Source organism: Bacillus sp. BML-BC051, from assembly GCF_019656175.1.
Lineage (GTDB): Bacteria > Bacillota > Bacilli > Bacillales > Bacillaceae_G > Bacillus_A > Bacillus_A mobilis.
The window spans coordinates 173,014-219,487 of sequence record NZ_BPLI01000009.1 but is presented as its reverse complement, the minus strand read 5'-3'; the positions used below and the strand labels follow the sequence as shown (position 1 = coordinate 219,487).

The 46,474-nt window shown below is 36.2% G+C and carries 44 protein-coding genes, 1 tRNA gene and 2 riboswitches (1 of these 47 cut by a window edge); of the genes, 11 read left to right on the top strand and 34 right to left on the bottom strand.

Going from position 1 to position 46,474, the window contains the following annotated elements:
* Positions 1–78: 78 nt before the first annotated feature.
* The 6 genes from K5S59_RS03615 to K5S59_RS03590 form a co-directional block, all read right to left on the bottom strand.
* The gene (locus tag K5S59_RS03615) at positions 79–567 is read right to left on the bottom strand and encodes a hypothetical protein (protein WP_000764239.1); all 489 of its coding nucleotides are present in this window, start codon (positions 565–567) and stop codon (positions 79–81) included.
* A gap of 79 nt (positions 568–646) precedes the next feature.
* Complete coding sequence (locus K5S59_RS03610; protein ID WP_001012500.1) at positions 647–1,021, bottom strand: nucleoside 2-deoxyribosyltransferase; 375 nt, start codon at positions 1,019–1,021, stop codon at positions 647–649.
* A gap of 94 nt (positions 1,022–1,115) precedes the next feature.
* Entirely contained in the window at positions 1,116–1,376 is a 261-nt protein-coding gene (locus K5S59_RS03605) for a DUF3966 domain-containing protein (RefSeq protein WP_000817963.1), read from the bottom strand.
* 96 nt (positions 1,377–1,472) lie between these two features.
* On the bottom strand, positions 1,473–2,531 hold the full coding sequence (gene murG / locus K5S59_RS03600; RefSeq protein WP_098258946.1) for an undecaprenyldiphospho-muramoylpentapeptide beta-N-acetylglucosaminyltransferase: 1,059 nt from the start codon (positions 2,529–2,531) through the stop codon (positions 1,473–1,475).
* Positions 2,532–2,549: 18 nt separating this feature from the next.
* Complete coding sequence (gene metH / locus K5S59_RS03595) at positions 2,550–5,948, bottom strand: methionine synthase (protein ID WP_120450868.1); 3,399 nt, start codon at positions 5,946–5,948, stop codon at positions 2,550–2,552.
* Positions 5,948–7,780: a bifunctional homocysteine S-methyltransferase/methylenetetrahydrofolate reductase gene (locus K5S59_RS03590; protein WP_097843953.1), complete on the bottom strand. Its 1,833-nt coding sequence runs from the start codon at positions 7,778–7,780 to the stop codon at positions 5,948–5,950. The genes metH and K5S59_RS03590 overlap by 1 nt, the downstream gene beginning before the upstream one ends.
* A 70-nt stretch (positions 7,781–7,850) precedes the next feature.
* Positions 7,851–7,960: riboswitch (SAM riboswitch) on the bottom strand.
* 204 nt (positions 7,961–8,164) lie between these two features.
* Positions 8,165–8,274: riboswitch (SAM riboswitch) on the top strand.
* 93 nt (positions 8,275–8,367) lie between these two features.
* Between K5S59_RS03590 and metI the strand changes: the two genes are divergently transcribed.
* The 4 genes from metI to K5S59_RS03570 all read left to right on the top strand — a co-directional run bounded on the left by metI (position 8,368) and on the right by K5S59_RS03570 (position 12,036).
* Positions 8,368–9,480 (top strand): cystathionine gamma-synthase/O-acetylhomoserine thiolyase, encoded by a 1,113-nt coding sequence (gene metI, locus K5S59_RS03585; RefSeq protein WP_120450869.1) that lies wholly within the window; start codon positions 8,368–8,370, stop codon positions 9,478–9,480.
* A complete protein-coding gene (gene metC, locus K5S59_RS03580; RefSeq protein WP_120450870.1) occupies positions 9,477–10,640 on the top strand; it encodes a cystathionine beta-lyase in 1,164 nt (387 codons plus the stop codon). The genes metI and metC overlap by 4 nt, the downstream gene beginning before the upstream one ends.
* A 159-nt stretch (positions 10,641–10,799) precedes the next feature.
* Complete coding sequence (locus K5S59_RS03575) at positions 10,800–11,312, top strand: cysteine hydrolase family protein (RefSeq protein ID WP_120450871.1); 513 nt, start codon at positions 10,800–10,802, stop codon at positions 11,310–11,312.
* Positions 11,313–11,745: 433 nt separating this feature from the next.
* A complete protein-coding gene (locus K5S59_RS03570; protein ID WP_000894375.1) occupies positions 11,746–12,036 on the top strand; it encodes an ArsR/SmtB family transcription factor in 291 nt (96 codons plus the stop codon).
* A gap of 144 nt (positions 12,037–12,180) precedes the next feature.
* Here the strand turns inward: K5S59_RS03570 and K5S59_RS03565 are convergent, their stop codons facing one another.
* A complete protein-coding gene (locus K5S59_RS03565; RefSeq protein WP_000525124.1) occupies positions 12,181–13,293 on the bottom strand; it encodes a class I SAM-dependent methyltransferase in 1,113 nt (370 codons plus the stop codon).
* A 9-nt stretch (positions 13,294–13,302) separates the two neighbouring features.
* On the bottom strand, positions 13,303–13,932 hold the full coding sequence (locus K5S59_RS03560) for an MBL fold metallo-hydrolase (protein ID WP_000871244.1): 630 nt from the start codon (positions 13,930–13,932) through the stop codon (positions 13,303–13,305).
* Between the two features lie 170 nt (positions 13,933–14,102).
* On the opposite strand from K5S59_RS03560, the gene K5S59_RS03555 reads away from it, so the two are divergent.
* Positions 14,103–14,276, top strand: coding sequence for a DUF2759 domain-containing protein (locus K5S59_RS03555; protein ID WP_000524846.1), 174 nt, complete (start codon positions 14,103–14,105; stop codon positions 14,274–14,276).
* 80 nt (positions 14,277–14,356) lie between these two features.
* On the opposite strand, the gene glcK is transcribed toward K5S59_RS03555, so the two are convergent.
* The 14 genes from glcK to K5S59_RS03485 all read right to left on the bottom strand — a co-directional run bounded on the left by glcK (position 14,357) and on the right by K5S59_RS03485 (position 28,561).
* Positions 14,357–15,340, bottom strand: a complete 984-nt coding sequence (gene glcK / locus K5S59_RS03550) for a glucokinase (protein WP_000391716.1) — start codon at positions 15,338–15,340, stop codon at positions 14,357–14,359.
* Between the two features lie 19 nt (positions 15,341–15,359).
* Positions 15,360–15,560, bottom strand: coding sequence for a YqgQ family protein (locus K5S59_RS03545; RefSeq protein WP_000253699.1), 201 nt, complete (start codon positions 15,558–15,560; stop codon positions 15,360–15,362).
* A 103-nt stretch (positions 15,561–15,663) separates the two neighbouring features.
* Entirely contained in the window at positions 15,664–16,242 is a 579-nt protein-coding gene (locus K5S59_RS03540) for a 5-formyltetrahydrofolate cyclo-ligase (protein ID WP_001206415.1), read from the bottom strand.
* Between the two features lie 106 nt (positions 16,243–16,348).
* On the bottom strand, positions 16,349–16,498 hold the full coding sequence (rpmG, locus tag K5S59_RS03535; RefSeq protein ID WP_001265616.1) for a 50S ribosomal protein L33: 150 nt from the start codon (positions 16,496–16,498) through the stop codon (positions 16,349–16,351).
* Between the two features lie 69 nt (positions 16,499–16,567).
* Positions 16,568–18,922 carry a sugar phosphate nucleotidyltransferase gene (locus K5S59_RS03530; RefSeq protein ID WP_000679320.1) on the bottom strand — a complete coding sequence of 785 codons (2,355 nt, stop codon included), beginning with the start codon at positions 18,920–18,922 and terminating at the stop codon, positions 16,568–16,570.
* 380 nt (positions 18,923–19,302) lie between these two features.
* Entirely contained in the window at positions 19,303–19,959 is a 657-nt protein-coding gene (phoU, locus tag K5S59_RS03525) for a phosphate signaling complex protein PhoU (RefSeq protein WP_033656402.1), read from the bottom strand.
* A gap of 163 nt (positions 19,960–20,122) precedes the next feature.
* A complete protein-coding gene (pstB, locus tag K5S59_RS03520; protein WP_000226681.1) occupies positions 20,123–20,938 on the bottom strand; it encodes a phosphate ABC transporter ATP-binding protein in 816 nt (271 codons plus the stop codon).
* A gap of 28 nt (positions 20,939–20,966) precedes the next feature.
* On the bottom strand, positions 20,967–21,833 hold the full coding sequence (gene pstA / locus K5S59_RS03515) for a phosphate ABC transporter permease PstA (protein ID WP_001242554.1): 867 nt from the start codon (positions 21,831–21,833) through the stop codon (positions 20,967–20,969).
* 1 nt (position 21,834) lies between these two features.
* Positions 21,835–22,785, bottom strand: coding sequence for a phosphate ABC transporter permease subunit PstC (gene pstC, locus K5S59_RS03510; RefSeq protein ID WP_000940909.1), 951 nt, complete (start codon positions 22,783–22,785; stop codon positions 21,835–21,837).
* A gap of 27 nt (positions 22,786–22,812) precedes the next feature.
* Positions 22,813–23,730, bottom strand: a complete 918-nt coding sequence (gene phoX, locus K5S59_RS03505; protein WP_000871270.1) for a phosphate ABC transporter substrate-binding protein PhoX — start codon at positions 23,728–23,730, stop codon at positions 22,813–22,815.
* A 292-nt stretch (positions 23,731–24,022) separates the two neighbouring features.
* Positions 24,023–26,149, bottom strand: a complete 2,127-nt coding sequence (locus tag K5S59_RS03500; RefSeq protein ID WP_000039004.1) for a peptidoglycan D,D-transpeptidase FtsI family protein — start codon at positions 26,147–26,149, stop codon at positions 24,023–24,025.
* A 109-nt stretch (positions 26,150–26,258) separates the two neighbouring features.
* Positions 26,259–27,536, bottom strand: coding sequence for an MFS transporter (locus tag K5S59_RS03495; protein WP_061677338.1), 1,278 nt, complete (start codon positions 27,534–27,536; stop codon positions 26,259–26,261).
* A gap of 118 nt (positions 27,537–27,654) precedes the next feature.
* A complete protein-coding gene (sodA, locus tag K5S59_RS03490) occupies positions 27,655–28,266 on the bottom strand; it encodes a superoxide dismutase [Mn] (protein WP_001052034.1) in 612 nt (203 codons plus the stop codon).
* Between the two features lie 221 nt (positions 28,267–28,487).
* Positions 28,488–28,561 (bottom strand) — tRNA-Ile (locus K5S59_RS03485).
* Between the two features lie 242 nt (positions 28,562–28,803).
* Here K5S59_RS03485 and K5S59_RS03480 point away from each other — a divergent pair.
* The 3 genes from K5S59_RS03480 to ispG all read left to right on the top strand — a co-directional run bounded on the left by K5S59_RS03480 (position 28,804) and on the right by ispG (position 31,280).
* Positions 28,804–29,562: a DUF1189 domain-containing protein gene (locus K5S59_RS03480; RefSeq protein WP_000021904.1), complete on the top strand. Its 759-nt coding sequence runs from the start codon at positions 28,804–28,806 to the stop codon at positions 29,560–29,562.
* Between the two features lie 72 nt (positions 29,563–29,634).
* A complete protein-coding gene (locus K5S59_RS03475; RefSeq protein WP_000825411.1) occupies positions 29,635–30,006 on the top strand; it encodes a hypothetical protein in 372 nt (123 codons plus the stop codon).
* Between the two features lie 164 nt (positions 30,007–30,170).
* On the top strand, positions 30,171–31,280 hold the full coding sequence (gene ispG / locus K5S59_RS03470; RefSeq protein ID WP_162937156.1) for a flavodoxin-dependent (E)-4-hydroxy-3-methylbut-2-enyl-diphosphate synthase: 1,110 nt from the start codon (positions 30,171–30,173) through the stop codon (positions 31,278–31,280).
* 81 nt (positions 31,281–31,361) lie between these two features.
* Here ispG and K5S59_RS03465 read toward each other — a convergent pair whose 3' ends face one another.
* The 4 genes from K5S59_RS03465 to K5S59_RS03450 all read right to left on the bottom strand — a co-directional run bounded on the left by K5S59_RS03465 (position 31,362) and on the right by K5S59_RS03450 (position 34,665).
* On the bottom strand, positions 31,362–31,775 hold the full coding sequence (locus tag K5S59_RS03465) for a Fur family transcriptional regulator (RefSeq protein ID WP_001054512.1): 414 nt from the start codon (positions 31,773–31,775) through the stop codon (positions 31,362–31,364).
* Positions 31,776–31,788: 13 nt separating this feature from the next.
* A complete protein-coding gene (locus K5S59_RS03460; protein WP_000613828.1) occupies positions 31,789–32,622 on the bottom strand; it encodes a metal ABC transporter permease in 834 nt (277 codons plus the stop codon).
* On the bottom strand, positions 32,622–33,392 hold the full coding sequence (locus tag K5S59_RS03455) for a metal ABC transporter ATP-binding protein (RefSeq protein WP_001059655.1): 771 nt from the start codon (positions 33,390–33,392) through the stop codon (positions 32,622–32,624). The genes K5S59_RS03460 and K5S59_RS03455 overlap by 1 nt, the downstream gene beginning before the upstream one ends.
* Positions 33,393–33,786: 394 nt before the next feature.
* Positions 33,787–34,665: a YitT family protein gene (locus tag K5S59_RS03450; protein ID WP_000435956.1), complete on the bottom strand. Its 879-nt coding sequence runs from the start codon at positions 34,663–34,665 to the stop codon at positions 33,787–33,789.
* Positions 34,666–34,814: 149 nt separating this feature from the next.
* On the opposite strand from K5S59_RS03450, the gene K5S59_RS03445 reads away from it, so the two are divergent.
* On the top strand, positions 34,815–35,069 hold the full coding sequence (locus tag K5S59_RS03445; RefSeq protein WP_001048965.1) for a DUF2624 domain-containing protein: 255 nt from the start codon (positions 34,815–34,817) through the stop codon (positions 35,067–35,069).
* Between the two features lie 26 nt (positions 35,070–35,095).
* Here the strand turns inward: K5S59_RS03445 and K5S59_RS03440 are convergent, their stop codons facing one another.
* Together K5S59_RS03440 and K5S59_RS03435 are read right to left on the bottom strand one after the other, a co-directional pair.
* Positions 35,096–35,992 carry a deoxyribonuclease IV gene (locus tag K5S59_RS03440; RefSeq protein WP_000912459.1) on the bottom strand — a complete coding sequence of 299 codons (897 nt, stop codon included), beginning with the start codon at positions 35,990–35,992 and terminating at the stop codon, positions 35,096–35,098.
* Positions 35,993–36,183: 191 nt separating this feature from the next.
* Positions 36,184–37,494: a DEAD/DEAH box helicase gene (locus K5S59_RS03435; RefSeq protein WP_000194013.1), complete on the bottom strand. Its 1,311-nt coding sequence runs from the start codon at positions 37,492–37,494 to the stop codon at positions 36,184–36,186.
* A 180-nt stretch (positions 37,495–37,674) separates the two neighbouring features.
* On the opposite strand from K5S59_RS03435, the gene vrrA reads away from it, so the two are divergent.
* Both vrrA and K5S59_RS03425 read left to right on the top strand, forming a co-directional pair.
* Positions 37,675–38,430 (top strand): VrrA/YqfQ family protein, encoded by a 756-nt coding sequence (gene vrrA, locus K5S59_RS03430; RefSeq protein ID WP_120450873.1) that lies wholly within the window; start codon positions 37,675–37,677, stop codon positions 38,428–38,430.
* A gap of 89 nt (positions 38,431–38,519) precedes the next feature.
* Positions 38,520–39,470: a 4-hydroxy-3-methylbut-2-enyl diphosphate reductase gene (locus K5S59_RS03425; protein ID WP_000706672.1), complete on the top strand. Its 951-nt coding sequence runs from the start codon at positions 38,520–38,522 to the stop codon at positions 39,468–39,470.
* A 40-nt stretch (positions 39,471–39,510) separates the two neighbouring features.
* Here K5S59_RS03425 and K5S59_RS03420 read toward each other — a convergent pair whose 3' ends face one another.
* The 6 genes from K5S59_RS03420 to K5S59_RS03395 all read right to left on the bottom strand — a co-directional run.
* Positions 39,511–40,632 (bottom strand): Nif3-like dinuclear metal center hexameric protein, encoded by a 1,122-nt coding sequence (locus K5S59_RS03420; RefSeq protein ID WP_212981790.1) that lies wholly within the window; start codon positions 40,630–40,632, stop codon positions 39,511–39,513.
* Positions 40,629–41,336 carry a tRNA (adenine(22)-N(1))-methyltransferase gene (locus K5S59_RS03415; protein ID WP_097843968.1) on the bottom strand — a complete coding sequence of 236 codons (708 nt, stop codon included), beginning with the start codon at positions 41,334–41,336 and terminating at the stop codon, positions 40,629–40,631. The genes K5S59_RS03420 and K5S59_RS03415 overlap by 4 nt, the downstream gene beginning before the upstream one ends.
* Before the next feature lie 165 nt (positions 41,337–41,501).
* Complete coding sequence (gene cccA, locus K5S59_RS03410) at positions 41,502–41,858, bottom strand: cytochrome c550 (protein WP_120450874.1); 357 nt, start codon at positions 41,856–41,858, stop codon at positions 41,502–41,504.
* A 385-nt stretch (positions 41,859–42,243) separates the two neighbouring features.
* Complete coding sequence (rpoD, locus tag K5S59_RS03405) at positions 42,244–43,371, bottom strand: RNA polymerase sigma factor RpoD (RefSeq protein ID WP_000764063.1); 1,128 nt, start codon at positions 43,369–43,371, stop codon at positions 42,244–42,246.
* A 59-nt stretch (positions 43,372–43,430) separates the two neighbouring features.
* A complete protein-coding gene (dnaG, locus tag K5S59_RS03400) occupies positions 43,431–45,227 on the bottom strand; it encodes a DNA primase (protein ID WP_000528226.1) in 1,797 nt (598 codons plus the stop codon).
* Positions 45,228–46,078: 851 nt separating this feature from the next.
* Positions 46,079–46,474: the final stretch of a pyruvate, water dikinase regulatory protein gene (locus tag K5S59_RS03395; RefSeq protein ID WP_000368939.1), read on the bottom strand. It continues 417 nt past the right edge of the window; only the last 396 of its 813 coding nucleotides appear in the window; its start codon lies beyond the right edge, outside the window — the gene reads right to left on this strand; the stop codon is at positions 46,079–46,081.

The following is a 46,474-nucleotide window of genomic DNA, read 5'->3' as shown; positions in this document are numbered from 1 at the left end:
AGCGGACAGACAAAACTAGATGACAAAATTATTATAATGTAAAAAAAGAACGTGAGGATATCACGTTCTTTTTTTACATTATACGTTCATCTTTTCCTTTAGTTGTAATCCTGTAATGGATTGTAATACATCCATTGCTTCTCCAAATGTCATATCAAAAATTGTTTTATCTTCTATGTATGGAAACTGTCTAAAACGCTTTTCTAACATTTTCACGGCGTCCGACGTAAAGTTTGCACTATCAATTCCAAATTCTGTTTCAAGAAGAACGATCCAATCTAACACGTGAAAACCTAATCCATTTACGAATGAAATAAGTTTTTCTTCTGGCTGTGAAGATAAGAATACGCATCGTTCCATCTCACTAAAAAGTTCTTCTCCTAAAATATCAGCTAATTCCTCATCATGTTCACGGTCAATAATTTCTTCATAACCATAATCATCAACAAGCTCCTCAACTTCTTCACTATCCTCACAAAGCAATTGACTAAGAAGTGCATCTTTCTTAAATTCACTTTTTTGTACGACTTCTAAAAAGCTCGTTTCCCATCCATTTTCTAATTTCATATTATATACTCCTTTATATAGGTTTCTTATCATCACTGTACCCAAAAGATCACTTTTATAACCTTTTAGACAGTTACTATTATTTCACGTGATCCATAACATAAGATGCAAATTCAGTTGCATCTCCTTCAAAAATATTTATTTCTGGCAAATGATAGAACGTTGTTTGAAGCAGGTTTCTTTCATGGTATACATATATCTTTTTCTCTAGCGCAATCGCCATTCCAAACTCTGTATGGCTCCCGTTTCCGCCATCTAATATAAGTAAAAAGACATCCGATTTTTTTATAGCATTCTTTTCTGCCTGACCAATTTCTCTTAATTGATCTTGATTCACTGCTCTTTCGTTTCTTGTCCAATCATATGTATGGTGCCATCCTGCATGGTTCAGTTCATTTGCTATAGAACGTACAAGATGTTTATTTTGGAATCCTGAGGCGACATAAAAATTCATTTATATACACTCCTTCATTATGTATGGGAAACTCCTTTTAGCGTTACTTGCTATACACATAATAAAGAACGACTTCAAAAAAAAATCCCCATCTTTAAAACTTATTTGCGTTTAAATGATGGGATTCTTCATGCTCTTCTTTTATTTTTTTCTTTTTATAACTTTCATCAGCTAACATTTCTAGTTCAGCTGTTATTTCTGATTTTTCAAGCTCTCTTTCTTGCGAAAATTTCCTTGAAATATAAACAATAACACTACCAACGTACAACACAAAGCATATAATAAGTGCAGTATTTTCATAGAGACTTAGCTCCAACACAGTCACTCCTAATCCATTCGTATTTTCACGCTTCATCAATTGGAATTTCCCTACTAATCCATTTGTTATTGTAACATAAAAACACGGTTTCTTGGAATCTTTCATCCTATTAAAAGAGGCATGATTGTTTCATCATGCCTCTGAAATATGTTGAATGATTGTTTGAATTGCTTCTTTTCCATTATATTTTTTTAGAGCTGTTTTATACATCTCATTATTTTGATTTAATTCTTCGACATGCTTTATAAGAGAATTCACATTCACATCTTCTTCATACAATACGGAAGCATATCCTTGTCTTTCAAAAGACTCTGCATTTAGTATTTGATCTCCACGACTTGCAAATTTCGATAGCGGAATTAAAACCATCGGCTTTTGCAATGTTAAAAACTCAAAAATGGCATTAGAGCCCGCACGTGAAATAACAAAGTCTGTTATCGCTAATATGTCTGGCAGCTCTCCATGTATATATTCAAATTGTCTATATCCTTCTTTATTTTGTAAACTTCCATCAAGATTACCTTTTCCGCAAAGATGAACAATTTGATATTTTTTCAGAAGTTCTGGTAACGCCTCTCGAACCGTTTCATTAATTTTCTTTGCGCCCAAACTTCCTCCCATGATTGTAATAACTGGCTTTTTACGTGAAAAACCTAAAAATGCTAAACCTTTTTCACGATTTCCCTTTAGCACTTCTTCACGTACAGGAGCTCCTGTATAGATTACTTTTTCTTTCGGTAAATGTTTCGCAGCTTCTTCAAATGTAACAAATATTTTCGAAGCAAAACGGAGCGCAATTTTGTTTGCTAGTCCTGGCGTCATATCAGATTCATGTAATAAAACAGGTACTCTATTTAGCCATCCTCCAATTACGACTGGTACAGATACGAAACCACCTTTTGAAAAAATCACATCCGGTTTTAGTTTTCGAATCCTTACATACGCATCCATAACACCCTTCATTACAAGAAAAGGATCTTTTATATTTTTCAAATCAAAATAACGACGTAGCTTGCCGCTTGCAATACTATAGTACGGAATGCCTTCCTTTTCTATAATCGTTTTCTCAATTCCTTGATGTGAACCGATATAAGAGATATCCCAATTCTGTTCTTGTAAATGTGGAATGATGGCTAAATTAGGTGTTACATGCCCTGCCGAACCGCCACCTGTAAAGACTATTTTCTTCATACGTCTCCCCCTTCTACACTATAATACACTAAAATATCTTGCCTCAGGGTGAGAAAATACCATAGCCGTCACAGATGCTTCTGGCTCCATCATAAATCCTTCCGTTAATGAAATACCTATTTCTTCTGGATGAATAAGGCGAAATAACTTTTCTTGATCCGCAAGTTCTGGACATGCTGGATAACCGAAGGACACGCGTATCCCTCTATATTTCGTACGGAAACGTTCTTCCATCGTCAGTTCTGGTGAATCTGGAATACCCCAGCGATCACGAATGAGCATATGTGTTTTTTCAGCAAGTCCTTCTGCTAGTTCAAGCGCTAACGATTGAATGGCATGACTGCGTAAATAATCACCCTTCGCCTTCCACTCTTCAGCAATATCCCGAACGCCTTCCCCAACCGTAACAGATAGAAAAGCAACATAGTCCATCTCATCTCCAACTGAGCGTAAATAATCACCTAACGTACGATATGGTGCTTTTCCTTGTCTAGGGAATGTGAAACGCTCTATAACACGCGTATGATCTTCTGGATCATATATTACAATATTTTGTCCGTCGCTTTGCGCTGGGAAAAATTGATACACTGCTTTCGGTTTTAACCAAGATTGCCCTTCCTGTAATAATTCGTCTATTAAATCATTTAATTCGTGTGCTCTTTTATCTCCCTCTCGCAGAAGCTTCTTCACACTTCCTTTTAATCCAAGGTGATGTCCAAGTAACATCTGTCTATTTAAAAATGGAGCGAGATGAAGGGCTGGAATATCACGTAATACAATTCGCTTTGTTGAATCAGGCACTATAACCTCTGCCTTCGGTAATGGCTCAATTACTGCTGGAATCTCTACTTTCTTCTCCTCTTTTTCTACGATATGAAGATGACGCTCTTTTTTATCTTGTTTCATCTTCTCACGCTCTTCTTCCTTTTGAAGCTTATTAATAATATCAAGACCAGTCATCGCATCACTCGCATAGCATACGAGCCCTTTATATGATGGTGAAATACGATTATCTGTAAACTTTCTTGTTAACGCTGCCCCGCCTACAACGATTGGAACATCAATATTTGCTGCTTTTAAATCTTCAGCAGTCGTTACCATTTGTTGCGCTGATTTTACTAATAAACCAGAAAGACCAATAATATCAGGCTTCTTTTCTTGTACTTCTTGTACAATTCGATCCGAGCGAACATTGATTCCTAAATTAATAATCTCATATCCGTTATTCGATAAAATAATTTCAACGAGATTTTTCCCAATATCATGTACGTCACCTTTAACAGTTGCTAATAATACTTTCCCTTTTTTCGCACTATCGCTAGATTCCATATGTGGCTCTAAATAGCTTACGGCAGCTTTCATACTTTCAGCACTTTGCAATACTTCAGCAACGATAAGCTCATTATTATTAAATAATCGTCCCACCTCATCCATTCCTGTCATAAGTGGGCCATTAATAATATCCAAAGGCTTTCTTCCTTCTGTAAGTGCAAGACTTAAATCTTCTTGTAACCCTTGCTTCGTACCTTCTACAATGTAATTTGCTAGTCGCTCATCAAGAGTTAATGTTTCTTGGATAACGACATCTTTCTTTTTTGCCACGCGATAGAAGTTTGTAAATTTTTCTAACGTCTCTTGCGTCGTTTCAAAAAGCAATGCATCTGCAAGACGTTTTTCTTCCTCAGGAATTGACGCATACCGCTCTAATTTTTCCGTATTCACAATCGCATAATCTAACCCTGCTTTCGTTGCATGATATAAAAAGACGGAATTTAATACTTCGCGTCCAGCTGGTGGTAAACCAAATGATATGTTACTTACACCTAAAATCGTTAAACACTCTGGTAACGCTTCTTTAATAAGGCGAATTCCTTCTATCGTCGCTGCCGCCGAGCCAATATATTCTTCATCACCTGTACCTACAGGAAATACAAGTGCATCAAAAATAATATCTGACGGGCGTATACCATATTTCGTCGTCAATAACTCATAACTTCTTTTCGCAATTTCAAGTTTTCGTTCTGCACTAACCGCCATACCATCTTCATCAATTGTTCCTACAACAATAGCAGCACCATATTTCCGAAGAAGCGGCGTCACTTTTTTAAAGCGTTCTTCTCCATCTTCTAAATTAATTGAATTAATAACAGCTTTTCCTTGAATATAAGTAAGAGCTCGCTCCATCACATTTTCATCTGTTGAGTCGATCATAATCGGTACTTTTAACACTTTCGTAACTTCTGCCAAGAAGTTTTCCATATCTTCTATTTCATCGCGATCAGGATCTGCCATACAAATATCAATAATATGAGCATTTTTCTTCACTTGCGCTCTTGCGACTTCAGCAGCCTCTTCAAATTTCCCTTCTGCTACTAATCGTTTAAATTTACGTGATCCAATAACGTTTGTTCTTTCACCAACAAATAACGGTCTCATAGAATCATCATATTGAAGTGCCTCTAATCCACTAACCCCATGCCCAGCTCTCTCTTGCTGTTCACGCGGCTTAAGAGACGCTAACGCAGATTTCATTGCTTTTACATGTTCTGGTGTTGTGCCACAACAACCACCGATAATATTAACCCATCCTTCTTCAGCAAATCGCTTCACTTTTTCAGCGAGAGAAGATGGAGATTCATGATAATGTCCATCTTCATCAGGAAGACCTGCATTTGGGTAACAAGAAATGTAACACTCCGACAAATCAGACAGGGAACGAATATGGTCTCTCATAAACTCCGGACCAGTCGCACAGTTTAATCCAACAGACAATGGCTTCATATGTTCTATCGATAAGTAAAAAGCCTCAATTGTTTGCCCAGCCAGAGTCGTTCCCATCGGTTCAATCGTTCCCGAAATCATGATGGGTACAATTTTATTTAGCTCGTCGAAAGCTGCTTGAATTCCAATATAAGCAGCCTTCACGTTACGCATATCTTGACTCGTCTCAACGAGTAATACATCTACGCCACCATTTAATAATCCTCTTGCCTGCCGTGTATAGGCTTCAATTAATTCTTCAAACGTCACACCACCAGTAACACTAATCGCTTTCGTTGTCGGTCCCATTGCTCCCGCAACATATACTTCCTTCCCACTTTCGTTGACCGCTTGTTTCGCTAAACGTGCCGCCTTCTCATTTAATTCCTCATCTAAATGCGACAACTCATAATCACTTAATACAATATTTGTCGCCCCAAATGTATTTGTTTCAATAATATCCGCTCCAGCTTCAATATAAGCTTTATGAATCTTTAAAATGACATCAGGCCTTGTTTCTACTAAATATTCATTACAACCTTCGTACTCTTCTCCTCCGAAATCTTCCGCAGTTAAGTCCTCTTGCTGGATCATTGTTCCCATTGCACCATCTAATATTAAGATGTTATTTTGTAATTTTTCTTCTATACATTTCATCAGTTAATACCTTCTTTCACTTCTTGCTTTTCTCTCACATATTTAACAAGATGTTCTGTAATTTCATATTTTAGAAATGGTGTAATAAGATAAATGCCGTTAAAATATTTCATCGCTGCATCGATCAATTCTTGTGAAATGCGAATCCCTTCCTCAATTGCTGCCTCTTTCGTTTCATGTCCATCCATTCTCTCCCTTATTTCTTCAGGTAGCGTAATTCCTGGCACCTCAAAATGAAGAAAATCTGCATTCCGTTTACTTATTAGTGGCATAATCCCAATAAAAATAGGTTGTTCCAAATGCTTTGTCGCTTCATACACTTCTTCAATTAGCGCGATATCGTAAATTGGCTGTGTTAAGAAATATTCCGCTCCAGCATCTATTTTCCGTTCCATTCGCTTAACCGCTGCTTTTAAATGTCTTACATGCGGATTAAACGCACCTCCCACCGAAAACCTTGTTGCTGGCCCTATTGATTTCCCTAAAATGGAGCGCCCATCGTTCATTTCTTTGATCATTTTAATGAGCTCAATAGAGGACAAATCATATACAGAAGTGGCACCTGGAAAATCACCAACGCGTGCTGGATCTCCAGTTAAAGCTAGCACTTCTTCCATGCCTAACGCTGATAAGCCTAGTAAATGAGATTGTAGTCCGATGACGTTATGGTCTCTACACGTTAAATGCGTCAATACTGGAATATCATGCTTCGTTAATAATGCCCCCATTGCCATATTCGAGACGCGAGGCGATGCTAATGAATTATCTGCTAGAGTAATAGCATCTGCTCCAGCTCTTTTCAATGCTCTCGCGCCTTCAAAAAATCGCTGCGTATCTAATGTTTTCGGTGGATCTAATTCCACTACTACTGTCGTTTGTTTTTTTGCTTTCTCTGCTAATGTGACATGAGCTTTCGAACGTTTCTCGTGTGTATGAACTACTTTCGGTCTTTGAATCGTATCCTTTTCTATTACAGGCGTAACATTTAGAGTAGCACGTTTCATACTTTCAATATGTTCTGGAGTCGTGCCACAACAACCACCTAATAACCGAATACCTTGCTCAATAAATTTCGGTGTCATCGCTTCGAAATAAGCTGGACTTCCCTCATATACGTAACGTCCCTCCACATAATTGGGGAGACCTGCATTCGGATATGCTGACAAGTAGCCATTTTGCGGAATCGATATCATTTTAAAAGCTTCCGTCATATGAAGCGGTCCTAGTTGGCAGTTCAATCCAACAACATTTGCACCGTAATCTAGAAGTTGTTTTAATATTTCATTTACATCATTTCCATTTTGAGTTGTGCCTGCCTCATGCAATGCTAATTGAGCTACAATTGGAATATTCGTTTGTTTTCGTAGCACCTGAACAGCATGAAGTAATTCAAACTCATCATAGAAAGTCTCTAATAGCAGTCCATCAACCTGTTCTTCTAGTAATGCACTTGCCTGCTCAAGTAGCATAAATTCTCGCTCCATATCAGTTGTCGTAACAGCTCCGATATGTTTCATACCGCCAATTGTTCCTAAAATTGCATTTCTATCTGTAACAGATGCTTTCGCCAATTTTACTGCCGCTCTATTAATTTCCGTAACTTGATTTTCTAAACCATACATACGTAATTTTGCTTCATTTGCTCCGTACGTATTTGTTTGAATTACATCTGCCCCAGCAGCTACATATTGCTTATGAATCGATATAATTAAATCTGGATCAGATATGTTCAATTCTTCAAAACTACTTTGCAAACCATGTGAATGTAATAACGTCCCAACCGCACCATCACCTATTACAATTCCTTTTGATAATAAATCTAGTAATTTCACAAATCTCCCTCATTTCTATCAATATAAAAACCCCCTCTTCAATTTGAAGAGGGGGACATAATCGTTCCTCCTCTTATTATGCAAAACAATCGTTTTGCAGGTATTAGCACCGTTTCAAACATTTCGTTTGAAGGTTGCCGGGTTTCACAGGGCCTTTCCCTCCACCGCTCTCAATAAGAGTTTGTCTTTATTATTTTATTTATGTAGCTAAAAGGAAATGCGTTCCCCTTTTAACAATGTTTGTTAATTTTTTTAATAAATTTAGCATGCACAAATACAAAAGTCAATGACACTTGCGGAAAAATAAAAATTATTTAAAATAAAGTTGCAATTCAATTATCTTTTGTTGTAAAGTTAAAAACATAATAAAATTTCATACGAACATTCTTATCTAGAGAGGTAGAGGGACTGGCCCTATGACGCCTCAGCAACCATTAACATTTGTTAATAAGGTGCTAATTCCAGCAAATTGTGAAAGATTTGACAGATGAGAAGAAGACTCTATTCAAACCGAAAGCCTTCTTCTTAGAAGGCTTTTTTTATTTTACATTCACTTAATTGTTAACTTTAAAAGGAGGAATTTTTACATGTCAACTATTGAAACAAAACTAGCACAAATCGGAAACCGGAGCGAAACTACAACAGGAACTGTTAATCCGCCTGTTTATTTCTCAACTGCTTATCGTCACGAGGGAATTGGTAAATCTACTGGTTTTGACTATTCACGAACTGGAAATCCAACTCGCGGTCTTTTAGAACAGGCAATCGCAGACTTAGAATACGGCGAACAAGGTTATGCCTGTAGCTCCGGAATGGCAGCTGTTCTCCTCGTCCTTTCGCTATTCCGTTCTGGAGACGAACTTATTGTGTCTGAAGATTTATACGGCGGCACTTATCGATTATTTTCTGAGCACGAAAAAAAGTGGAACGTTCGATGTAGATACGTAAATACACAATCTATTCAAAAAATTGAGAAAGCTATCACAGCTGAAACGAAAGCTATTTTCATAGAAACTCCGACTAATCCATTAATGCAAGTTACTGATATTGCCGCTGTCGCAACTGTAGCGAAAAGACACGGACTACTCCTTATTGTAGACAACACATTCTACACGCCTTATATACAGCAGCCATTAACAGAAGGTGCTGACATTGTACTTCATAGCGCAACGAAATATTTAGGTGGGCATAACGATGTACTAAGCGGACTTGTCGTTGCAAAAGGAAAGGAACTTTGTGAGGAAATCGCTCATTACCATAATGCCTCTGGTGCAGTCTTAAGCCCATTTGACTCATGGCTATTAATTCGTGGTATGAAAACGTTAGCGCTTCGTATGAGACAACATGAAGAAAATGCAAAAGCAGTTGTCGCTTATTTAAATGATGAAGACGGGGTGACAGATGTATTTTATCCTGGAAAAGGCGGTATGATCTCATTTCGCCTGAAAGATGAAACGTGGATCAATCCATTCTTACAATCTTTATCCTTAATTACATTCGCTGAAAGTCTTGGTGGTGTTGAAAGTTTAATGACCTATCCAGCAACGCAAACACACGCTGATATTCCAGAAGAAATCAGAACAGCAAACGGTGTATGCAATCGTCTTCTTCGATTTTCCGTGGGCATTGAAAATAGTAACGATTTAATTCAAGACTTAAAGCAAGCCATTACACTTGTAAAAGAAGGTGTAAGAATATGAGTTATTCTATAGATACACTCTTACTGCACAACCAATATAAACATGACTCACAAACAGGAGCTGTTAACGTTCCCATCTATAACACATCAACATTCCACCAGTTTGATGTAGATACGTTCGGGAAATATGACTATAGCCGCTCTGGTAATCCAACACGTGAAGCTCTTGAAGATATCATTGCATTATTAGAAGGCGGAACAAAAGGATTTGCCTTCGCATCGGGAATTGCAGCGATTTCTACTGCATTCCTCCTTCTTTCACAAGGTGATCACGTACTCATTTCAGAAGACGTATACGGAGGCACTTATCGAATTATAACTGAAGTTCTCTCCCGTTACGGTGTTTCACATACATTTGTTGATATGACCAATTTAGAAGAAATAAAGCAAAACATTAAGCCAAACACAAAACTCTTTTATGTGGAAACACCTTCTAATCCACTTTTAAAAGTGACAGATATTCGTGCTGTTTCTCAACTTGCAAAATCTATTAATGCCCTTACTTTTGTTGATAATACATTTTTGACACCATTATTCCAGAAGCCACTTGATCTTGGTGCCGACGTCGTTCTTCATAGTGCCACAAAATTCATTGCCGGTCATAGTGATGTTACTGCCGGATTAGCTGTTGTCAAAGATGCCGAACTCGCTCAAAAACTTGGATTTTTACAAAATGCATTCGGCGCTATTTTAGGTCCTCAAGATTGTTCTCTCGTGCTTCGCGGCCTAAAAACATTGCATGTACGTCTTGAGCACTCGGCTGCTAACGCCAATAAAATTGCACACTATTTACAAGAGCACGCTAAAATCCAAAATGTTTATTATCCTGGCTTACAAGCACATCTTGGATTTGATATTCAACAATCTCAAGCTACATCAGCCGGAGCTGTCCTATCTTTCACTTTACAATCAGAAGACGCACTCCGCCAATTTCTATCAAAAGTAAAATTACCTGTCTTTGCAGTTAGTTTAGGAGCTGTCGAATCGATCCTTTCCTACCCAGCTAAAATGTCACATGCAGCACTATCGCAAGAAGCTCGTGATGAAAGAGGGATTTCTAATTCATTACTTCGGTTATCCGTCGGCCTTGAAAATGTGGACGATTTAATATCCGATTTTGAAAATGCCCTTTCTTATGTAGAAGAACCTGTAAATGCATAGAGAGAAAAGAAGATATGAAATTAAGTTATCATATCTTCTTTTTATGCTGTTGCGTATATTTTACTTTTCATATAGTTCATAAAAAAACGAAAGAGCACCCTCTATTTCCAAGTAATGAATTAATTGATATATTAAGAAGTAAAAAAAGGGGCAAAAACAATGGATACTTGTGCAGATGTTTTAATCGTTATCGATCTACAAAACGGAGTATGTTATAGCGAAGAACATTTATTTGATTTACAAAACTTACTTACAAAAGTAAATAACAGAATTTCTTCATACAGAAAATCAAATAAACCAATTCTTTTCGTTCAACATTGTGATAATAATTTAGTACCCGAAAAAGAACTTTGGGCTATTCATGCTAATCTAGATGTTCAAGAACAAGATTTTTTTGTAAGAAAGACACATGCCAATTCATTTTATAAAACAAACTTAAAAGAGATTTTAGATCAATTATCTGTACATCGTATTGAATTTTGTGGTGCCCAAACAGAGTACTGTATGGATGCTACGATTAAATTCGCTCATGGACTAGGATACGAAAACTTCATGGTACAGAAAGCAACCTCTACATTAAATAATCCATTTATGTCCGCAAAAGAGACAATTGATTTTTATGAAAATATATGGAATCACAGATTTTTAAAATTGATACAAGGTGAACGCTAGAATATATAACTAATGTCTTGGTAATTCTAAGATTTATCAGCTATATTCAAACATTTCGTTTTCACCATCAAGAAGCTGACTACATTCAGCTTCTTTTCTTTTAACCTGTTTTATATTCTATATATAACATTATAATTCCTTTATCATATTATTTTAAAAATTTCGTATATTCATTTGAAAGAATAAGAAATTCATGATAAAATTGTGTTACAAATATATCTATATCTTTCAATTTTTAAAACGCATCGAAATTTTCACCCAAAAATGTCATTTTACAAAACCGTGCAAATTTATCTACTTTATTTACATCAGGGTCTCTTTTCTTACAATTTCTTTACTTTAGGACTTTTTTTCTGCAACAACTGTTTTCTTTTCTTTAATTTTTTGGTATGTATAGTATGGTATAACAGCTCACACGGAGGTGGAAAAGAACATGTTAGAAACCTTTCAAAAAGAAATAGAACTATATGAAAGCAATGCAGAATTATTGAAAGTACTTGCTCATCCTGTTCGCTTATGTATTGTAAAAGGATTAATTGAACGTGGTCCAAGCAACGTTTCTACAATGTACACTGGCTTAAACATGCCACAATCTACAATTTCACAGCATTTAGCAAAGTTAAAAAGTGCTAAAATCGTTTCAAGTGAAAGAAAAGGGTTGGAAATTTATTACAAAGTAGAAAACGAGACAATTATTCAACTCGTTCGCGTATTATTGGGTTAGGGACTCATAAACAGAGAAAAAGGACGTATTCTATATTTTTTATCTCATATCTTTAATATAAATATATATCATGAGAGGAAATATATGATGCTACATAAGTCGTATTAAAAAACAAGACACAGAAATATGCTGTGTCTTGTTTTTTTATATTTTCAAATACCGCTCCAAGTGTAACTGTTGCATATGTTTCGTATGTATCACAACATCAAATGCACTCCCTAATCCTCCGCTCAAAATCATAGAACGAACTGCACGATTTTGTTTTTGAGTTTCAGAAAAAGGATTTCTATCTTGGTGACCCGTAAGCTGATCTAGTATTCCTGCTGCTAACAAGAATTCAGACTGCTTCTTATGCCATACTGTATCCATCCCTTGCAAGCTAAACATCTCTTTCAGTTCATCCCAATGAATATGAGCAGTAAGATCCATTTCACCTGGATGCGCTAAAGGATTACGGATTAACTTATGCTCGTAATACCCTCGTAAGCTTCCTTCTTGATGTGCAGGATGCATCCATTCTTCTTTTGTATATCCATAATCAACTGTAATACATATACCTTTTTGAAACCATTTCGCAATGTCTTTTATATATTCTTCCATCACAATTGGCACTTCAAAACGCTGACCTTCTGCAAGATGAATATTATATTTCAATAAGTATCGACCGATGCTTTTATGTAACGGCCTCCATACTTCTGCAAGTTTCCCTTCCTCTGTGTACGTAACACGTACCTCATACAACATTCCATTTCTCTTCTCAATTACTTCAACAGGAAATGCATCAAATAGCTCATTCGAAAAAAGAATCCCATCGAACGATTCTCCCATTTCACTATACGACGTATAATACGAAACATTTGAAAACGAACAAAGATTTTTCTGCTGTAAGCTTCTATGAAATGGACTCATTTCAATCATTGAATAGTTTAAATCAATAAAGGTTTCTGGAGAGACTTGCTTCCATTCTTGTAAAACATCATAGGCAAACCTTCCTGTTCCCCCACCAATCTCACAAATATTCGGAGCAACTTCACCACTTTCAACAAGACGAATAAAAAACTTAGCAAAGGTTTTTGCAAAAACAGAGGATACATTGCTACTTGTAAAAAAATCCCCTTGTCTTCCAATTTTTTCACGTTCTTTCATATAATAGCCATGCCCCTCTGTATACAATACAAGGTTCATATACGTACTATACGAAATTGAATAATCCTTCTCTTTCCCCATCCATTCTTTTAAAATGAGCTCCATCCCCATAATGACTCCTTACTGTAAAAATGGATTATTTTCTTTTTCAAAACCAATGCTTGTTTCTGGACCATGTCCACATAGCACCGCTGTTTCATCTGGTAATACAAATAATTTTTCTTCAATACTTCCAATCAATTCAGCAAAACTTCCACCAGGTAAATCTGTTCTTCCGATGCTCATTTGGAACAATACATCTCCAGAAAATACAGCATTCGCCTCTTTACAATAATAAGAAATACTGCCCGGAGAATGTCCTGGCGTCTCAAAAATCTCAAAATTAAATGAACCAATTGCTAATGCACCTTCTGCATCAATAATATGATCTGCTGGTTTTGCTGTAATGCTGCGATTCATCATAAAAATTTGAGAGCCATTTACAGTTGCATCGCCTAACCAATCTGCTTCTTCTTTATGTACGTACACAGGAATATGAAAAGCGTCTCTTACCGCATCAACAGCGCCAATATGATCGAAGTGAGCATGTGTTAATAAAACAGCCAGTGGCTTTAATTGTTCTTCTTGTAAATATGTAACGAGCTTCTCTCCTTCGTGACCTGGATCAAAGATAATACACTCATTTTGATCATTCGTTAAAATATAAGCATTCGTTTGTAATGGGCCTAACGGCATTTGTATCCATTTCATATGAAAATCTCCTCCAATTATTAAACTTACTTTCAATGATACAACATTTTTTTCTCTTAGGAAAAGAAAGGATGCTATCTCGACAATCATTTTTAAAACATGTACAATGTAAAAGAGTAAATATTCCAAAAACTCATATTGAGGAATGGGTAGACAGAGGAGGATATTGTATGGGCCTTGTTATTATTTTTGCGCTAGTCACTCTGTTAGCTGTATTTGCTACGCTTAGAACACTTCGTGAAAAGAACTTTTTCGCAGGCGGCTTTGCAATTGCAACTGTACTCGTTTTCGGATGGTTTACGATCATGACTGTTCTATATAACGGGTACCCACCAGCAGCTTAATTCATTAACATGTTATTTTTCATCAAGATTTCACACAAAAAGAGGAAGGGTTTCCCCTTCCTCTTTTCATATCTGACAACTTATACTATCTTCGCTTCGTATTTGTGCTTTTTTACAAGCCAAGCTCCTCCGATAACACCTGCATCATTACCAAGTATTGCAATCGCTAACTTCGTGCTCTTTACAGCACGTGAAAAAGCATATTGCTCGAAATAACGTTGAATTGGCTCTAATAGTGCATCTCCAGCTTTAGACACACCGCCGCCAATAACAATTTTCTCTGGGTTCAACGTACTAGCAAGGTTCGCTACAGCTAATCCTAAATAAGAAGCTACTTTTTCTACTACTTCACTTGCTAGCTCGTCACCTTGTCCAAGTGCTTCAAATACGTCTTTTGATGTAATACGCCCTTCTTCTGCTAACATAGAACGTAGCATACTCTCTTTATCAGTCTCTTGTATTTTTTGCATTGCAACACGCACAATACCTGTTGCAGATGCTACTGTCTCTAGGCAACCAGACTTCCCGCAATTACATGGGAAAGCATTTTCTGTAACTACTGTAATGTGTCCGATTTCACCAGCAGCACCACTTACGCCATGTACAATCTCACCATTGGCAATTACACCGCCGCCAACACCAGTGCCAAGTGTCATACAGATTAAATCTTTTGCTCCTTCACCAGCACCTTTCCACATTTCACCAAGCGCTGCTAAGTTTGCATCATTATCAATAACAACAGGTAATCCTGTTTCTACTTCTAATAAATCTCTTAACGGATAGTTTTTCCATCCTAAGTTAACCGCTTCGTAAATCATTCCAGATGCCACGTGTACAGGTCCAGGAGCTCCCATACCAATACCGATTAACTTGCTTTTCAATTCGCCTAACTCTTCTAACTTTTTATCAATAGCTTTCGCTACATCAAGCGTAATATGTTTTCCTTGCTCATTTGTATTCGTAGGGATTTCCCACTTATGTAAAATTTCACCGTACACATTAATAAATGCTAATTTAATCGTTGTACCACCAAGGTCAACACCAACTAACCATTTCTCTTCCATGTTGCTTACCTACCTTTATCTAATTCTTATTTAGCTCTTTTTGAATTTCTTGCTTCAATAAAAATAAAGCTGTTTGATAGTCTTGTGGATCGATTAGCTGTGATTGATTTAATTCACGCAATTCATCTTGCATTAATTGTAAATCTGCAATTCGATCACCCGTATAAATAATCGTACCAAATTTCTTTAGCAATTGCTGAATATCATAAATAGATACCATTTCATCACCCTCTATGCTCACTTACTATAAAAAATTATAATAAGAAAACGTTCACATATTTTATTATAATCAAGAAGAAAAAGTCTCGTCAATTTTTATTTGTCTATACAAGCCCATTTTTAACCATTGTTCCTTTTTCTGTAATAATTTTTTCTACATTTTTATCAAACGGCTCTACCGGAATATGTTCTACCATTTGAAAACTATAAGCTAATGATAGCGTTTTCCCTTTATAATGCACGAGATAACGATCATAATAGCCACCGCCATATCCAATCCGTTCTCCTCGCCCTGTATAAGCTACGCCTGGTACGATTTGAAGATCGATTTCATCTGCATCCACTTCTTCCGTAAGCGCTGGAATTGGTTCACGTAAATTCATATACACTGTTTCCAATTGATCAAAATTACTAATTTGTCGGAAGGACATTGTTCGTGTTCCTTTATTACACTTCGGGACAACAACTCTCTTTCCCTCTTCCCAAGCTTTTTCGATAATAGGATATGTATTCACTTCATTTTCCATTGAGAGAGTGATTCCGATTGTTTTAGCTTCAGCCCACTCTTTTTGTGCATACAACGAGAATGCAATTTGTTCTGATAAAGTTGTATACCGTTCTTCTGATAAAGAATTCATGTGCTCTATTATTTGTTTACGTAAACGTAGTTTCTCTTCTCTCACACATTTTCCCCCTCAAAGTGATACTTTTCTCTACGATGATAGTGTATCACTTTTAACAGAGGAATCGAATAAAAAAAAAGAAACAGTAGGAAAATATTCCTACTGCTTACTTTGTTTCACGGTGTAACGTAGACTTCTTGTCACGCTTGCAATACTTTTTAAGCTCGATACGCTCAGCGTTGTTACGTTTGTTTTTCTTTGAGATATAGTTACGATCTCCGCATTCTGTACATGCTAGAGTAATATTCACACGCATTCTTATTTCCCTCCAGTACTAATAACTTAAATCAGACTATACTATAATACCACTTTTAAAATAAAAATTCTACACCTTTTGATATTGTCTAATTTTTTCTATAAGATTTTTCATGTTTTCCCTTGCTATTACTGGGTTTCTAGCATGCGAATACACTAAAAATTTCGGTTGTTTTGTGTCAGAAACGATATAAGACCACTCTTTTTCGGTATATTTGAACTGTACTCCTTCAAATATACCTTCTTCTTTCCTTTCCATATCAGCTAATAATTTCCTCATTACTTTCCCTTTTTCATTCCATGAACATACAACTTCATCACACAGTAAATAAAGGGGAGGCGATTGCTCTACTATGCTGAGAAATGTTTTTCCCTGCAATGCTATTAGCTCAAATAATTTTCCTATTCGATATAAAATATCTCTCTTCCATCTCGCTTGAAATGACTTCTTTTCATCCTGCGTATAAAATAGAAGGTAACATTCTCCTAATTTCAAAGACATTGGGTAAATATTTCCTGTCGATTCAAGCAATAAATCCGGAATATCTACCTCCTCAAAATCTGTACCTTGGTAAATATTACTATGATTATCATATAACTCGAAATAATTTCCTTGCTCAGAAAACATAAGTGCCATATTTGCTTTACTTGATTTCATCAAGGCTTTCACATGATCCTTTTGTTCACCTGCATAAATCCATGTAACTGTGCATCCGAGCCTTTGTAAAAAGAGCATAAGTAAATGTTGTAACATATCATTTCTTTTATTAATAAGAAGGTGAAACTTCTGTTTTTGTATTTTTTCAATATCAATGCGTTCTAATACAGCCTCTATATAATCATGTAAAGAAACGTGGACTAGCTTATTCCGTCCCATTTCCTTCTCACATACGTAATAAAACGACTCAGACATATATACTTGTTCTATCGCTTTTTGCTGCTTATACGTTAATTGTACCCCATCCTTACCATACAACTTTATTACAACCTCTTTTTCATTTTCCACTTGAATGAAAACCCCACCTGCACATTGCAAATCCTGAATACTATACTGAAAAAGCGACTCGTTCATTTCTTTGCATTCCATTGTATGAACCCCGATACCATGAATCGCATGAAGAAAGAGATTTTTATAAGAAGTCGTTTCTATATGTTCTTGACTCCCGATTAATATACTTTCTCCTTTAGCAAAAAGAGATCCATACGCCATCGCAACCTTCACAATAAATTGAGGAGTGATCTCAACATTACCTCTTCCTACAATGCGGCTTTTTTGCAACCACCCTGCACTCTTTTCACTTTCTTGAACACCAGCCGATCCTACTACCGAATAGCTGTCAATCGCCTTATATGGCCATAGTTTTCCCTTTTGCTTAATTACCGTACTTTTCCCTATATGACAATGATCCGCTACAATGCTTTTTTGAAACAGTGTAACGTCATCTTCCACCATTGTATGCTCTCCTATTGTCGTTTCTAATAGCTCGCAATACTGCCCAATGTGCGCATTTGCAAAAACAATACTTTTTTGAAGATGAGAATAACTTGAAATAATACTATTTTTACCGATAATGGAGTACGGCTCAATTACAGCTCCAGCACCAATCTTTGCTCCTTCTCCAATAAAAGAAGGACCGTGAATTTTCGTTCCTTTTCCAATCGCCACACCTTCCCCCATCCATACCATCGGCAATACTTCCGTATAAGGAATAGGTACTTGTAATTTTTTCGTTAACAAATCAAATTGTGCTTGTCGATATTGATCAAATGTACCGATATCTAACCAATAGCCTTCTGACAAATATGCAAATAATGCGTTCTTATTTGCCAATAATGGAAAAACATCTTGACTGAAATCAAAAAATTCTTGGGGCGGTATGTAAGAAAAAATTTCTGGCTCCATAATATATATACCTGTATTCACAATATTAGAGACTACTTCATTCCAACTCGGTTTTTCTATATATCGTGTAACCTCTTGTTCTTTGTTCATTACAACTAAACCAAATGAGAGTGGGTTTTCTACTTCCTTTACAAACATAGTTACCATTCTTTTCTTTTGTTCATGAAACGTAATTCCTTCTGATAATTGAAAATCAGTTAACGCATCCCCACTTATCACAACAAACGTTTCATCTAAGAATGTTTCCGCTTGTTTAATACTCCCTGCGGTTCCAAGCGGTGGAGAATCTTCAAAGTAGTACAAATTGACGCCCCATTTGCTACCGTCACCAAAATATTGCTTAATAGCTGTGCTCATATACTGAACAGTAATTGCAATTTCACGAATACCATGCTGACGTAATAATTCAATATTGTATTCCAAAACTGGCTTTTCTAATAATGGTAACATTGGTTTTGGAGTATTACATGTTAATGGTCTAAGGCGTCGTCCTTTTCCTCCAGCTAAAATAACCCCCTTCATATACTTCAGCCTCCACTTATATAATGTTCAGTAACTTCATATACGATATGTATATTATCTACCCCGCATTAACTAGCAGTATAAAATGAAACTTTAATTAATAGGGATTTTGCTGCATCTCCCACTGATTATTAGCCCTGACCAATCAGGCTTTTACAGACAGTAAAATACCCTATATACATGTACCTTTTAAACAACACGAAAGAAAGCGCTTACCATTAACTCAGTAAAATATTACTTATGAAATGAATAACATATATGTCCTATTTTTTCCATTATATTATGATACATCTTATCATCATAAACTAAAGGAAACAACGAGCTTTTTTTGTCATGTTTTGACTAAAAAAAGCAGGTGATGTTTCACCTGCCTTTTTTCTTTATTCATTTAATAAGTAATGCTTTCCTTTTACTAAATAAAAAACATTTTCAGCAATATTTGTAATATGATCTGCTACACGCTCGATATATCTCGCTACAAAGGATAATTGTGTAATTTGTGTAATTGCTTCTGGTTGTTCTGGAACTGAAGATATAAATTCACGAATCGCTTTCCCATATATTTCATCAACTGAATCATCCATTTCGGCAATTTGTTTCGCAAAAGTTAAATTTTCTTGCTCATATGCTTCCAATGCTAACTGTAACATTTTATCTGCAATTGCAAACATTTCATCAAGATTGTGCAAACTAACAACCACTTCTTTTTCCCCAAGACGAATTGTTGATTTCGCAATATTAACGGCATGATCTGCAATACGCTCTAAATCTGTCGCTGTTTTAATTGAAATGAAAATCCTTCTTAAATCACTTGCTACAGGTTGCTGCTTCGTAATAAGCATAAGCGCAAGATCATTTATTTCCTCTTCTAAATTATCCATACGATAATCACCATCTATTACCTCTAACGCTTTCTCTACATCCCTTTTATGAAGACCCTCCATAGCAAGCAATAAAGCTTCCCTCGCTAGCTCTCCAAGCTCAATCACCTTTTGCTGTAACGTTTTTAAATCACATTGAAACTGTTCTCTTACCATTGTTTCTTCCCCCTCAATATTATGTGCCATTATATATATAAATCTCCTATTTTAAGGCCTCTTATCTCTGTAATCAGCCTTAAAATAGGAGAAGTATTCCTTCTCAGCAAAATAAGAAATACCCTCTGTTAAGAGGGTATTTACTCTTATCCTTGCAACGATATCAACCGAATCGGCCTGTAATATAATCTTCTGTACGCTTATCTGAAGGTGTCGTAAATAATTTATTTGTATCTGTATACTCCACAACTTCTCCACTTAAGAAGAAAGCAGTTTTGTCTGAAATACGTGCTGCTTGTTGCATGTTATGCGTTACGATAACGATACTAAAGTCTTTCTTTAACTCTTGAATTAATTCTTCTACTTTTAATGTTGAAATTGGATCTAGTGCCGATGTTGGCTCATCCATTAAAATAACGTCTGGTTCAATCGCTAAACAACGTGCGATACATAGACGCTGTTGCTGTCCACCAGATAAACCGTATGCATTATCATGCAAACGATCTTTTAATTCATCCCAAATCGCTGCTCCACGTAAACTTTTTTCAACAATTTCATCTAATGTTTTCTTATCACGAATACCATGGATTTTCGGTCCATATGCTACATTTTCATAAATAGACTTTGGAAATGGATTTGGCTTTTGGAACACCATTCCTACATGAGTTCTTAATTCTTCAACTGGGTATGATTTATCAAATATATTGCGTTCTCTATATTCAATTACACCTGTAGTTCGCACGATCGGTACTAACTCTACCATACGATTTAATGTTTTTAAGTACGTTGATTTACCACAACCACTTGGCCCGATAATTGCTGTAACTTCATTCTCATGAATGCTTAAGTTAATATCTTTTAAAGCATGGTCTTCTCCGTACCATAAATTTAAATTTTTCGTATCAAATACTACTTTCTTTGGTGCAGTCTCGATTTTCTCCTCGTTTTTCACCTGTACATTTACTACTGTTGCTACCATTTGAATTCCCCTTTCATCCATTTCCAACTTATTTTCGATTTCGTAACCATAAGACAAATATATTGATAAAGAGCAACAAACCTAACAAAACAATCATCCCAGCAGCTGCTACATACTGAAATTCTTCTTGCGGCCTACTCATCCAATTAAAAATTTGAATTGGTAAAACTGTAAATCTATCAAACATACTAAATGGAACATAATTTGCAAATGCAAGTGCCCCGATAACTAATAACGGTGCCGCTTCTCCAATCGCTCTTGAGATCGCTAACGTACAACCCGTTATAATTCCTGGGAAAGCATATGGCAATACAATTTGATACATCGTTTGCCACTTCGTAGCACCTAATCCGTAAGAAGCTTCTAATAATGAGCTTGGCACAGATCGTATCGCTTCTTGACTCGCTACAACAACTGTCGGTAAAACGAGTAAACTCATCGTCAGTGCCGCCGCAATAATACTCTCCCCTAAATGAAGAGCATATACAAAAATAGTTAAGCCGAGTAATCCAAATACAACGGAAGGTACTCCTGCTAACGTTTGATTATTAATTTCTATTACCTTTTTAAATATAGATTCCTTCGCATATTGCTCTAAATAAAGAGCAGTCCCGACTCCAAATATAAAGGAGACTGGTATAACAATACTCATAAATAATATTGTTCCTGACAAAGCTGCAGCAATCCCAGCTTCTTTCGGATTACGCGAAGCGAAGTTTATAAAGAAATCTAACGAAAGGTAACTTATACCTTTTTCAAAAATTTGAAAAAGTAAAATAAGCAGTATTACTATTGAAAATAAAATTGCTATATAAAATAATAATTTGTAAACTCGGTCTTTTAAAAAGCGTGCTGCCATATTTTTTTGTATTTTTTTATGATTCAACATTCGCATATTATGTCACCCTCCTAAAGCGGCGCATAATAGACTGCGAAATGATGTTCATGATAAAAGTAAATAAGAATAAAGTTGCGCCTACAGCATACATGCTGTAATAAGTAATTGTTCCATGCGGAGCATCACCTAAACTCACTTGCACAATATAGGCTGTTAGCGTTTGAATAGAGTGTGTCGGATCGAGCGATACATTCGGTGTAGATCCCGCTGCAATTACAACGATCATCGTTTCACCAATTGCTCTGGAAGCAGCCAATATGACCGCTGCCATAATCCCTGTAAAAGCCGAAGGAAACACGACTTGTTTTACCATCTCAAACCGAGTTGCTCCAAGTGCTAACGAAGCTTCTTTCGTTCCTTTCGCTACAGCTCTCATCGCGTCTTCAGATAGAGATGCAATTGTAGGTATCATCATAAAGCCAATAACAATACCTGGACTAATCGCATTAAAAAACTGTAAATCTGGTATAATCCGTTGTAAAAGCGGTGTGACAACTGTTAATGCAAAAAAACCATATACAATTGTCGGGATACCTGCTAATAGTTCTAACATCGGTTTTAATACTTTCCTTGCACCGTTTGAAGCATATTCGCTTAAAAATACGGCACAGGCTAAACCGATAGGAATTGCGACGAGCATGGCAATTACTGTTACAAGGAACGTTCCACATATAAGTGGTAATATACCGAATTTAGGATCTTCAAAAAAAGGTAACCATTCTTTTCCCGTCAAAAAGGAGAGTAATGGTATTTTTTGAAAAAACATCAATGTTTCATTTGCCAATGTGAAAATAATTCCAAGTGTCGTTACAATAGACACGCTAGCAATTATTTTTAGTAATAATGGAACGATTCGATTGATTCGCTGCGTTTTTTTTCTTTGTTTTGTATTTCTTTCAATCAAATGTTGCACAGAAAATGTAATTTGACTTTTGTCATTATGAGCCAAAGATGAAAACCCCTTTCCACCCTGACATTACCTTTTTATTTCTGTTAACATCCGCAGCTGTTCATTGTATTTTTCTTTTGGTAATTTTACATATCCAACCTCTTCAGCAAGATTACCTACATGTTGAATCATAAACTCAATATAATTTGCTACATTCATTTTATTTCGGATAGATGCATCATTCACATAAGCGAATAGCGGCCTAGATAATGGCTTATACTTACCTGATTGAATAGTATCTTTCGTCGGAAGTACACCATTCACTTTTATTGCTCTCACCTTATCTCGATTGGCCATATAATAAGCATATCCTACAAAAGCAATGGCATTTTTATCATTCATTACCCCTTGCATAATAACTTGATCATCTTCAGACAAAGAGACTTTTTTAACAATGCGACTATTTTGTAAGATGACATTTTGAAAATAATCATACGTACCAGAGTCTACACCTGGTGCATAAAACTTCACCTGTTCACGTGGCCATGATGAATGAATTTGTGACCATCGCTTTTCGCTTCCATCTTCACTCCATAATAGACGTAACTCGTCTACCGTCATATTGTCTACCCAAGTATTTTGGCGATTCACAACAATCGTAAGGCCATCGTAAGCGACTTCAAACGGTGTAAACTGAATGGAGTTTTTCTTCATTTCATTTTCTTCTACTTGTTTCATTGCTCTCGAAGCATTATTTATATCTACTTCTCCTTTGCTGAAACGATTAAATCCTCCTCCTGTTCCAGAAACACTGATGGAAATTTTCACGTTTGGATGCACCTTTGTATATTCCTCCGCTACCGCTTCTATAATAGGAAAAACTGTTGAGGATCCATCAACTCTCACTTCTCCCATTTCATTCGCAGCAAATGCAGTAGACGTGCCAACATAAAGGAAACATGTCGACAGCATGAAAACTTTAATCGATGCACTTATCCATTTCACGTGTTCTTCCTCCTAGAAGTAACCGGAAATAACAGGATTACAGATATAAGAATACTGCTAAACTATTAATTCGGTTTTAATTGTTTGTAAAAGTTTTGTAAAGTTCCACAAGAATCAACATTAAGTAAAAATTCAATCCGTAGCCATTGTTCATCTTCACTGATGATAAGTATCATGTATGAGGCCCTTGATTTTCCGATATGATATGCTTGTCCACTTTATTAAAACGTATGCATGAACCATAAAAAAAAGCACACTATCATTTCAGATAGTGTGCTTTTTTACAACTTTTTTATTCATCATCTTGCTTTTTATTTTTATTTTTCTTATCTATTTCCTCTTGTGTAGCTTCGCCATTTTCTATTTTTTTCAAATCAAAGTACGCATCCATAATGTCACGGCTAATATAACCGTTAATACCTGATTTATCATCTACCCAAGGTACAACAACAGAAAATGCTACTTCAGGGTCTTCAAGTGGCGCATAACCTACTAACGTTAAGTTATATGTCTCTTTACGTTCATTTTTTGCATTTCTACCAATCTCTTTATCTCCGCCATACACAGTTTGGGCTGTACCTGTTTTACCAGCAGCTTTATATGGTGCACCTGCAAAGTATTTCGCAGCTGTACCACCAGACTCATTAAATACTTGTCTAAATCCTTCCTGAACGCGTTTAATTTGTGATTCAGGCATATCAATACGATTTAGTACTTTCGGTTCCATTGAATGAACCACTTTTCCAACTTCGTCTGGTTTCACTGCCGGTTGACGAATTTCTTTTACAACTTGCGGCTGCATACGATAACCACCATTTGCAATTGTCGAAACATATTGTGCTAATTGAAGTGGTGTATACGTATCATATTGTCCAATTGATAAATCTAATAGGAAACCTGGCTGAGTTCCTTTACCTGTTTGACCCGCAGATTCATTCGGTAAATCAATACCGGTTTTTACGCCAAGTCCAAACTGTCCGAAATAATAACGCATCGTATCAAATGCTTTTTGTGGTATATCTAACGTACCACCTCTCACATATGGAACACCTGCGATATTCATCGCTGTTTTAAACATATATACGTTAGAAGACATTTTTAATGCTGTCAGATCATTAATATATCCCATCGTCTTCCAAGAAGATTTTTTCGGCGTTCCTTTCAATACGATTGGCTCATCGAGTTGAACTGAACCTGGTTGAATCGCATTTGTTTGATATCCTGTAAGTACTGTCGCACCTTTTACAGTTGATCCCATCGGATAAGAGCTTGTCATCGTTCCTAATGCGAAATCTTGCACTTTCGTTTCGCCATTTTCTTCCACTAACTGTTTCCCTGCCATAGATAAAACTTCACCATTTTTTGGATTCATCATTACAACGAATGCACGATCTAAAAGAGGTTGTCCCCCTTTATATCTCAATAAATTTTTAGTGATAATTTCTTCTACACGCTTTTGTAATTCCATATCAATTGTTAAATTCAGATTATTACCACTTTGTCCTTTTGATACATTAATCGTTTCTAAAATATTACCGTTTTTATCTGTAATATTTTTCACTTCTGCTTTATTACCGTGCAAACTATCTTCATATTGCTGCTCAAGATAACTTTTTCCTACGCGGTCATTTCGATTATAATCACGAACAAGATAGTAATCTAGTCTTTCTCTAGGTAAACCTTCATCAGACGTTGACACCCCGCCAAGTACACTTCGGAATAAATCATCATAAATATACTTTCGATCCCAATCAACATTCGTATCTACGCCCGGTAATGCTGCTAGATTTTCACTAATAATCGCGTATTCTTGTTCTGTAGCATCCTTTTTAATGACTTGTGGCGTCATCGCATATCCGCCGTCCATTTTGCTTTTAATTGCTAGCACTTCTAAATCTTTTGCGGATAATTGATTCACTTCTTCTTCTGTCACGCGATTTCGTTGACGCTCATCTAATTCTTTATCGTCAATTTTTTTATCTTTTAACTCTTGACGATCTTTATTTGTAATTTTTTCTTTAGCTTCCTCTTTATGCATAGCAAGCCAATAATCTTTTTTATCGCGATCTGTTAATTTATCTGTCGGTACTTCAATCAAATCTGCTAGTTTTTCCGCTGTTTCTAAGCGAGCCTCTGCAGTTGATCCTTTCATTTTTGTAAATGTAATCGTACGTACAGCTGCATTATCTACTACAGCTCGCCCATAACGGTCAAATATTTTCCCACGTGGTACAGGATTACTTATCGTCGAGTTTTCTTTCCTCTCCACTTCATTCTTATATTCCTCACCGCGAACAATTTGTACATAACCAAGCCTTACAATAACCGCGGAGAACATTAAAAACACGCAGAAAAACAGCACGTTTAACCGAAAAGGAACGTGAGTCTTTTTCTTTTGTTGTTTCTGCTTCTTGCTCATACAAACCCCCTCTACCAACAGCTATGTAATGTGAAAGGGACACCTTCATACAGGTGTCCTCACTGCTGTCTTACATCTTTTTCTATTCTAGCATAAAACAACCGAGAAGTTAACCTTCTGGTTCTGTTTGATTCTGCGCAGTCGCTTGCGTTACAACACTTGTTTTACTCGCATTTCCCTCATCATATTTGACATTTTTAACTGCAAAATAAATAAGAAAATGTCCTGCACCTAAAATACATAATAAGTAAGGTAAACTTTTTTCAGGCGGAAAGAATAGTACAGCACATAAAAAACTTAAAATCGAGCAAATTCTTCCTGCATTTAACCATAATTCCCGGACAACTACATACTCTACACGCCACTCTCTCGCATTTTTCGCTCTGCCAATTACATCATATGTCATGGACCCGTACGGAACGAGCAAAATGGGGTATGCAATCGCAATACACGCTGCATAAATAAGTAATTTGGCGTATGTAACATTGAATATAACTAAAAATACGACAGCATATAAAATAATGCCTCCAAGCAAAATTGCTTTTTTTCGCCATTCTTTCTTTAACATACGAGTAACTAAATAGTAACACACAAATGATACAGCCGAATTTACTAAGCTATACTTCCCTAATGCGAGCTCACTGTCAGTTGCTAAATACACGTACACGGAAATCACAAAAATAAATGTTCCCTCTCTCAGCCCTTGAAAAAAATGAGCACGTGTAATTCTCCCCCAATTTTTATCAATCTGCCGCTCTTTCAATACTTGTACAATTTCATACCGTCCTTCACATTCTCTCTTAGATACAAAAAAGCTTAAAATGACAGCAATTGCAAATAACAGTAACGAAAGAAAGAATATGACTGTATAGCCACTCCATTTTTCCATACGTGAAATTGTGTATCCAGCTGCTATCGGTCCAATCATGCCAGAGAAGGATGTAAGAAGTCCAAGAAACCCATTAAAGAAATCTCTTGTTTCTGGTTCTGTAATCTCAAATGTTAATAAGTTAAACGCGAGCCAGTAAAAACCATATCCGACTCCTAAAAGAGCCCCCATTAATAAAATATAGTGAGAAGCGCTTTTTCCCGCTACTAAAACAACGATAAAAAAAATTGCTAACGTGCCTACGCCTATTCGTAACAAGATTGAGCGATCAATACGTTTCGCTAATTTCCCACCTATAAGAAATGTGAGAGGCTGTAATACAACGCTGGCCAAATTATACAAGCCAAGATTCACATAATTTTGTGTTTGTTTCCATAAATAAATATTAACAAACGTATTCGATAAAGAAATTGCGAGCGTGTATAAGCCTCCAATAAGGAGCAATAACACTAAATCCCGATTAACTTCAACGTCACCAATTATATGTTTCAACTTCATACACAACTCTCCTTTACTTCATGTTCTAGTCTTCCAAAGACAAGCCCAATTATGTAAAAGGAAAGCATAGAAAAAAAGCTAGGAGCATTCTCCTAGCTTTTTTCTATCGTTATTACAATTATTTTGCTTCTTGGTAACGTTTTTCAGCAGCGTTCCAATCTACAACGTTCCAGAATGCACCGATGTAGTCCGGACGACGGTTTTGGTAATTTAGGTAATAAGCATGTTCCCAAACATCTAAACCAACAACTGGAGTTTTACCTTCAGTTAGAGGAGAATCTTGGTTTGGTGTGCTTGTTACTTCTAACTCACCATTGTTTACTACTAACCAAGCCCAACCAGAACCGAAACGAGTTGCGCCAGCTTTTGCGAATTCTTCTTTGAATGCATCGAAGCTACCGAATTTCGCTTCAATTGCAGTTGCAAGTTCGCCTACTGGTTGTCCGCCGCCGTTTGGAGATAAGATTGTCCAGAAGAATGTATGGTTAGCATGTCCGCCACCATTGTTACGTACTGCTGTACGGATTGCTTCTGGTACTTCGTTTAAGTTTGCAACTAATTCTTCTACGCTTTTGTCAGCTAATTCTGCATGACCTTCTAAAGCAGCGTTTAAGTTTGTAATGTACGTGTTATGGTGTTTTGTATGATGGATGTTCATTGTTTCTTTGTCAAAGTGAGGCTCTAAAGCATCATACGCGTAAGGTAAATTTGGTAATTCGTGTTTTGCCATTGTTATATTCCTCCCAGTTTATGTATTGCCACTTAAGTGACATACAACTTCATTCTACCCTAATTGCCATAGGGTGCAAACAAATAAATCACATTGTCTTGCTATCATTAACGTAGCAAAATTCCCACTTCTTTTCAATTAAAATGCTCATATATTCCGTAAAAAAAGCTCCCTTCTACAAGGAAGCTTCCTACTGACGTAATAAACATGTGAAATGGATATGGACCCTGTAGGACTCGAACCTACGACCGGACGGTTATGAGCCGTCTGCTCTAACCAGCTGAGCTAAGGGTCCACAATTATGTATGTAACAATATATCAAATAAAGGAATTCCTATCGGATATATCCTTTAAGAAATGTAAGATAAATTTACCATATAGAAAAGAAAAGTGTCAATTGTATTTTTCTCATGTGAAAGAAGAAAATTAATAAAAAGAAATTTAGTTATCTCTACTATATGTAAATATAATATATCTTGAGATTCTCTAGATTCCTACGTTACAATGATTTTATACATACATAAAGGAAGTGAATCTATGTCCATATTTACCCAATTAGCAAAAAGCGTATATTCGCCTAAAGATATGGCGCTATTCCGTTTTCAAAAAATCGGAAAAACCATTTTGTATATTATGCTACTTTGTCTAATCACTACTATTCCAAGAACATTCTTTTACGGTAGCTTTATCCAAGATAGTGTTACTATGGTAAATCAAGCTATTGAAAAAGATTTACCTGATTTCAAAATCGAAAATGGTGAACTAAAAGCTGATATTGAACAACCTATTCAAAAGGAAGAGGGAGATGCTCTTTTCGTATTTGATCCCAATACAACAGATATAGAACAATATCAAAATAAAACTGGTTTATTTATTTTAAAAGATAAAGTAGTTTCTATAGGAAATGGTCAAACACAAACATACTCCTATAATGATTTATTAGGGACATCTCTTGAGAAGAAAGATTTGCAAGATTTTATTTCTGTATTCGATAGTATTTATCCAATTTTACTAGCCGTTATCGGTGTGTTAGTATACCTATTCCAATTATTTATTACTTTCTTAGGAATTACTTTACTTGCGTTTATAGGTTCTGCTATGAGCGGTCAACGTAAATTATCTTATAAGCAAGTATGGACATTAACTGCTTACAGCTACACAATTCCAACAATCTTCTTTATGATTATGGATTTATTCAAAATCGTTGTACCTGGTTCAACATTCATTTATATCGCAGTTGTTTTAATTGTTCTATACTTAACGATTAAAGAAGTTCCAAAACCGAAAGAAAAATAAGAACGAAAAAAATGCCTAAATAGGCATTTTTTTTTTGGACAAGCATATATTCCTAGCAAAGGAGTGAAGAATATGAAGAGATTAGGTATATTCTTATTCGTGCTTGTTCTTGGTTATATATTTTATTACGATATAAAAATCGGCACTTTACCGATGTTAAGTTCATATAAAAAAACTAATGCGGCCCAAACGTTAAAACAAGAAAGTACAGATACAAAACAAAATAAAGAGAACAAAACAGAAACAAAAAAAGAAACAGATGTCACTTATAAAACAATAGAAGTCAAAACAGGTGATACGGTTCTTTCCATTACAGAAGCGATTAATAAGAAGAAAATTCCTTCTATCGAAAAAGTAATTGATGATTTTAAACAATTAAATAAAAATACATCTGCTACAAAAATACAAATTGGAAAGTCTTATAAATTCCCGTTATATCAATAAGCGATCACTTAATCCTTGTCAATTACATAAAGGCGCTGATACAATAGTAAAAGTGAAACCGAGCACTTCGGTTTCTATAGCCCTGTATCACGTATACTATCATTGATATGAGGGACTAAATAAGAAACTTCTTTCATAAGGAGAGCGATCTATTCGTGAATGAAATGACTCATCGTACAAAAACACGTCCAGTTAAAGTCGGTAATTTAACAATTGGCGGTAATAATGAATTAATTATACAAAGTATGACAACAACAAAAACACATGATGTTGAAGCAACAGTTGCTGAAATTAAACGTTTAGAAGAAGCTGGCTGTCAAGTCGTGCGTGTTGCTGTTCCAGACGAACGCGCAGCAAATGCTATTGCTGATATTAAAAAACAAATCAACATTCCACTTGTTGCTGATATTCATTTTGATTATCGCCTTGCTTTAAAAGCAATTGAAGGTGGCATTGATAAAGTACGTATCAATCCAGGTAACATTGGTCGTCGCCATAAAGTAGAAGCTGTTGTAAATGCAGCAAAAGAACGCGGTATTCCAATCCGTATCGGTGTAAACGCAGGTTCATTAGAGCGTCACATCTTAGAAAAGTACGGATACCCAACTGCAGATGGTATGGTCGAGAGTGCCTTACATCACATTAAAATTTTAGAGGACTTAGATTTCCACGATATTATCGTATCTATGAAAGCCTCTGATGTTAATTTAGCAATTGAAGCATACGAAAAAGCTGCACGTGCTTTTGATTATCCATTACATTTAGGTATTACAGAATCTGGAACATTATTTGCCGGAACTGTAAAAAGTGCCGCTGGTCTTGGAGCAATCTTAAATAAAGGCATCGGAAATACACTACGTATTTCATTAAGTGCTGACCCAGTTGAAGAAGTAAAAGTTGCCCGTGAACTATTAAAGTCATTCGGTCTTGCATCTAATGCAGCAACACTTATTTCTTGTCCAACTTGCGGTCGTATTGAAATTGATTTAATTAACATCGCTAACGAGGTAGAAGAATACATCTCTACACTAAAAGTACCAATTAAAGTTGCAGTACTTGGTTGCGCTGTAAATGGTCCTGGTGAAGCTCGTGAAGCTGATATCGGTATTGCCGGCGCACGTGGAGAAGGATTATTATTCCGTAAAGGGCAAGTTGTTCGTAAAGTACCAGAAGAAATCATGGTAGAAGAACTGAAAAAAGAAATCGACGTAATCGCTGCTGAAATGGCTGCTGAACGAGAAAAAGAAAAAGAAAAAGAAACACAAGAACAATAAAAAGAAGGTTGCCCACAATATTTGTGAGCAACCTTCTTTTCTACGTAAAAAAAGCTCGTCAGTTATATAACTGACGAGCTTTTACTTTGCACATTTTGGACAACGACCGTATATTTCAAACTTATGACCTGTTACTTCATAACCGTTAAAATCTTTATTCATAAAATCCATCGGGCAGGAAGTAATCTCTTTCGTTCCCCCACAATCTAAACAAATAAAATGATGATGATGCTCCATAATAGAACATGTAAAACGAAAATGTTTTTCACCATTTAATTCCGTTTGTTCTAAAACACCGATTTCAGCAAACACCGTTAAGTTACGATAAATCGTATCAAAGCTAAGACCCGGATAATCATCCTTCATATGCTCTAAAACGTCTTTCGCCGTTAAATAACGATTGTGAGCTGCAAATAACCTGAGCATTTCTTCTCTTTTCCCAGTATGTTTGTATCCTTTATCTTTCATTAGGCGTAAAGCTTCTGTTAGATTCATATCTATCCCTACTTTATGCAGTTTTTTTCTTTTTCCATAAAATCGCACCAATTAAAATAAGAACTGCTATCATAACAATTGTACCACCTGGTGCTAGATTAAGTTGATATGAAGCAAACATTCCACCAATTACTGCAATTTCACCAAATAAAATGGAAAAGAAAATTGTTTGTTTAAATCCATTTGCAATACGAATACTTGCTGCAACTGGTAATGTCATTAATGATGATACGAGAAGAACCCCTACTACACGCATTGATACTGCAATGACAAGAGCAACCAATATAATGAAAATGAAGTGAATCCACTTTGCACTCAAACCAGTTGATACAGCGTATTCTTCATCAAACGATAGTAAAAATAACTCTTTGTATAATAAAGTAATCGTTACAATAACAACAATTGCTACAATGCCAATAATGATTAAATCCGTACTTGTTACAGCACTTACACTCCCAAATAAATAACTAAATAAATCTGTGTTAAATCCATTTGCAAGTGATATAAAAATAACCCCAATCCCCATTCCTGCTGAAAGAATAATCGGAATTGCTAATTCTTGATAATGTTTATATACAGTACGTAATTTTTCAATTAGTAACGCCCCACCAATAGAAAAAACCATCCCCATATATAAAGGATTTAAAAATCCTCCTGTAAAAATTGTTTTTTCTAGTAGTAAACTTGCAGCAATACCCGATAATGTCACGTGACTTAATGCATCCGCAATAAGCGACATACGGCGAATGACAACAAACACACCGATAAGCGGTGCAACAAGTCCTATTAAAATTCCTGCATATAAAGAGTTACGTAAAAAGTCATATTGTAAAAAATCTTGTATCATTATATCCTCCCGTGATGCTCATGCTCGTGCTCTAAACGATGAACATGATGTCCATATAAGACGGACATTTCTGCATCTTCTAACTCTCGGAACTTCTCTACATTTCCATGAAAATGTAGATGTTGGTTTAAGCATGCAACATGTGTTACCTTTTCCGTAACAGCTCCCATATCATGAGTAACGAGAATTAATGTGATTCCTAACCTTTTGTTTAAATCCTCTAATATCTCATAAAAACTTTCTACATTCTTCACATCAATTCCAACAGTGGGCTCGTCCAAAATAAGTAATTCAGGATCACTAACGAGCGCACGAGCAATAAATACACGCTGTTGTTGTCCACCAGAAAGCTCTCCGATATTGCGCCCTTGAAACTCACTCATCCCTACATCAGCAATCGCTTTTTCTACCTTTTCCTTATCGCTTTTCGTGAAAAAGCGAAACAGCCCTTTTTTCGAAACGAGTCCCATTGATACAACTTCAAAAACAGTTGCCGGAAAACCAGAATTAAAGCTATTTGCCTTTTGCGACACATAACCAACTTTGTTCCATTCTTTAAACTTCTTACTATCAACACCAAACAAACGAATACTTCCCTGTTTTGGCTTTAAAACGCCTAATAAACATTTTAACAAAGTTGATTTCCCAGAACCATTTGGCCCAACTAAACCTAAAAAAGCTCCCTTCGGAACTTGCAAATTAATATCTTCTAACACATTTCGATCTTCATATCGAAACGACAATCCTTCTATTTCTAATATATTATTCATAGCATCTCACCTATTTTAATTCAGAATGATTCCGATTTATATCTATTTGAATTATAGTACAGCTTATTATAGTTGTAAACCAATCTGCCTAAAATATATCAATTTTTTCAAGAAACCTTACTATTATAACAAAAAGCAGAGAAAAATTCTCTGCTTTCGAAAAATATTCCTATAAAGTGAAACTTTAATCAGTGGGGGTTTTCTTCATCCCCCACTGATTATTAGTTGAACTAATCGGACGTTAACGGACAGTTGATCTCCCACCTAACTTCTTTGCTCCAACTGAATTTTGAGGTGGGAGTTTACTGTCCGTTAACGCGGGATAAAATGAAACCTTAATCAGATGAGGCCATCCCCTACTGATTATTTACCCTCAAATAGCGGGATACGTATTTTAGTGAATAGCCGATTTAAACTTACCACCATTTGTCTCTTGCGTACTCATAATCGTAACAAATGCATTCGCATCAATTTCATACACAATTGATTTTAGCTTTGTCACTTCCAGACGCGTTACAACTGCATAAATAACTTCTTTTTCTTTATCCGTGTAACCACCTTTTGCTACAAGCTTTGTAGTTCCACGACCAAGACGATGTAAAATCGCATTTGATACTTCTTCATATTGATCTGATACAATTAAAACTGCTTTCGTTTCATCTAAACCTTGAATGACTGTATCAATTGTTTTGAATGCAATATAGTACGTCATAACAGAATACATAGCTTGTTCAACACCAAATACAAATGCTGCCCATGCAAAAATGAATAAGTTCACAAACATTACAAATTCGCCAACAGAGAAAGGTAATTTCTTCGTTAATAAAATACCCATAATTTCTGTTCCGTCCATTGATCCACCATGGCGAATAACGAGCCCTACACCAATACCTAAAATAAGACCACCAAACACTGTTGCTAAAATTGGCTCTGTTGTAAATGGCGGAACAGCATGTAACGTTGATTCAATAAACGCTAAAGCTACAATACCGAACGCCGAAGATAGCATGAACGTTTTCCCGATTTGCTTATAACCTGAATACATAAATGGGATATTGAGAATAACGACTAAAGTAGAGAAACTTAACCACCAAATATTAGGAGTAAGATAATCTAATATAAGAGAAATACCAATAATTCCACCGTCAATAATTTTATTTGGCATTAAAAATAGTTCAATCGCTACCGCTGCGCATGCTGCTCCAAAAATAATCATAACTAAACGATAAATAAGATGGATAACGCTTTCTTTTCGATGTTGCTTCTGCTCCATAAATCCTCCCTATACTCTTTTTCTATAGTTTTGTCCTTATATTATAACATACGCTTCTTTTTCACATGAAAAAAGAAACTCTATACGAATATGTACAAGCTACGTACTCATATATTTCGATAGAAGAACGTGTGAAGGAGGATAACTCGATGAATCTCATTAAACAACTTGTAAATAAAAAATTAAATCATATTTCTACAAAAGAGTTATTGAAATATAGTAAAGAATATGAAGTCTCTATTACGACTGCCCAAGCTGATCAAATTGTTTTACTTATGAAAGGAAAGAATATTAACATTTACGATAATGACGAACGACTAGAGCTCTTAAAACAAATAGCAAAAGTAACCTCCCCCGCTACTGCCCAACAAGTAAATACCTTATTTCAACAACTACTAAAATAAGGAGGGGAAAATCCCCTCCTTATTGCTTATTGCGCTTTAATTTTCTCAAGAATTCCTTCATCAAAAGTACCATTTTTCAGCATTTCGATTTCTAATTTATATGGTGGCTTCTTATCTTTTTTATCTTCACCTACATATGGCGTTTCAAGAATTTTTGGTACGTGCATTAACTGCGGATGATGCACAATATGATGTAATGCTTTATAACCGATATGACCGAAGCCGATATTTTCATGACGGTCCTTTCCTGCACCGCGTACATTTTTACTATCATTAATATGAAGTACCTGCAAACGATCAATACCAACAATCTTATCGAATTCGTTTAATACGCCGTCAAAATCATTTACAATATCATATCCTGCATCGTGCGTATGACACGTATCAAAGCATACTGATAATTTCTCATTATATTTTACACCATCAATAATCTTTGCAATTTCTTCAAAGCTACGACCGCATTCTGTTCCTTTTCCTGCCATTGTTTCTAACGCAATGTTAACCGTCTGTTCTGGCGTTAACACTTCATTAAGCCCTTTAATAATTTGTTGAATACCAGCATCCGCTCCTGCCCCAACGTGCGCACCTGGGTGAAGAACGATTTGTTTCGCCACACCTAATGCCGATGTTCTTTCAATTTCCATGCGAAGGAAGTCTACACCTAATTGGAATGTTTCTGGCTTCGTCGTATTCCCAACATTAATAATATATGGCGCATGTACGATAATTTCCTCAATACCGTTTAGTTCCATATGTTTTCTTCCTGCTTCTATATTCAATTCTTCAATTGGTTTTCTTCGTGTATTTTGCGGCGCACCTGTATAAATCATAAACGTCGTTGCACCGTATGAAACAGCCTCTTCACTTGCTGCTAATAACATTTTCTTACCACTCATGGAAACATGAGATCCAATCTTTAACATACAATCACCTCTTCAATATACAATAGATATAATGATAGCATAATTTGTAGAAATATGTAGTGAATTGTTTGTTCCTAAAACACTACGCAAATTGTAACTAGCTACAACGAAACTTTAATCAGTGTTTTTTCCAGTCCCCACTGATTATTATCCCGCAAATAGCCAGATAAAAAAAGATAAGGGGGCTCCCCTTATCTTTTTTTATTGCTATATTTTTTCTTCACTTTATCACGTTCTGTTGCAAGTTTACGTTTATAGTTTGGTTTTACTTTTTTCGGCTTTTTAATAACTTTTGTTGCCATAACGTCAAGCTCATCATTTGGTTTCTTACGGCTCTTACGACGACGACGTTCACCTAAATCCGCCCACTCATCTCCGCGTAAATCTACATGCTTGAACTCAATATGACGTTGTTTTTCTAAACTATCTAACGCTTCTTCGTTTGCTGGATCATAAATCGTCACTGCAATACCTGAATGCCCTGCACGTGCTGTTCTTCCAACACGGTGAACGAAGAAATCTAAGTCTGATGGAAGTTCGTAGTTAATAACATGACTAATTCCTTCAATATCAATACCACGTGCTGCTAAATCAGTTGCAACAATATATTGGAATTCAAGGTCACGAATCTGTTTCATCATTTTTTTACGATCACGCGGTGATAAATCTCCGTGAATTCGTCCAACTTTTAAACCACGTTCCATTAATCCGTCAGCAACCTGATCCGCCATCTTCTTCGTATTCGTGAAAACAACTGCTAAATACGGTTTAAATTGTAGCAACATTTTGTTCACTAAATCGATTTTGTTACGATGTTTAGAAGGTACTAAATAATGTTCAATATTCCCAGCCGCAACTTGTTTTGGATTGATATGAATATGCTCTGGATTCTCCATATATTTCTTCAGAAACGGTTTTAGTTTTTGAGGAATTGTTGCAGAGAAAACTAGCATTTGCAAGTTTCTAGGCATGCGTGCTGCAATTTTGTCTACATCATGAATGAATCCCATATCAAGCATTAAGTCTGCTTCATCGACAATAATCGTATTTGCTTTATGAACAAATAGCGCTTGCTCTTCTACTAAATCTTTAATACGTCCTGGTGTTCCAACTACAATATGAGGTTGTTTTTTCAACTTTTCAATTGATCGTTGTTTATCAGTTCCACCAATTAAACAGCGTGCTGTAATCATTTGATCTTCCGCACAAAACTTTGTTAATTTCACGATTTCTTCGTAAATTTGTTGTGCTAACTCACGAGTAGGCGCTGTAATAACAAGTTGTACTTCTTCACGACTTGCATTAATTCTGTTCAATGTAGGAAGTAAGTATGCATGTGTTTTCCCAGAACCTGTTTGGGATTGTCCAATTACACTTACACCTTTTTTCACGACCGGGAAAATTTTCTTTTGAATTCCTGTCGGCTCTGTAAAGCGTAGTTCACGAACTGCATCTATTAAAAATGGTTTAAAATCATACTGTGTAAAAGTTTGTTGTGTCATAAGTTACACCTTCTTTCTAAATTTCTACTGCGCGCACAAATCAGTCAAGTCTACATTATATCGAAATCTACAAGTAAAATCCATCTTTAGTTTAGGTTTTTCCTTCAAAAACTAACCTTCTTCCCTCTTATTGCATATTGTATGTGTATATACCTAACTGAAGAAAGGAGGATTTCTCACATGTTTCCAAAATCCCCTACAAGGCAAATGTATCCGAATCCAGGACAGCAACCTTATACACCATATCCAACTCCACAGCTACCACCGATGGCACAAAAAAAGAAAGGGTTCCTTGCTAAACTCTTTAAAAAACACGATCCAACCGAGCCTTTCATGCAAATGGTTCCACCTTATCGACAAATGGAAGGACCGCCGCCAATGATGCACCAGCACCAGCAACCGCCCCCCCAATATCAACAACAATACCAACAACAATACCCGCAGCAATACTCACAACAATACTCACAACAATACTCACAACAATATCAACCATACATGCAGCAACATCCAGAGCAAATGATTCCCCCTCAAATGTATGAATCAAATGAAACGCGCGGTGGTACAGCAACTACAGCAGCAAGTAGCGGCATCGGCAGTTTTTTTGCGAATTTAATTTCGAATCCAACTAATATGATAAACAATATTGAGAAAGTATCCCAAGTCGTTCAATCTGTAAGCCCTGTCGTCGAACAGTACGGTCCTATTATGCGTAACCTACCAAGCATTGTTAAAATCCTCACCTCTGGAAAAAGTACGGATGAAAATCCAACTGAAGATCAAGCTGAAGACATAGCAGAAAAAGTTGAAGTAGCAACTCCGCCTCCTCCACAAAAAAAAAGAAAAAGAAAAAAAATAGTGATTGAGCCTGTCATAGAAAAAGAATTACGAGAGGAGCCTGTTCAAAAAATAGCAACAAAACCAAAACTATATGTGTAACAATCCTTTGTTTTCTATCCACTCCTCCTTTATAATGTAAAAGACTATGCACAAAAGTATCCCTTGTTTAGAAGGAGAGGATTACTCATATGAAAATTGTTAAAATTTCCCCTCGTGGTTATTGCTACGGTGTTGTGGACGCGATGGTTATTGCACGTAACGCCGCATTAGATACATCATTACCAAGACCTATTTATATTTTAGGTATGATTGTTCACAACAAACATGTAACAGATGCATTCGAAGAAGATGGCATCATTACATTAGACGGTCCAAGTCGATTAGACATTTTAGATAAAATCGAATCTGGTACTGTTATTTTCACTGCACACGGTGTTTCTCCAGAAGTTAAACAACGTGCAAAAGAAAAAGGTTTAACGACAATCGATGCCACTTGTCCAGATGTTACAAAAACACATGACCTTATTGAAGCAAAGAAAGCTGAAGGTTACCATGTCATTTATATCGGCAAAAAAAATCATCCAGAACCAGAAGGCGCAGTTGGTATTGCACCTGACATCGTTCACCTTATCGAAAGAGCTGATGATTTAAAAACATTAGAAATTCCAACGGATAAAATTTTAGTTACAAATCAAACAACGATGAGCCAATGGGATGTTCAGCATTTAATGGAGGACATTCAGAAGAAATTCCCAACAGCAGAATTCCATAAGGAAATTTGTTTAGCAACTCAAGTGCGCCAAGAAGCGGTCGCTAAACAAGCTGATGTTGCAGACTTAACAATTGTTGTCGGTGATCCGAAAAGTAACAACTCAAACCGTTTAGCACAAGTATCACAAGAAATCGCTGGTACGAAAGCATACCGCGTTGCAGACGTAAGTGAGATTAAATTAGAGTGGCTACAAGGTGTAGAAAACGTAGCTGTTACAGCAGGGGCTTCTACTCCAACTCCAATTACGAAAGAAGTTATCGCTTTCTTAGATCAATATGACCCAATGAATCCCGCTACATGGGAGAGAGTCCGAAAAGTACCGTTACAAAAAATATTACCTCGTGTAAAAGTGAAAAAAGAACAATAATAAAAACCGTTGCCTATATGAGCAACGGTTTTTATTTTTCTTATACAAATGTAAATGGATCTGTATGTAATTGCGAAGCATGAATGTGTACATTGAGTTTCTTTGCATCCACTTTTTTTTGTAATTGCTTTTGCACACCTTGCTTCATTACCTTTTCAACGTTATGTCCTGGGTCAACTATATTTAAACCGAGCATCATCGCATCATGAGCAACATGATAATACATGTCACCTGTTACATATACATCCGCTCCTTTAAATTTAGCTTGATTGATGTATTTATTACCATCGCCACCAAGTACAGCTACTTTGCGCACTTTATCATCTAATTTCCCAACAACTCGTGCACCCTTTACATCTAATGATTGCTTTACATGTTCTGCAAACTGTCCAAGTGTCATTTCTTCTTGTAAGTATCCTATTTTCCCAAGCCCTAATGTTTCGCCTTTGTTATCAAGTGGATACACATCATACGCTACTTCTTCATACGGATGTGCTGTTACCATTGCTTTAATCACTTTTCGCTGTAGTGAAGCTGGAATAATCGTTTCGATTCGCACTTCTTCTACGCGCTCTAACTGTCCAGTTTCCCCGATATAAGGATTTGTCCCCTCTTGAGGTACAAACGTACCTGTACCCTCGCTACTAAACGTACAGTGGCTATAATTGCCGATATGACCAGCACCTGCGTCTCCTAATGCTTTTCGTACTTCTTCTGCATGAGTTACTGGCACAAACACAACAACTTTTTTCATTTCTTCTGCATATGTCGGTGCCAAAACTTCTGTATTTTGCAATCCTAACGCCTCAGCAAGTAAATCATTTACCCCGCCCTTGGCAACATCCACATTTGTATGCGCTGCATAAATAGCAATATCATTTTTAATACACGTTTCAATAATTCTTCCGTACGCTTTATCTGTATGAATCGCTTTTAACGGATTAAAAATCAAAGGATGATGCGCAATAATGACATTCGCTCCTAATTGAATCGCTTCCTCCACCACTTCCTCCGTTACATCTAACGCAATCAATACGTGCTGTACAGATTTATTAAGCGCTCCAATCTGCAGACCAATTTTATCTCCTTCCATCGCCAAATGCTTAGGATACATACTTTCAAATAAAGAAATAATTTCATAGCCATTTGGAATTTTACTCATGATAAAATCTCCCCTATCATTTTCATTTTCGCTTCTACTTCTGCACGTTTCGCTTTTGTTTCTTCAGAATCAGCCGCACGCTCTAACTGTTTTAAAATATTTTGGAAGTTTTTTAATTCTCCTTCCCATTTCTCAACGAAAGCTTCACCTTTTTCTTTTATTAAAAATGGACCCATAAACAATTCAGCTTGCTTATTTTCAGAGTAAGGCATTACGATGTTTCCACGCTCTCCTACTAAGATCTCGTAAATTTTCCCATCTTCTTTTACGATTTTTTCATGGATAAGCTCCCATCCATTTTCAATAAACCATTCACGGATGTGATGCGCTGCAATATTCGGTTGTAAAATTAAACGCGTTACACCTTCTAATTTTTCTTTACCACTTTCTAAAATGTCACGAATTAACGCTCCGCCCATTCCGGCAACCGTAATTACATCCACTTCTCCTGGCGCGATAACAGCTAATCCATTCCCTTTACGCACATCCACTTTATCTTGTAAGCCACTTTCAGCTACAGTTGCTTGTGCAGAGCGAAATGGTCCATCTACAACCTCTCCTGCAACTGCTTTTGTAGCAATATTATTTATAATTGTATAACACGGTAAATACGCATGATCCGATCCAATATCAGCAACTGTAGATCCTACTGGTATTTCACGCACAACTTCTTCTAATCGTTTTGAAAGCTTTACTTCATTCATGTATTTCCATTACTCCTTCTCTTGTCAGTCTGTCTCCATGATAATGAATTTGTAGTAGTTGTTGCAAGCCCATAACAACAATTCACTTCTCTATCACTCATCGTATTTTAGAAAATATAGAAAAACAAGCCCCTTGCATAAGCAAAAGGCTTGTCATACGGAACTTTATTTTTTCTTCGACAACCAATCAGCTACTTTACCCGCTTGATCAGCTGGAACTATATTTGGTGGCATATTTCCTTTTCCTTTCGAAATAACTTCTTGAATCTCTTCTTTCGAAAGTTTCCCACCAACCTTTTGTAAATTAGGCCCTACTGCCCCTTGTAACTGGTCACCGTGGCAGCTCGTACAGCTTTGCTTCACAATATCCTCTGGCTTCGATGCTGTTTGCGCTGGCTTTCCACCATTTTTTGCATCAGCTAACTCTTTAGATTTATTTAGCCCCTGAAATGAAAATACAAACATAACGATAATACCTAATGCTGCAATAAGAGCGAACGGAATCAGCGGATTACGTTTCATATCTCTTCTCCCCCCTCTATACCCCTAAATAGTTAGATGATTCAGTCATTTCCATTGTACTTGAAAACACTCTATCAGAAAAGAGTAAACTACTAATCGTTAAAAATATTCCATAAATTCAGTTTATTGTTTTTTATTGTTATATCGCTTATTATTTCGATAATTATTAACGTTTCTCATCATATTTTTCACTTTTCTACATATATTTTTGTATAGAATAAACAAAATTAATCGAAAAATCGAAAAATGAGCATTTGCAAATCAAAAGACAATTCTGTAAAATAAATTACAAGAAATTGTAATCGTTGCCGATAGCTAAAGTTTAACAAAAGTTAACAAAATAAAAAAGTTTACTTCACAAAGGTGAAGTAAACTTAAAAAGAACCTATTCTAAGAAATCCTTAAGACGCTTACTACGGCTTGGATGTCTTAATTTACGAAGTGCTTTTGCTTCAATTTGACGGATACGTTCTCTCGTTACGCCGAATACTTTCCCAACTTCTTCAAGCGTACGAGTTCGTCCATCATCTAAACCAAAACGAAGACGTAGAACATTTTCTTCACGATCTGTTAGTGTATCTAACACATCTTCTAATTGTTCTTTTAGCAATTCATACGCTGCATGGTCCGCAGGCGATGTTGCTTCTTGGTCTTCAATGAAATCACCTAAATGGGAGTCATCTTCTTCACCAATCGGTGTTTCAAGAGAAACTGGCTCCTGTGCAATTTTTAAGATTTCGCGTACTTTTTCTGGAGCAAGATCCATTTCTTCACCAATCTCTTCAGGAGATGGTTCGCGTCCTAAATCCTGTAATAATTGACGTTGCACACGAATTAACTTATTAATCGTTTCAACCATATGAACTGGGATACGAATTGTTCGTGCTTGGTCTGCAATCGCACGTGTAATCGCTTGGCGAATCCACCAAGTTGCATACGTACTAAATTTGAAACCTTTACGATAATCGAACTTTTCAACCGCTTTAATTAGACCCATATTCCCTTCTTGGATTAAGTCTAAGAAAAGCATACCACGGCCCACGTAGCGCTTTGCAATACTTACTACAAGACGTAAGTTTGCTTCTGCAAGACGACGTTTCGCTTCTTCATCGCCATCTTCAATACGCGTTGCAAGTCGAATTTCTTCTTCTGCAGATAGTAAATCTACACGACCAATTTCTTTTAAATACATACGAACAGGATCATTGATTTTAACCCCAGGTGGTACACTTAAATCATTAAGGTCGAATTCTTCTTCTGTTTTTGAAATTTGGCGATTATTAGGACCTTCTTCGTTGTCATTGTCACCAACTAAGTCAATCCCTTGTTCACCTAAATATTCATAGTATTCATCCATTTGATCGGATTCTATTTCAAATCCATTCATGCGTTCTGCAATCTCTTCATATGTAAGAACGCCACGTTTTTTTCCGAGCTCAGTGAGTTGTTCTTTCACTTGCTCAAGGGTCATTTCAGTTTCAATTTGTTTAGAACGAGCTGGTTTGTCAGCCATCTGTTCCCCTCCTTACGCGAGATACAAACATTCATTATACTAAAAATTTATCAAAAAAGCTATTTTCTCGCTTTTTGATTTTGTAAATATGCTACATAATATTTAGCAGCCTCTACAGGATCTGTTTTTTCCATTTGTTTTATCTTAAAGATGATTTCCGTCTTTTCAAGTTTTTCTTGATGACGTCTAAGCGTCTCCAAATGGCCTTGTAACACTTCTTCTGTGTATTCTGGATTAATAAATTCATCCGTCGAAATATCAGTGATAATATTTTTCAACTTCTCATCAGAGAGCCAACTTAAAAATGTTCCGACTGAAGGTTCATTTCCCTTTTCATAATATGCGTATAGTTCATATAAAATCCCTTTATGTTCTTCTGTGTGAAAATCTTCTATGTGGGATTCCATACGAACAGCCACTTCTGGACTTTGCAACATATGGTAAATAATTTCTCTTTCTGCCCTTTCAAAACCTGTTAACTTCGGTTTTGTTTGAACAATTTGAGACGGCTTAGAAACCTGCTTTACTTGTTTTTGCTGTACCTTTTGTTCTTTGCGATATTGGTGCAATTGATTCAAAAGTGTTTCCATTGAATACGAAAATTCTTGCGATAATGACTTCAAATATGATTCTGCCTGCATCGCATCCTGTAGCAACGATAACTCTTTTAAAACACTTTTCACATATTCTTCTTTGCCAGACTCATCTTGCAAATTTTTCCCTAAACGCAAATAATTTATTTTAAAACCAACAAAACTTATACTTGATTTCACAAGATTTTCAAAAGCAGTTGTCCCATATTGTTGCACATATTCATCAGGGTCAAGCTTATCTGGCAAGGATGTAACTTTCACTTGGCAACCAACTTTTAGCAATAATTGCCCTGCTTTCATCGTTGCTTCTCGCCCTGCTTTATCACCATCATAGCAAAGAACAACAGTTTCAACGTTACGTCGCAGAAGTTTTGCTTGTTCTTCAGTTAAAGCTGTTCCCATTGTCGCAACAGCTTCTTCCACACCACTTTTTACCGCAGCTAGTACGTCGGCATACCCTTCAAAAAGGACCACTTGCCCACGTTTTCTAATAAACGGCCTCGCTTGGTGGAAGTTATACAACAATTTACTTTTATGAAAAATTGGTGTTTCAGGGCTATTTAAATATTTCGGAGTATCATCTCCTAGCGCCCTTCCACTAAACGCTATCACTTTACCTTGTAACGTATAGATTGGAAACATAACCCTTCCACGGAAGCGATCATAATGACTACCATCCTTCTCGCTTCTTATGAGAAGACCAGCTTGTTCCATACTAGACAGCGATAAACCTCTTTTTTGTAAAATTTTCGTTGCTGCATCCCAAGCAGGTGACGCATAACCAATTTCAAACTTCTCAATCATCTCTTTCGTAATACCACGTTGTAACAAATACGAAAGTGCTTCATTTCCTTCTTCTGTATTTACTAATAAATGATGATAATACTTTTTCAAAAGTTCATGAGCCTGTTGCATGATGACAGTGTCATCAGATATGTCCTCTTGTTGTCCTTGCCCTGATGTATACTCTGCAACCGCAATTCCATTTCTTTCACCTAGCTTTTGAACAGCTTCAGTAAAAGCCAATCCTTCCATTTTCATTAGAAAGGAAAATACATTTCCACCTTCTCCACATCCGAAGCAATGAAAAATTTGCTTATCCGATGAAACAGAGAATGAAGGAGAATTCTCACCATGAAATGGACAAAGGCCGAAATAGTTACGTCCCTGTTTTCTAAGTTGAACGTATTCACCAATCACTTCTACAATATCCGATGACGTCCGAATCTGTTCAACAACTTCTTCGGGAATTCTGTTCCCCATAAATCCATCTCCGTGTCGTATTTTGTATTCGATATAAATTAAAAAATTCCTTTATAATTCGACAATATTTTTTCTAAACTTATTAGAAAGTGTTGTCGATCACGTTATCAAACGATTTTGCAGGCCCTTTTCTGCGTAATTTCGCAGACACGTACCTACTATATAAAATTGTATCCATTTGCTCACCTGTTACAAATGTACCTCCTGGAGACAATACATATACACTTTTTTTATAAGAAGACTAGCAAGCACCATATCCTATGTGATCACGAGATCTGTTTTTTGCATGTTGATACATATAAAAAATCAACTTTAGCCTATTCAGCATCTACATAGATCCAATTTTTCTTGCTACTTCCTTAAACGATGAGCATATGATGTGACAAGCAAAATTTCGACATGAACTTTCGTTCCAACTTGCACAATTTTCAGCATTCACAGGATATGCATCTGCATCAACTAATACGATATTGATGTTTTGCATATTTCTGTATTCTACATCCCTTCTGCGAATCCTTCCATAATGTGCGTTTTCTTGTATAGATTTTGTCGATTTAACGTAATTACATGTCTTTTCGTAAATCCTATCCCTAGTTTATTCTGAAAAATTAAAGTCTAAACGTAAAATATAGGTTTTTATCACAATTTTTTATTATAATATATTTTCTTCAACTGCGCTACATATCCCTTTATTTTTTCATCTTCTATTTCAGGATAACGAAACCCTGCCTTTAGCATAATAAAAAGACAGAAGAATATAAGTATAACCACTCCGCTATAATCTATTACGAAATCAACAGGCATTGTGTTTTTCATGAGCGAAAAAAGCACATTCACCTTTGGTAAATGTGCTAAAACAATTTTTGGTTTTGCACTGCATTCACAATAATGTTAGCTGTTTCTTCAATCGCTTTATTCGATACATCAATTACTTGACAATCTATTTTACCGACTACATTCTCAAAGTGATCAATTTCTTCTTTAATACGATTAATATTGGCATATGTTGCACCGTCACTTAATCCAAGTGATTTCAATCGCTCTTTTCGAATATGATTCAACTTATCTGGCGTAATTTTCAAGCCGAAGCATTTTTCTTTAGCCACTTGATATAATTCTTCAGGTGGATCTACTTCTGGTACGAGCGGTACATTGGCAACTTTCAAACGTTTGTTATGAGCTAAATATTGAGAAAGTGGTGTTTTTGATGTACGTGAAATCCCAATCAACACGATATCTGCTTTTAA

Bases quoted from the DNA above. Each gene is read 5' to 3' on its own strand.
- K5S59_RS03615 (WP_000764239.1), bottom strand. From the start codon at position 567: ATGAAATTAGAAAATGGATGGGAAACGAGCTTTTTAGAAGTCGTACAA.
- K5S59_RS03610 (WP_001012500.1), bottom strand. From the start codon at position 1,021: ATGAATTTTTATGTCGCCTCAGGATTCCAAAATAAACATCTTGTACGT.
- K5S59_RS03605 (WP_000817963.1), bottom strand. From the start codon at position 1,376: ATGAAGCGTGAAAATACGAATGGATTAGGAGTGACTGTGTTGGAGCTA.
- murG (WP_098258946.1), bottom strand. From the start codon at position 2,531: ATGAAGAAAATAGTCTTTACAGGTGGCGGTTCGGCAGGGCATGTAACA.
- metH (WP_120450868.1), bottom strand. From the start codon at position 5,948: ATGAAATGTATAGAAGAAAAATTACAAAATAACATCTTAATATTAGAT.
- metI (WP_120450869.1), top strand. From the start codon at position 8,368: ATGTCAACTATTGAAACAAAACTAGCACAAATCGGAAACCGGAGCGAA.
- metC (WP_120450870.1), top strand. From the start codon at position 9,477: ATGAGTTATTCTATAGATACACTCTTACTGCACAACCAATATAAACAT.
- K5S59_RS03575 (WP_120450871.1), top strand. From the start codon at position 10,800: ATGGATACTTGTGCAGATGTTTTAATCGTTATCGATCTACAAAACGGA.
- K5S59_RS03570 (WP_000894375.1), top strand. From the start codon at position 11,746: ATGTTAGAAACCTTTCAAAAAGAAATAGAACTATATGAAAGCAATGCA.
- K5S59_RS03565 (WP_000525124.1), bottom strand. From the start codon at position 13,293: ATGGGGATGGAGCTCATTTTAAAAGAATGGATGGGGAAAGAGAAGGAT.
- K5S59_RS03560 (WP_000871244.1), bottom strand. From the start codon at position 13,932: ATGAAATGGATACAAATGCCGTTAGGCCCATTACAAACGAATGCTTAT.
- K5S59_RS03555 (WP_000524846.1), top strand. From the start codon at position 14,103: ATGGGCCTTGTTATTATTTTTGCGCTAGTCACTCTGTTAGCTGTATTT.
- glcK (WP_000391716.1), bottom strand. From the start codon at position 15,340: ATGGAAGAGAAATGGTTAGTTGGTGTTGACCTTGGTGGTACAACGATT.
- K5S59_RS03545 (WP_000253699.1), bottom strand. From the start codon at position 15,560: ATGGTATCTATTTATGATATTCAGCAATTGCTAAAGAAATTTGGTACG.
- rpmG (WP_001265616.1), bottom strand. From the start codon at position 16,498: ATGCGTGTGAATATTACTCTAGCATGTACAGAATGCGGAGATCGTAAC.
- K5S59_RS03530 (WP_000679320.1), bottom strand. From the start codon at position 18,922: ATGAAGGGGGTTATTTTAGCTGGAGGAAAAGGACGACGCCTTAGACCA.
- phoU (WP_033656402.1), bottom strand. From the start codon at position 19,959: ATGGTAAGAGAACAGTTTCAATGTGATTTAAAAACGTTACAGCAAAAG.
- pstB (WP_000226681.1), bottom strand. From the start codon at position 20,938: ATGGTAGCAACAGTAGTAAATGTACAGGTGAAAAACGAGGAGAAAATC.
- pstA (WP_001242554.1), bottom strand. From the start codon at position 21,833: ATGCGAATGTTGAATCATAAAAAAATACAAAAAAATATGGCAGCACGC.
- K5S59_RS03500 (WP_000039004.1), bottom strand. From the start codon at position 26,149: ATGAGCAAGAAGCAGAAACAACAAAAGAAAAAGACTCACGTTCCTTTT.
- K5S59_RS03495 (WP_061677338.1), bottom strand. From the start codon at position 27,536: ATGAAGTTGAAACATATAATTGGTGACGTTGAAGTTAATCGGGATTTA.
- sodA (WP_001052034.1), bottom strand. From the start codon at position 28,266: ATGGCAAAACACGAATTACCAAATTTACCTTACGCGTATGATGCTTTA.
- K5S59_RS03480 (WP_000021904.1), top strand. From the start codon at position 28,804: ATGTCCATATTTACCCAATTAGCAAAAAGCGTATATTCGCCTAAAGAT.
- K5S59_RS03475 (WP_000825411.1), top strand. From the start codon at position 29,635: ATGAAGAGATTAGGTATATTCTTATTCGTGCTTGTTCTTGGTTATATA.
- ispG (WP_162937156.1), top strand. From the start codon at position 30,171: ATGACTCATCGTACAAAAACACGTCCAGTTAAAGTCGGTAATTTAACA.
- K5S59_RS03465 (WP_001054512.1), bottom strand. From the start codon at position 31,775: ATGAATCTAACAGAAGCTTTACGCCTAATGAAAGATAAAGGATACAAA.
- K5S59_RS03460 (WP_000613828.1), bottom strand. From the start codon at position 32,622: ATGATACAAGATTTTTTACAATATGACTTTTTACGTAACTCTTTATAT.
- K5S59_RS03455 (WP_001059655.1), bottom strand. From the start codon at position 33,392: ATGAATAATATATTAGAAATAGAAGGATTGTCGTTTCGATATGAAGAT.
- K5S59_RS03450 (WP_000435956.1), bottom strand. From the start codon at position 34,665: ATGGAGCAGAAGCAACATCGAAAAGAAAGCGTTATCCATCTTATTTAT.
- K5S59_RS03445 (WP_001048965.1), top strand. From the start codon at position 34,815: ATGAATCTCATTAAACAACTTGTAAATAAAAAATTAAATCATATTTCT.
- K5S59_RS03440 (WP_000912459.1), bottom strand. From the start codon at position 35,992: ATGTTAAAGATTGGATCTCATGTTTCCATGAGTGGTAAGAAAATGTTA.
- K5S59_RS03435 (WP_000194013.1), bottom strand. From the start codon at position 37,494: ATGACACAACAAACTTTTACACAGTATGATTTTAAACCATTTTTAATA.
- vrrA (WP_120450873.1), top strand. From the start codon at position 37,675: ATGTTTCCAAAATCCCCTACAAGGCAAATGTATCCGAATCCAGGACAG.
- K5S59_RS03425 (WP_000706672.1), top strand. From the start codon at position 38,520: ATGAAAATTGTTAAAATTTCCCCTCGTGGTTATTGCTACGGTGTTGTG.
- K5S59_RS03420 (WP_212981790.1), bottom strand. From the start codon at position 40,632: ATGAGTAAAATTCCAAATGGCTATGAAATTATTTCTTTATTTGAAAGT.
- K5S59_RS03415 (WP_097843968.1), bottom strand. From the start codon at position 41,336: ATGAATGAAGTAAAGCTTTCAAAACGATTAGAAGAAGTTGTGCGTGAA.
- cccA (WP_120450874.1), bottom strand. From the start codon at position 41,858: ATGAAACGTAATCCGCTGATTCCGTTCGCTCTTATTGCAGCATTAGGT.
- rpoD (WP_000764063.1), bottom strand. From the start codon at position 43,371: ATGGCTGACAAACCAGCTCGTTCTAAACAAATTGAAACTGAAATGACC.
- dnaG (WP_000528226.1), bottom strand. From the start codon at position 45,227: ATGGGGAACAGAATTCCCGAAGAAGTTGTTGAACAGATTCGGACGTCA.